The organism is Streptomyces sp. NPDC056486 (assembly GCF_042795295.1).
In the GTDB taxonomy this organism is placed as follows: domain Bacteria; phylum Actinomycetota; class Actinomycetes; order Streptomycetales; family Streptomycetaceae; genus Streptomyces.
The window spans coordinates 1-56445 of sequence record NZ_JBHTSF010000024.1; the positions used below are offsets into that span (position 1 = coordinate 1).

The following is a 56445-nucleotide window of genomic DNA, read 5'->3' on the forward strand; positions in this document are numbered from 1 at the left end:
CCCCCGCCGTTACCGCCGCCGCCCGGCTTGTTGTCCCCGTGGTCCTTGTCTTTGTCCTTGCCCTTGTCGCCGTCCGGGATGTGGACGTTGTGGAAGCCCGGCCCGGGCTTGCCCGCGAGGGCTCCACTCATCGCGTCCCGCCAGATCGGACCCGGGACCTCACCACCGAAGACCTTGTCGTACGGGACTCCGCCGATGGTGATGTCGACCATCTGCCGCTTGTGCTGCGGGTCGCCGACCCAGACCGCGCCCGACATGTTCGGGGTGTAGCCCACGAACCAGGCGGCGTAGCGGAAGTCGGTCGTACCCGTCTTGCCCGCGCTCGGACGGGAGCCGAGGCCCGCCTCCTGGCCGGTTCCGTCCTCGACCACGCCCTTCAGGAGGGTGTTGATCGTGTCCGCCGTCTTCGTCGTCATCGCGCGCGAGCACGTCGACTTCGGCACCGGCATCGACTTGCCCTCCGGATCGGAGATCGACTCGATCGCGATGGGCGTGCAGTACTTACCGCGTGAGGCGAACGTCGCGTACGCGCCCGCCATCGTCAGCGGCGACATCTCCTGGGTGCCGAGCGCGATCGACGGCGCCTGGTCCATCTTCCTGCCGTCGGCCCGCTCGACGCCCATCTTCTTGGCCATCTGCGTCACCGGGCAGATCCCGATGTCGCCGATCAGCTCCACGTAGTAGGTATTGACCGACTTCGCGGTCGCTTCCTTCATGCCGTACGGGCCGACCTCGGTCTCGTTCTCATTGGTGAGCTTGTCGCCGCCCGAGTTCACCCACTTCTTGCCGTCGCACGCCGCGACGCTGCTGGGATACGGCATCTCGTACGGAGATCCATAGCTCTTGGTCGGCGGCGTGCCGCCCTCCAGAGCGGCCGCGGCCACGATCGGCTTGAAGGTCGATCCCGGCTGGTAGCCCGCGCCGCCGCCCACCGCGTGGTCCACGGAGAGGTTGATCGTGGTCTCGTCCTTCTTGAAGCCGTAGGGCCGGGACTGGCCCATGCCCAGGATCTTGCCGGTGCCCGGCTGGACGATGGTGGCCGCCGTCGCCACGTCGTCGGTCTGGTTGACGTGATCCTTTATGGAGGCCTGCACGGACTGCTGCGACTGCGGGTCGAGGGTCGTCTTGATCCGCAGACCGCCCTGGTTCCAGACCTTGGCCCGGTCCTCCTTGGTCTTGCCGAAGACCGGGTCGGAGAGGAAGACCTCGCGTACGTAGTCACAGAAGAACCCGGCGCCGCTGACCGAGGTGATGCAGCCGTTCTTGGGCCTGCTCACCTTCAGGCCGAGCGGCTTCTCCTTGGCCGCCGCGGCCTCCGCCTGCGTGATGTCGTGCGTCTCGGCCATCCGCTGCAGCACGGTGTTGCGACGCTTGGTCGCTTCCTGCGTGTCGTTCACGGGGTCGTACCTGCTGGGGGACTGCACGATGCCGGCGAGCAGCGCGGCCTCCTGGACCTGCAGGTCCTTGGCGGGCTTGGAGAAGTAGCGCTGGGCCGCGGCCTCGACCCCGTACGCCTGCTGCCCGAAGTAGGTGATGTTCAGGTAGTTGCTGAGGATGCGCTTCTTGCCCAGCTTGTCCTCGACCTGGATCGCGTACTTCAGCTCGCGGATCTTGCGCCCCAGCGTCTGCTGAGTGGCCTCGGCGACCTTCGTCGGGTCGTCGCCGGCCTCCTCGACGAAGACGTTCTTCACGTACTGCTGGGTGAGCGTGGACGCGCCCTGGGAGACGCCGCCGCTCTGCGCGTTCTGGTTCAGCGCTCGCAGGATGCCCTTCGCGTCGACCGCGCCGTGTTCGTAGAAGCGCGAGTCCTCGATCGCGACGATCGCCTTCTGCATGTACGGCGAGATCTGCTTGAGGGGCACCACCGTGCGGTCACGGGAGTAGACAGTGGCGATGGAGCCGCCCTTGTTGTCCAGGATCGTGGTGCGCTGACTCAGCGGCGGCTGCTTCAAGTTGGAGGGGATCTCGTCGAATCCTTCGACCGACCCCTTCGCCGCGAGGCCGAGCGCGCCGGCCGCGGGCAGGGCGATGCCTGCCAGCACCGCTCCCGCGAGCACGCTGACACCTAGGAACTTCGCGGCCTGCTGAGTTGGTGACAGACCACCGCCGGAGCGCTTCTTTCCCATGGGGGCAGCCTACGTTCTGATTCGCCGGACACGCCTCAATGCCTTGGCCTAAGCTGCTCTCAACTGTCACAGCAGTGCGGTTTGGCAACATTCCCTCAGCCCATCGGCCCCGAATCCCGAGTGGGCTCCCCCTGTTCTTCTCGGGCTCGGATCGAGCTCGGAATGAGTTCGGAATGAGCCCGGGGAAGTGCCCGAAATCGCCTCATGCGGCATCTGATGCCCGTTGTGACCCAGCTGAAGTGCCCGCATTTGCCGGGTTAATCACGCATGTCGCCAGCTCACTCCGTCGGGTGATCTGCCGCTTACGCATAGTCCGTTCGGGCCATTCAAGATTGGGCCCGAAGGGGGTGTTGCGCTGTGCCCACCTTCCGTAACGTCCTCAACTGGCGGCGGTGAATATGCCGCTGCCGCCGTGGGGGAGCCTCGATTCGGGAGAGGACGGCGCCGGTATGGGCTGGGTAACCGACTGGAGTGCGCAGGCGGCCTGCCGCACTACCGATCCAGATGAACTGTTCGTTCAAGGAGCAGCGCAGAACAGGGCCAAGGCGGTGTGCACCGGATGCCCGGTGCGCACGGAGTGCCTGGCCGATGCGCTGGACAACCACGTCGAGTTCGGCGTGTGGGGTGGCATGACTGAGCGGGAGCGCCGCGCATTGCTGCGCAGGCGTCCCACAGTCACCTCATGGCGCCGTCTGCTGGAGACGGCGCGCTCCGAGTACGAGCGTGGCGCGGGCCTGCTGCCCGTGGACTTGGAGGACGACGAGACGTACGAGAGCTACGCGGCAGTGGGGTAGAGCCCGTCGGCCGCGTGGCGGTGGGGGAAGACCCCCATCAGGCGGTGGGGGAAGGTCCCCATCGGCCGCGTGGCAGTGGGTCAGTCCCGTTGCTCAGGCAGCTCCGGCCGGGTCACCATCAGTACCGGCCGCGAGCCGGTCCCCGATGGCCCGAAGGCCTGCCAGGTCATGCACGTCACCCGGCAGCGCCGACACTTCGGTCACGGCCACCTCGGGGTGAAGCGCGGTGAAGCGGTCGCGCGTGCGCTGTTCGCGCGCGAGCAGCCGCATGCGTTCCGCGTGCAGTCGCAGAAGGCCCGCGGTCAGCTGTGCCACGGGCGGATGCGTGTCGTGCGGATGCATGTCATGCGGTTGCGTGCCATGGGGTTCGGAACGTGCCGCAGAGGCTGCCCCGGAAGGTGCGGCGGTCTCGGAACTACCGGGGGTCTCGGAGGGCTCAGCAGTCTTAGAAGGCTCAGAAGTCTTGGAGGGCTCAGGAGTCTCGTAGGTCTCGGAGGTCTCGGAACTGTCGGGGGCCTCGGGGGAGTTGCCGGGAGCCTCGCGGGAGGTACGCACTCCAACCTTCCCGTCCTCCTGATCCACAATGCGGCTCTCATCAAGATTTTCCGCGGCGGCAAGCGCCCGCTCGGCCGAGAGCTGGGCGGCGCCGCTGCTGTGCACCCGGTTCAGTACGAGACCGGCGAGCGGCATGTCGTCGGCGGCCAGCCGCTCCACGAAGTACGCCGCCTCACGCAGCGCGTCCCGCTCCGGCGACGCCACCACGAGAAACGCCGTACCCGGCGCCTGAAGCAGCCGGTACGTGGCGTCCGCGCGGGTGCGAAAGCCGCCGAACATGGTGTCCATCGCGGCGACGAACGTCTGGACGTCACGCAGCAGTTGCCCGCCGAGCAGCTTGCCGAGCGCCCCCGTCATCATCGACATCCCGACGTTCAGGAACTTCATCCCGGCCCGGCCGCCCACCTTCGCCGGGGCCATGAGCACCCGGATCAGCTTGCCGTCCAGGAATGAGCCGAGGCGCTTGGGCGCGTCGAGGAAGTCGAGGGCCGAGCGCGATGGCGGCGTGTCGACGACGATCAGGTCCCACTCGTCGCGGGCGCGCAGCTGCCCCAGCTTCTCCATCGCCATGTACTCCTGCGTGCCCGCGAAGCCCGCCGAAAGCGACTGGTAGAAGGGGTTGTTGAGGATCGCGCTCGCCCGCTCCTTGTCCGCGTGCGCCTCGACGATCTCGTCGAAGGTGCGCTTCATGTCGAGCATCATGGCGTGCAGCTCGCCGCCGCCGTCGGACCCGTGGCCGTCGGACCCGTCGATGGACTTGACCCGGCGCGGGACGTTGTCGAGCGAGTCGATCCCCATGGACTGGGCGAGCCGGCGTGCCGGGTCGATCGTCAGGACGACGACCTTGCGGCCCCGTTCGGCGGCGCGCAGGCCCAGTGCTGCCGCCGTGGTCGTCTTGCCGACGCCTCCGGAGCCGCAGCACACCACGATGCGGGTCTTCGGGTCGTCGAGCAGGGTGTCCACGTCGAGCGTGCGGGCCGGGTCCAGGGGGCGTGTCGTGTCCTGGTGCCCTGCCGTGTCCGGGTGTCGGTGTCGTGCGGGGTCCGAGGTCATGCGATCCCTTGCTTCCGCAGTTCCGTGGCGAGTTCGTAGAGCCCCGCCAGGTCCATTCCGCCGGCCAGGAGCGGGAGCTCGTGCAGGGGGAGGCCGAGGTCGCCGAGGACGGTCCGCTGGGAGCCCTCCAGGGCGTGCCGCTCGGCGTACTCGGCGGCCTGCTCCAGGAGCGGGTCGACCAGGCGTTCGGCGACACCGCCCCGGCGTGCCCCGCCGAGCCCGGCGGCGGACAGGGACTTGGCGATGGCGGTACGCGGGGTCCGGCCGAGTCCGAGTTCCAGGGAGGCCTCGTCGAGCAGCGCGGGCCGCACCATGTTCACGATGACGCGCCCCACGGGGAGCTTCGCGGCACGCAGCTCGGAGATCCCGTCGGCGGTCTCCTGGACGGGCATCTCTTCGAGGAGCGTCACCAAGTGCACCGCTGTCTCAGGTGACTTGAGTACGCGCATCACGGCCTGCGCCTGATTGTGTATGGGGCCGATCTTGGCGAGGCCCGCGACTTCGTCGTTCACGTTCAGGAAGCGCGTGATGCGGCCGGTGGGCGGCGCGTCCATCACCACGCAGTCGTACGCGTACCGCCCGCTCTTGTCCTTGCGGCGTACGGCCTCGCAGGCCTTGCCGGTCAGCAGGACGTCCCGCAGACCTGGTGCGATGGTGGTGGCGAAGTCGATGGCGCCGAGTTTCTTGAGCGCGCGTCCCGCGCCCCCCAGTTTGTAGAACATCTGGAGGTAATCGAGCAGGGCGAGCTCGGGGTCGATGGCAAGGGCATACACCTCCCCGCCCCCGGGAGCGACGGCGATCTTCCGCTCCTCATACGGCAGCGCTTCGGTCTCGAAGAGCTGCGCGATGCCTTGTCTGCCCTCGACCTCCACGAGGAGGGTGCGCTTGCCCTCCGTCGCGAGGGCGAGCGCGAGTGCGGCGGCCACCGTGGTCTTGCCGGTACCGCCCTTGCCGCTGACGACCTGGAGCCTGCTCACACTTCCGAGCCTAACCAGTCGCCGTGCGGACTAAGCAGGAGGCCACCGTGAGCAGCGCCTCACAACGGCTACAGTCGGCCATATGACCAAGTGGGAATACTCAACCGTGCCGCTGCTCGTCCACGCCACGAAGCAGATTCTGGACACCTGGGGCGAGGACGGCTGGGAGCTCGTCCAGGTCGTGCCCGGGCCGAACAACTCCGAGCAGCTCGTGGCCTACCTGAAGCGGGAGAAGCAGGCATGAGTGGGGCCGTGGAGGCGAAGCTGGCCGAGCTCGGTCTGACCTTGCCCGAGGTCGTGCCGCCGCTCGCCGCCTACCAGCCGGCGATTCAGTCCGGTGTGTACGTCTTCACGTCGGGCCAGCTCCCGATGGTGGAGGGCAAGCTTCCGGTGACCGGCAAGGTCGGCGCGGAGGTGACCCCCGAGGAGGCCAAGGAACTGGCCCGCACGTGTGGCCTGAACGCGCTCGCCGCGGTGAAGTCCATCGCCGGTGACCTGGACCGCGTCGCGCGCGTCGTGAAGGTCGTCGGCTTCGTGGCGTCGGCCCCGGACTTCACGGGCCAGCCCGCTGTGATCAACGGCACGAGCGAGCTGCTCGGCGAGGTGCTCGGCGACAAGGGCGTGCACGCCCGCAGCGCGGTGGGCGTCGCGGTCCTGCCGCTGGACGCACCGGTCGAGGTCGAGATCCAGGTGGAGCTGACCGAGGCGTAGCCCTTGCCTTGTCCGTCTTTCCGGCTGCCTTCCGGCTGCCTTCTGGCACCCGATAGTTGCCTCTCGAACATCAGCCCACCAGGAGATAGCCTCCGCCCATGGCTAATGGGCAGTGGTATCCCCCGGAGTGGCCCAACCGCATCCGTGCGCTGAGCAGCGGCGAACTGAAGCCCGCGGCTCCGCGCCGGGCGGCCACGGTCATGCTCCTTCGGGACTCCGTGGCGGGCCCCGCCGTGCACATGCTGCGCAGACGCGCCTCCATGGCCTTCGCCGGAGGCGCGTACGCGTATCCGGGCGGCGGCGTGGACCCGCGCGACGACGACCACCTCGTGCGCTGGGCGGGCCCGTCCCGCGCGACGTGGGCGGCGCGCCTGGGCGTGGACGAGCCCGGCGCCCAGGCGATCGTGTGCGCCGCCGTCCGCGAGACGTTCGAGGAAGCGGGCGTGCTGCTCGCGGGGCCGACCCCGTCGAGCGTCGTCGGCGACACCACGGGCGACGACTGGGAGGCGGACCGCGAGGCCCTGGTGGCCCGCGAGTTCTCCTTCGCCCAGTTCCTGGACCGCAGGGGCCTTGTCCTGCGCAGTGACCTGCTTGCCGCGTGGGCCCGCTGGATCACTCCGGAGTTCGAGCCGAAGCGCTACGACACGTTCTTCTTCGTGGCCGCTCTCCCGGAGGGGCAGCGCACCCGCAACGCCTCCACGGAGGCGGACCGCACGGTGTGGATCGCTCCGGGGGAGGCCACCGCGGGGTACGACAAGGGCGACCTCCTGATGATGCCGCCGACCATCGCGACCCTGCGCCAGCTGAGTCCCTACGGGTCGGCCGCGGACGCCCTTTCCGCAGCCCCGGAGCGCGACCTGACCCCGGTCCTTGCCCAGGCGCGCCTGGAGGACGGCGAGTTGGTGCTGACCTGGCCGGGCCACGAAGAATTCACCAAGCACATCCCGCACATCCCGACGGGGGATTCCGCATGACCGAAGCCGCCGCTCTTCCCGGCCAGCCCCGGGGCGGAGTCCTCAGCGGTCCCGCCACCGCCCGCGCGGTCAACGTGCTGGCCCCCAACGCGTCCGCGATGACGCTCGACGGAACCAACACCTGGATCGTCTCCGAACCCGGCTCCGGGCTCGCGGTCGTCATCGACCCGGGGCCCCTGGACGACATACACCTGAAGAACGTCATCGCCACGGCCGAGAAGGCCGGGCAGCGGGTCGCGCTCACCCTCCTCACCCACGGCCACCCGGACCACGCGGAGGGCGCCGCGCGCTTCGCCGAGCTGACCGGCACCAAGGTGCGTGCCCTCGACCCCGCGCTGCGCCTCGGCGACGAGGGCCTGGAAGCGGGGAACGTGATCACGACGGGCGGCCTTGAGTTGCGTGTGGTCCCGACGCCGGGACACACCGGAGACTCCCTCTGCTTCCATCTCCCGGCCGATCAGGCTGTCCTGACGGGCGATACGGTCCTGGGCCGCGGTACGACGGTCGTGGCGCACCCTGACGGCCGCCTGGGGGACTACCTGGACTCCCTGCGGCGCCTGCGGTCCCTGACGGTCGACGACGGCGTACACACGGTCCTGCCGGGCCACGGCCCGGTCCTGGAGGACGCTCAGGGTGTCGTCGAGTTCTACCTCGCCCACCGCGCGAACCGCCTGGCCCAGGTCGAGACAGCCGTCGAGAACGGCTACGTAGCGCCTTCGGACGTGGTCGCCCACGTATACGCGGACGTGGACCGCTCCTTGTGGCCGGCAGCGGAACTGTCGGTACGCGCGCAGCTGGACTACTTGCGCGAACACGGCTTGATCTAGCTGCAGGGCGGAAACACCCACGCCCCGCCCCAGGCCGACACCCAGCCAGCCGACAGCCGCCCACTCAGGCGGCACCCGCCCACTCAGGCGGCACCCGCCCACTCAGGCGGCACCCGCCCACTCAGGCGGCGCCCGCCCACTCAGGCGACACCCACCCCCAAGTGGCACCGCCACTCAGGCGGCCCCCCCCGGTGGCACCCACCCACCCCACACCCGGGGTAATCGGGCGGGTGGGCGGGAAAGTCTGTAGCGGAAGCACGAATGGGGCCCAGCCTCATCAGAGGCGGGACCCCATCCGCGTACGAAACAGCGTCAGCGAAACCGCGTCAGCGAGAACGCTTGGCCAGCCGCTCCACGTCCAGCAAGATCACCGCGCGGGCCTCGAGCCGGAGCCACCCGCGCCCGGCGAAGTCCGCAAGCGCCTTGTTGACCGTCTCGCGGGAGGCACCGACCAGCTGGGCCAGCTCTTCCTGCGTGAGGTCGTGCACGACGTGGATGCCCTCTTCGGACTGCACGCCGAAGCGGCGCGACAGGTCCAGAAGGGCGCGGGCCACACGCCCGGGCACGTCGGAGAAGACCAGATCGGACATCTGGTCGTTGGTCTTGCGCAGGCGCCGAGCGACGGCACGCAGCAGCGCCGCGGCCACCTCGGGCCGTGCGTTCAGCCACGGCTGGAGGTCGCCGTGGCCGAGGCCGAGCAGCTTGACCTCGGTGAGCGCGGAGGCGGTTGCCGTACGCGGGCCCGGGTCGAAGAGCGAGAGCTCACCGATGAGCTCGCCGGGGCCGAGCACCGCGAGCATGTTCTCCCGGCCGTCGGGTGAGGTGCGGTGAAGCTTCACCTTGCCCTCGGTGACCACGTAAAGGCGGTCTCCGGGGTCACCTTCATGGAAAAGCGCATCCCCGCGCGCGAGCGTCACCTCACTCATGGAGGCGCGGAGCTCCGCGGCCTGCTCGTCATCGAGCGCCGCGAAGAGCGGGGCGCGCCGCAGAACGTCGTCCACGAGTTCTCTCCTTGTCGACCTGCATCAGGGGACCGTGCTCCCCATTTTGCCGGACGGTCCAAACAGTGTGATCAGTCACAAGTCTGCCGCACTGGCGTCGCGTGCTGTGCGGGAGGGGGCCAATTGGGGGCCGATCCATAGGGTCCAGGGCGGATGTCAGTGTCGGGCTCTAGGCTGGCCGGGTGTCCAAATGCCGGTGAGAGCACAGGCCAAGGGGATTCAGAAGGTTACAGCCTGCCTGGGTTCCGCTGTGGGCGAACATGCTTCCATTGGTCCAGAGAATGCGACAAAAGGGACAAGGGTGCCACCGGTGAGTCAGCCTTCGGAGAAGAATCAAGCCACCGCCGGCGCGGCGAAACGCACCCCCGCGAAGAAGGCAGCCGGTACTCCGGCGAAGAAGGCCACGACGACTCCGGCGAAGAAGGTCACCGCGACTCCGGCGAAGAAAGCCACCGCGGCCAAGAAAGCCGCCCCGGCGAAGAAGGTCACCGCCGCCAAGAAGCCCACCCCGGCCAAGACCAAAGCCCCGGCCAAGACCAAAGCCCCGGCCAAGACCGAAACCCCGGCCAAGACCAAGCCCCCGGCCAAAGCCAAGCCCGAGTCCCACGCCTCCCTCGTCCGGCGGGCCCGCCGGATCAACCGCGAGCTCGCGGACGTGTACTCGTACGCCCACCCCGAGCTCGACTTCGAGAACCCCTTCGAGCTGCTCGTCGCCACGGTCCTCTCCGCGCAGACCACCGACCTGCGGGTGAACCAGACGACCCCGCGCCTCTTCGCGGCGTACCCGACCCCGGAGGACCTCGCCGCCGCCAACCCCGAAGAGGTCGAGGAGCTGATCCGGCCGACCGGGTTCTTCCGGGCGAAGACGAAGTCGATCATGGGGCTCGCCGCCGCCCTGCGGGACAACCACGGAGGCGAGGTCCCCGGCCGCCTGGAAGACCTGGTCAAGCTGCCCGGCGTAGGCCGCAAGACCGCGTTCGTCGTGCTCGGGAACGCCTTCGGGGTCCCCGGCATCACTGTGGACACCCACTTCGGTCGGCTGGTCCGCCGGTGGAAGTGGACCGAGGAGACCGACCCGGTGAAGGTCGAGGCCGCCATCGCCGACCTCTTCCCGAAGAGCGAGTGGACGATGCTCTCGCACCGCGTGATCTTCCACGGCCGCCGGATCTGTCACTCCCGCAAGCCCGCCTGCGGCGCCTGTCCGATCGCCGATCTCTGCCCGTCGTACGGGGAGGGCGAGACCGACCCGGAGAAGGCGAAGAAGCTCCTGAAGTACGAGATGGGCGGTCTGCCGGGCCAGCGCCTCAAGCCCCCGCCGGACTACCCGGGGAAGGCGGCGCCCCCGCTGGGCGCCGCGTGAGCGAGGAACGAACCGAGGGGCCACAGGCGTTGTCCACAAATGGACGGGGGTGCCGATGACGCACGCGAGCGACACGAGCGAGACAACCGACACGAGCGAAGCGCACATGAGCGACATGAGCGAGGGGCACGGCTTCCCAGGGCGGCCCGGCCGCATCGGCGGGCCCAACGGACACGTGCGCCTCAGCACCGACGGCCTCCCCGCCTGGCTGGACCCCGTCGCCCGCGCCGCCGAAACGGTCCGGCCGACCCAGCTCAGCCGCTTCCTGCCCCCGGAGAGCGGCGCCGGGCGCAAGTCCGCCGTGCTCGTCCTCTTCGGAGAGGGCACGCGCGGTCCCGAGCTGCTCCTGATGGAGCGTTCCGGGAGCCTTCGCTCGCACGCGGGCCAGCCCTCCTTCCCCGGCGGCTCTCTCGACCCCGAGGACGGCGATCCGCTGACGGACGGCCCCCTGCGCGCCGCCCTGCGCGAGGCCGAGGAGGAGACCGGGCTCGACCCCCGAGGCGTACAGATCTTCGGAGTGCTGCCCAGGCTCTTCATCCCGGTGAGCGACTTCGTGGTGACCCCGGTGCTCGGCTGGTGGCGCTCGCCCACCCCCGTCGGCGTCGTCGATCCGGCCGAGACAGCCCGCGTCTTCACGGTTCCCGTGTCCGATCTCACGGATCCCGACAACCGCGCGACGACAGTTCATCCGAGCGGTCACCAAGGCCCGGCCTTCCTCGTCGAATCGGCTCTGGTCTGGGGTTTTACGGCCGGAGTGATCGACAGGATTCTGCACTTCGCAGGCTGGGAACGTCCCTGGGACCGCACCAAGCAGGTGCCGCTCGACTGGCGCGCATGACAAGGTTGCGGGGACGTGGCGACCGCGATGCGAGGCGAGGATTGAATCGGTGAACGTGCTGGACATCCTTTTGGTGGTCGCCGCCGTATGGTTCGCGGTCGTCGGCTACCGCCAGGGATTCGTCGTCGGCATCCTGTCGGTGATCGGTTTTCTGGGCGGCGGACTCGTCGCGGTGTACCTGCTGCCCGTCATCTGGGGCGCTCTCACGGACGACGAGGGAGCGGTGAGCACGACGGCCGCCGTCGTCGCCGTGGTCATCGTGATCGTCTGTGCCTCCATCGGCCAGGCCTTCACCACGCACTTGGGCAACAAGCTCCGCCGGTACATCACTTGGCAGCCCGCCAGAGCCCTGGACGCCACGGGCGGCGCGCTGGTCAACGTCCTTGCGATGCTCCTCGTCGCCTGGCTGATCGGCTCCGCCCTCGCGGGCACGACGCTGCCGACGGTCGGCAAGGAAGTACGCAACTCCAAGATCCTGCTCGGAGTTTCGCGCACGCTGCCGGGCCAGGCCGACACCTGGTTCGCCGACTTCTCCTCGGTCCTTGCGCGCAACGGCTTCCCGCAGGTCTTCAGCCCGTTCTCGAACGAGCCGATCACCGACGTCAAGGCCCCCGACCCCAAGCTCGCCAAGAGCGCGGTCGCCACGAAGGCCAAGCAGTCCATCGTGAAGGTGCAGGGCGAGGCCCGCGGCTGCGGCAAGGTCCTTGAAGGCACCGGCTTCGTCTTCTCAGACCGCCGCGTGATGACGAACGCGCACGTGGTCGGAGGCGTGGACGAGCCGACCGTCCAGATAGGCGGAGACGGCCGGACGTACGACGCGAAGGTCGTGCTCTACGACTGGGAGCGCGACATCGCCGTACTGGACGTGCCGACCCTCCAGGCGCCCCCGCTGCAGTTCACGTCGAAGGACGCGACGAGCAGCGACAACGCGATCGTCGCGGGCTTCCCGGAGAACGGTCCGTACGACGTCCGACCCGCGCGCGTGCGCGGGCGCATCACGGCCAAGGGCCCGGACATCTACCACCGGGACACCGTGCGCCGCGACGTGTACTCGCTCTACGCGACCGTCCGCCAGGGCAACTCCGGCGGCCCGCTCCTGACGCCCGAAGGCAAGGTCTACGGCGTGGTCTTCGCGAAGTCCCTTGACGACCCGGACACCGGCTACGCGCTCACCGCCGACGAGGTCCGCGAGGACATCGAGGCGGGCCGCACCGCCAACCAGGAGGTCGACAGTCAGGGCTGCGCGCTGTAGCCGGGGCCGCAGTCGGGGAGCAGTCGGTGGAGCAGGCGGATCAGTCGCGCGTATGCCTCAGCCGCGCCGAGACCCAGCGGGCCCTGCGGCGCAGGATGTGGGGAATGCCGATGCCTTGAGCAGGGCCTTCATGGCCCGGATCGTGCGGACCGCCCCTCTCACGGCTGTTCAGCGCGATGGCTGAGCGGCGGTTGCGTGCTACTTCACTGTAGTCGTGCGTCCAGCCCATACCCCGACGTGTGCCCGTGCCTCAAGGTCGGTAATCGCGCCCACGCGCCCCAATTGGCCTATGCGGGTGGCAAGTAGCCGTTCGAAGAACAGACGTTCCCCTACCCCCGGGTACGGACGTCTTTCTGACCCTGATTCAGGGCCCCGCCGACGCCGGCGCTGATCCCGGCCGTCCTGATCGGGTACCCCGCTGATGCCGATTCAGGCCCCGCGCGGACTACCGATCCGGTTCGGGATCCTTCAGCCAGTTCACCAGCTCGGTCGAGAAGGCGGCCGGGTCCTCCTCCTGCGGGAAGTGCCCGAGGCCGTCGAACAGCCGCCAGCGGTACGGCGCTTCGACGTACTCGCCCGAACCCGCCGCACTGCGTGTCCGCATCACCGGGTCCAGGGAGCCGTGCAGATGCAGCGTAGGAACCTGCACGGGACGCTTCATGCGCCGGTTGAACTGGATGCCGTCCGGACGGGCCATCGACCGCACCATCCAGCGGTACGGCTCGATCGCACAGTGTGCCGTCGACGGGATCGTCATGGCGCGGCGGTACGTCTCCACCGCCTCGTCGTCCGGAAGCCGTGGCCCCGACCAGTCCCGCACCAGACGCCCCACCAGAGCCGCGTCGTCCGCGACGAGTTGACGCTCCGGCAGCCACGGGCGCTGGAAGCCCCACACGTACGAACTCGCGGCCGTCTGCTTGCGGTCCGAGAGCATCGCCGAACGCCAGCGCCGTGGATGCGGCATCGAGGAGACGGCGAGGCGGCGCACCAGCTTGGGCCGCATCACCGCCGCCGTCCACGCGAGGTACCCGCCCAGGTCGTGCCCGACGAGCGCGGCGTCCGGCTCACCGAGCGACCGCACGACGCCCGTGATGTCGAGCGCGAGGTTCGCCGGGTCGTAACCGCGCGGCGTACGGTCGCTGCCGCCCACGCCCCGCAGGTCCATCGCGACCGCCCTGAAGCCCGCGTCGGCGAGCGCCACCATCTGATGCCGCCAGGTCCACCAGAACTGCGGAAAGCCGTGCAGGAGCAGCACGAGCGGCCCGTCGCCCATCTCGGCGATGTGGAAGCGCGCGCCGTTGGCGGCGACGTCCCGGTGGGTCCACGGTCCTTCGATGCGTACGGGTGGCGTCGGTTGGGCCGGATGGGGGGCGGGTGTGGCGGGGTCCGTCATGAAGACGAGCGTGCCACAGCTGCCGTCTTCTCACCGCCACGATCGAGGGAGGCACCCGCGGGGGTGACCACGTCCAGGGGGCTCACCGCACGCGGGTGCGGCTTGGCGTTCTGCAGTACGGCAGCCGTCTGCTTGGCCGAAGCGGCGACCTTCTGCGGCCCCTTGCCCTTCTTGGCCTTCTTCGCGAAGACGACGCCGATCAGCGCGAGCACTCCGGCGACCAGCACGTTCGCCGCGAAGGAGAGCACGAAGCAGATCGCCATGTTCCAGCCGCTCCACGTACGGATGCCGTACGCCAGGGCGAAGCTCAGCATCGGCAGCGAGAAGATCAGCACCGTTCCCGCCGCGGCGAACGCGGCCCCGCCGACCGCACCCCGCTTGACGTCCTGCCGCAGCTGGGCCTTGGCCAGCGCGATCTCGTCGTGCACCAGCGCGGACATCTCGCTGGTCGCCGAGGAGACCAGCTGGCCGAGGCTGCGTTCGGTGCCGACGGGCCCGTCGGGTGTGCTCATCGCTTTCCCCTTCTCCGTAAGCCTGCGTATGCGTGCTCACAACATCTGTTCAGTGACGACCGCTCAGCTCAGTCTGCGCAGTCAAGCCTGCTCAGATCATGCCGGACCATCGTCATCGGCGCGTGCCCCGGCCGACACTTCGGCAAGCCTGCGATGTTCGGCCGCTTTCTTTTCGTAGATCGCGGCCATCCGCAGGTGGTACTCCGGCTTGTCCTGTTCGTACACGTCCGGGATGCCGTCGAGGTCGTCGTCGCGCTCCTCGTCGTCGTACAGCGCGCGGTAGCGGGCGTTGCGCACCTTGAGCAGGATCCCGGAAAGTACGGCCGCGATGAGAGAGCCCATCAGGACGGCTGCTTTGATCTCGTCGGTGAGCAGCGGGTCCTCGGTGAAGGCGAGTTCGCCGATCAGGAGCGAGACGGTGAAGCCGATACCGGCGAGCGAGGCGACCGCGAACACGTCCGGCCAGGCGAGTTCGTCGTTGAGCTCGGCCTTGGTGAACCGGGCTGCGAGCCAGGTGCCGCCGAAGATGCCGACCGCCTTGCCGACCACGAGACCGAGCACCACACCGAGCGTCTCCGGCTTGCTGAATACGTCCCCGAGCGCGCCGCCCGACACCACGACACCGGCGCTGAACAGCGCGAACAGCGGTACGGCGAGCCCCGCGGAGAGGGGTCGTACAAGGTGTTCGATGTGCTCGCCCGGCGAGTGCTCCTCGTCCTGGCGGCGGGTGCAGCGCAGCATCAGGCCCATCGCGACACCGGCGATCGTGGCGTGGATGCCGCTGTTGTACATCAGCCCCCAGACGACCAGGGCCAGCGGAACGTAGATGTACCAGCCGCGTACACCCTTGCGGAGCAGCAGCCAGAAGACCGCGAGGCCGATGACCGCGCCGCCGAGCGCCGCGAAGTTGAGGTCGCTGGTGAAGAAGACCGCGATGATCAGGATCGCGAAGAGGTCGTCGACGACGGCGAGCGTGAGCAGGAAGGCGCGAAGGGCGGACGGCAGCGAGGTGCCGATGACCGCGAGGACGGCGAGGGCGAAGGCGATGTCCGTGGCGGTCGGCACCGCCCAGCCGTCCGTGGAACCGCCGCCGACCGTGTTGACCAGGACGTACACGAGAGCCGGTACGGCCATGCCGCAGAGCGCGGCGACGACGGGCAGCGCGGCGGCCTTCGGGTCGCTCAGATCGCCCGCGACGAGCTCGCGCTTGAGTTCGATGCCGGCGACGAAGAAGAAGACGGCGAGCAGACCGTCGGCCGCCCAGTGCTGGATGGAGAGGTCGAGGCCGAGGGAGCTCGGCCCGAGGTGGAAGCCGCGCACCGATTCGTACGACCCGCCTGCGGTGTTCGCCCAGATCAGCGCGGTGACGGCGGCGACGAGGAGGAGGACACCGCCGACGGTCTCTGCACGCAGCGCGTTCGCGACGAAGTTCCGCTCGGGCAGCGAGAGCCGTCCGAGAACCTTGCGGCCGTTGCTGCTGTTCTGGGGTGCGGGCGCGGCCACGGGGTCGACCTCCGGTCGGTAGGCAGGACAAATCACTTGCCGACCAGACTTCCCGGCACACCTAGGTACTTCTTGTCGCGTTGTTGTCGTGATGTTGACGCGGTCCTTAGCGTACCTAACATGCGAACGGACTTATCCGGCGATCTTCACTTTATGCGCAAGGGGGGCACCCGGCGCGATGCCGGATGCCCCCCTCTGGCTTGGGCCTGACTAGTCCTCGCTCGGTGCGGCGGGCAGCTTGGTCTGGATCAGATCCATCACGGACGAGTCGGCGAGCGTGGTGACGTCGCCGACCGCGCGGTTCTCGGCGACGTCCCGCAGCAGTCGCCGCATGATCTTCCCGGACCGGGTCTTGGGCAGCTCGGCGACCGGAAGGACGCGCTTGGGCTTGGCGATCGGGCCCAGCGTCGTGCCGACGTGGTTGCGCAGGTCGGCCACGAGGCCTTCGTCGTCGGCGTTGGCCGTGCCGCGCAGGATCACGAAGGCGACGATGGCCTGCCCGGTGGTCTCGTCCGCCGCGCCCACGACCGCGGCCTCGGCGACCGAGGGGTGCGAGACGAGCGCGGATTCGACCTCGGTGGTGGAGATGTTGTGCCCGGACACGAGCATCACGTCGTCCACGCGGCCCAGGAGCCAGATGTCGCCGTCGTCGTCCTTCTTCGCGCCGTCACCGGCGAAGTACTTGCCCTCGAAGCGCGACCAGTACGTGTCGATGAAGCGCTGGTCGTCGCCCCAGATGGTGCGCAGCATGGAGGGCCACGGCTCGGTCAGGACGAGGTAGCCGCCACCGCCGTTGGGTACTTCGCGCGCCTCGTCGTCGACGACGGTCGCGGCGATGCCCGGCAGTGCGCGCTGGGCGCTGCCCGGCTTGGTCTCGGTCACGCCGGGCAGCGGCGAGATCATCATGGCGCCGGTCTCGGTCTGCCACCAGGTGTCCACGATCGGGCACTTGTCGGCGCCGATGTTCTTGCGGTACCACATCCACGCCTCGGGGTTGATCGGCTCACCGACCGACCCCAGGACCCGCAGACTGCTCAGGTCGAACTTCGCGGGGATGTCGTCGCCCCACTTCATGAACGTACGAATGGCCGTCGGGGCCGTGTAGAGGATGGTCACGCCGTACTTCTGGACGATCTCCCAGAAGCGCCCCTGGTGCGGGGTGTCGGGCGTGCCCTCGTACATGACCTGGGTCGCGCCGTTCGCCAGCGGGCCGTACGTGATGTACGAGTGCCCGGTGACCCAGCCGATGTCGGCCGTACACCAGTAGACGTCGGTCTCCGGCTTGAGGTCGAAGACGGCGTGGTGGGTGTACGCGGCCTGCGTCAGATAGCCGCCGGAGGTGTGCAGGATGCCCTTCGGCTTACCCGTCGTGCCCGACGTGTAGAGGATGAAGAGCGGGTTCTCCGCGTCGAAGGCCTCGGGGGTGTGCTCGGCGGACTGGCGCTCGGTGAGCTCGTGCCACCACACGTCGCGGCCCTCGGTCCACGCCACGTCCTGGCCGGTGCGGCGCACGACGAGGACGTGCTCGACGGAGCTGTCGTCGCGGGCGACGGCGTCGTCGACGGCGGGCTTCAGGGCGGCGGGCTTGCCCCTGCGGTAGCCGCCGTCGGAGGTGATGACGACCTTGGCGTCGGCGTCCTTCACGCGCTTGGCGATGGCGTCGGCGGAGAAGCCGCCGAAGACCACGGAGTGCGCGGCGCCGATGCGGGCACAGGCCAGCATCGAGATGACGGCCTCGGGGATCATCGGCAGATAGACCGCGACGCGATCGCCCTGGCGGACACCCAGTTCGGTCAGCGCGTTGGCGGCCCGGCTGACCTTGTCCTTGAGCTCGGCATAGGTGATGGCCCGGCTGTCGCCGGGCTCACCCTCGAAGTGGATCGCCACGCGGTCGCCGTTGCCGGCCTCCACATGGCGGTCCACGCAGTTGTACGCGACGTTGAGCTTGCCGTCGGCGAACCACTTCGCGAACGGCGGGTTCGACCAGTCGAGCGTCTCGGTCGGTTCGGTGGACCAGGTCAGCCGGCGGGCCTGCTCGGCCCAGAAGCCGAGCCGGTCAGCCTTGGCCTGTTCATACGCCTCCGCGGTGACATTGGCGTTGGCCGCCAGGTCGGCCGGTGGCGCGAACCTTCGCTCTTCTTTAAGAAGGTTGGCCAGGCTTTCGTTGCTCACGACATCTCCCATTCCCAGGGTGTCCGTTGTGTCCAAAAGCACAGCTCATCAGACGTATACCCCTGGTGACAAGAGCCTGCCGAAAATTGGTTTAGACCTTTACTCGGGTGGGTGGCTCCTCACGCGGTGTTCCTTCGTGCGGTGACGGCGTGACCTGGTCGAACACGTCGTCCGGGCTCTCGGTGAGGAGATACGCCTGTGCCTCGCCGACATGGAAGTACATGCCGTGCAGTTCAAGGGATCCCTCCGCCATGCGCCGCGCCACGGACTCGTGGCCGCGCAGGTGCTCCAGCTGCTGGACCACGTTGGTCAGGCAGAGCTGCTCGACGGCGTCGGCGGGTGCCCGCCCCGCGAGCCGCGCCCATCCCTCGTCCTTGTGCGCCGCGAGACGATCGAGGCTCGGCATCCCGTGCCGCAGCCACCGCTTGAGAGGCGTCTGCGCGCCTCCCGGCGGGGTGTTGAGCAGCGCCTGCATCGCCCCGCACCCGGAGTGCCCGCACACGGTGATGGACCGCACCTCCAGTACGTCCACCGCGTACTCGATCGCCGCTGCCACCGAGTCGTCCCCGCTCTCGGCGCCCGGCAGTGGCACCAGGTTGCCGACGTTGCGTACGACGAAGAGGTCACCGGGGCCGCTCGACGTGATCATCGAGGTGACGAGCCGGGAGTCGGCGCAGGTCAGGAAGAGCTGTGAGGGCTGCTGGCCCTCCCGGGCAAGGCGGGCGAGCTCGCCCCGCACGTGCGGGGCCGTGTTCCGCTGGAACGCGCTGATCCCGCTGGCCAGTTGGTGCCCGCTGGGTCGGCTCTCACCCCGGGGGGTCTCCTGTGGACGGTCGCAGTGGTGGTTGCGCCAGGCCGTCCAGGGCCTGCAGCAGGAGTGCGAGGCGCTCGCGGGCTCGGCGATCCGCGTCCCGGCGCGCCCGGTCACCTCGACGGTGCCGCCCTGCGCGGTGTGCGCGTCCTGCCAGCACTGCAGCGCTTCGTACGCCGCGTGGTCCATGAATGATCCGTCCAACTCCACGATGGTGGTGGCCCCTTGGGGTACGAGGTGCAGCGCCCTGCTGAGCCGCGGCACGGCGAGGAAGGTCAACTGACCGCGCACGCGCACGTGGTGGGTCCCGTCCTCCTCGGTGTGGGTGATCCGGGTGCGGGCAAGGCGGTGCAGAGCGACGGCCACGGCGACGGCGACCCCGAGGGCCACTCCTTCGAGCACGCCGAGGAAGACGACGCCGAGTGTCGTGGTGGTGTACGCGAGGATCTCGCGGTGGCGGGTGATGGTGCGGATGTGGTTCAGATTCACCATCTGGATGCCGACCGCCATCACCAGGGCGCCCAGCGCGGCGAGTGGGATCAGCTCGAGCAGGGGGACCATCAGCAGGGCGGCTACTACTACCCAAACGCCGTGCAGCATCGTGGAGTTCCTGCTGACGGCACCGGCTCGCACGTTGGCCACGCTGCGCACCGCGACCCCGGCGACGGGGAGCCCGCCGAGGACTCCGGACACGGCGTTGGCGGCGCCCTGGCCGAGCAGTTCGCGGTCCAGGTTGGAGCGGCTGCGACCGGTGCTCAGGTCGCGCCGTCCGGAGACGAGTTTGTCCACGGCGACGGCGCCGAGCAGTGACTGCACGCTGCAGACCAGGGTGATCGTGAGTACGGCGGCGATGAGCCCGAGCACGGGACCTTCGGGCAGGCCCGCAAGGGAGTGACTGCGCCACGAGGGCAGGTCGACCTTGGCCACGCTCAGCCCGGCGATCGCGGCGACAGCTGTCGCCGCGGCCACGGAGACAAGGGGCGCGGGCACGACACGGACGGCTTTCCCCGCACGGCCGGGAATCCGCGGCCAGAGCAGCAGCACCGCCAGGGTCAGCACGCTGATCGACAGCGTGGCCGGCTGAAGGTCGGCCAACTGGCCAGGCAGCGCACGGAGGTTGGCGAGCACGGTGCTCTGCGGGGTGCCGCCGAGCACGATGCGCAGTTGGGCGACGGCGATGGCTACGCCGATGCCGGAGAGCATGCCGTGTACGACGGCGGGGCTGACGGCGAGCGCCGAGCGGGCCACGCGCAGGCAGCCCAGGGCGAGTTGGGTGAGCCCGGCGAGAACGGTGATGGCGCAGGTGGTCCGCCAGCCGTACTGGTGGATGAGGTCGGCGGTGACGACCGTGAGCCCTGCGGCGGGGCCACTGACCTGCAGCGGCGATCCGCCGATCCATCCGGCGACGAGGCCGCCGACTGCGGCGGCGACGAGGCCCGCCTGGAGCGGTGCTCCGGTGGCGAGCGCGATGCCGAGGGACAGCGGCAGGGCGATCAAGAAGACGGCGATCGACGCGGATACGTCGGCGCCCGCGATGCGGAACTTACGGAACTTGCCCGGCGGCGGCGCGTGGGGCTCGTGGTCGCGTGATGCGTGGGCCGAGTCGGTGGCATGGGTGGGGACGCAGGCAGACATGGTTTCCCGTCTCCTCCGGGGCAGCGCGGTCGCGGAACAGGGGGTCCTCCGGCGGTCTCCGGAGGGCGGGTCGCGGCCGTGGGTCACGGCGTTGCAGCGGCGGGATATCTCAACTCTCGGTAAACGAATCGTAATGGAGAGTAAATGCGAAGGATAGACAAACGGTGCAAATGGGTCAGTAGATCACTCTAGGGAGTGATTAAAGCTATTTGTCGGCTTGTCGGAACATCTGGCACATGCCTTCGTGCGACGTTGGCGGCACTGTCGGGCATTTCAGGGCAATTTCACCGCGATATCTCCGGTGATCACCCCTGCGCCGTGCCCCGACCCGAAGCCGACTCGAAGGAAGAAGGTGGGCGGAAGATGGCCGCCACCCAGAGGATCCAGCGGATCGCCGCGGGCGTCACCGCCCTCACGGCATGCGTCGCGGTACTGGCCGGTTGCGGGAGCGGCGACACCGGCGCCGAGGAAGTCACGCACGGTGCCAAGAAGGCGTCGCCCGCCCCGGCCCCCAAGAGCGCGGTCCGCATGATCGGTGACGGCTCCACCGCCTTCACCGGCCAACAGCCGCACCTGCCCCGCCCCGCGCGACTGAGACCCGGCCAGAAGCCACCCCAGTTCGTGGTCTTCTCCTGGGACGGCGCCGGCGAGGACAGCCAGAAGCTCTTCTCGCACTTCCGCAAGGTGGCCAAGCGGAACGACGCCACGATGACGTACTTCCTCAGCGGCGTGTACATGCTCCCCGAGGCGAAGCGGAAGCTGTACGACCCGCCGAAGCACCAGGTCGGCAGCTCGGACATCGGCTTCAACGACCGCAAGGGAATCAAGCACACCGTGGAGCAGCTCCGCGGTGCCTGGCTCGAGGGCAATGAGGTCGGCACCCACTTCAACGGCCACTTCTGCGGCACCAGCGGCGGCGTGGGCCAGTGGTCGGTGGCCGACTGGAAGAGCGAGATCAACCAGGCCAAGTCCTTCGTGAAGGCCTGGAAGACGAACACGGGCATGAAGAAGGCGCGGCCACTGCCCTTCGACTACGACAAGGAACTCGTCGGCGCCCGCACGCCCTGCCTCGAAGGCCAGAAGAACTTCATGCGGGCGGCCCGTGAGCTGGGCTTCCGCTATGACACCAGTGGCGTCAACGACCAGATCTGGCCCAAGAAGAAGGAAGGCCTCTGGGACCTGTCGATGCAGCTGGTCCCCGTCCCCGGCCGCAAGTTCGAGACGCTCACCATGGACTACAACTTCATGGTGAACCAGTCGGGCACGACGTCCCAGGGCGACCCGGGCAAGCACGAGTACTGGGGCGACCAGATGCGCGACGGCCTGCTCCAGGGCTTCAGTCGCGCCTACAAGGGCAACCGTGCCCCGCTGATCATCGGTAACCACTTCGAGTCCTGGAACGGCGGCACGTACATGCGCGCCATCGAGGAGACGATCGAGTCCGTCTGCACCAAGCGCGACGTGCGGTGCGTCTCCTTCCGGCAACTCGCCGACTGGCTCGACGCCCAGGACCCGCAGACCGTGGAGCGCCTGACCAAACTCCGGGTCGGCAAGGCCCCGAAGGAGGGCTGGGCGTCCTTCCTCTCCGCCCGGCCCGCACCGGCCCCGAAGGGAGTCCCGGGCGCCCCGGCGAGCAAGCCGTAGCGCCCTTCGCTCTCCTCAGCCGCTCCCTCAGCCGCTCTCCTCAGGCCGTGGCGACGGTCCGCTCACCGAGCACGAAATCGGGGTCGACCTGCGCAGCCAGGCAGGATCCTCCTTCTGCACCCCTCGCACCGCTTCGCGGGCTTCGGGGTGCTGCGCCGGACTCCGTCTGTCGGGCGGCGTGCCGTCAGGCGCTTTGAGGCTGCGACTCGCGCAGTACGAAGCCGGGGTCGACCTGCGCAGCCAGGTCGGCCCCCGTTCGTTCGTTGCCCCAGCTCTGCGCGTTCTTCAGGTGGAAGTGGACCATCTGACGGGTGTAGCGGTCCCAGTCCCTGCGCTCGTACGAGGTGTCGGCAGCGCTCTGAAGTGCCTGCAGGGAGCGGCGGTTGTCGTCCTCCAGGAACTCGAACCGGGGCGGGCGGCCCTTCTCCATGGCGCGCACCCAGTCCGAGTGCCCGACCGTCACCAGGAGGTCGTCGCCCACCTGCTCGTGCAGGAAGTCGATGTCGTCCTGGCCCTGCACCTTGTTGCCGACGACTTTGAGGTCGACGCCGAAGTCCCGTGCGTATTCCTTGTACTGGCGATAGACGGAGACCCCCTTCCGGGTCGGCTCGGCCACCAGGAACGTCATGTCGAAGCGGGTGAACATGCCGGACGCGAAGGAGTCCGAACCTGCGGTCATGTCGACGACCGCGTACTCGTCGCGCCCGTCGACCAGGTGGTTCAGGAGCAGCTCCACCGCCCCGGTCTTGGAGTGGTAGCAGGCGACACCGAGGTCGGCTTCGGTGAACGGCCCTGTGACCATCAAACGCACGGCTGAGTCGTCGAGTTCCACCGGCCGTGCACACGCGTCGTACACGGGATTGTCCTCGCGCACCCGCAGGATCCGCGAACCCTCGCCGGGCGGCGTCGTCTTGATCATCGTGTCGGCGGAGGTGATGCGCGGGTTGGATCCCCGCAGGTAGTCCTTGATGAGAGGGATGTGCGCGCCCATGGCGGGCAGCTCGGCGGCGTCCGCCTCGTCGAGGCCGAGCGCGGGACCCAGGTGCTGGTTGATGTCGGCGTCCACCGCGAGGACCGGTGCACCGGTGGCGGCGAGGTGTCGGATGAAGAGTGAGGACAGCGTGGTCTTGCCGCTGCCGCCCTTCCCTACGAAAGCGATCTTCATGTTCACCAAGGGTAGCCGGATGATTACCTGGCGTATCGATCCAGCGTGAAGAAGACCACTCCTTCGTGGGGGAGCACTCTGGGTGCGTAGGGTCGTACTCATGAGTACGACAGCCGATCCGCTCGCGGCCCTGGGCGCACTGCCCGGCGTGGCCGACTCCGTGGACTCCGTGCGCAAGGCCGTGGACCGGGTCTACGGCCACCGGATCATGCGGCGCCGCAGCAATGAGATCACCTCCGAGGCGGCGCTGCGCGGCGCTCGCGGCTCGGCGGCGCTCTCCGGTGCCGACTGGGCGCTCGAAGAAGTACGCCGCCGCAGCGACTTCAGCGGCGACGGCGAGGCCCGCACGGTCGGCGCGGCCCTGCGTCTCACCGCGGAGGCCGGTCAACTCCTTTCCATCTGGCGGCAGTCGCCGCTCCGGGTGCTCGCGCGCCTGCACCTGGTCGCCGCCGCGGAGAGCGACGAGGCGGCGGGACGGCCGCGGCTGGCCGGCGAGCCGGTCGACGAGCCGCTGGTCGAGCTGGATGTGCCGGACTCCGACGAGGTGGCGGGCCGCCTGGAGGGTCTTTCGCAGCTGATCATCGCCGGAGGCTCCGCACCGGCTCTGGTGACGGCGGCCGTGGTGCACGGCGAGCTGCTCAGCCTGCGCCCCTTCGGCTCGCACAATGGCCTGGTCGCGCGGGCTGCCGAGCGCATCGTCCTGGTGGGCAGCGGGCTCGACCCGAAGTCGGTCTGCCCGGCGGAGGCGGGGCACGCGGAACAGGGGCGGGCGGCCTACGTAGGGGCGCTCGACGGCTACGCGTCCGGGACCCCGGAGGGCATGGCCGCCTGGATCGCCCACTGCGGGCGTGCGGTCGAACTGGGGGCCAGGGAGTCGACGGCGGTCTGCGAGGCGATGCAGCGCGGCGCGGCCTGAGGCGCCCGCGAAAGAGGCCCTGAACAGGGATGCGGCGGTACGAATTCTCGTACCGCCGCTGGCATGTTCACCGGGTTACCAAGCGTCCTCGAAGGTTGCCCATCAGGTCGGGGACTTAGCCCGTCACCTGGTGCGGCTGGCCCGTAATCGACGGGTCGACGTCGCGTGGGTGCTCGGTGTTCATGCTTCGGTCCGTGGGGCCTTGGTTGCGTTTAAAGGTAATCCTCTCGGATGTCCTTGGTCTCGCGGGCCGTTGAATCCTTTGTACTCCTGTCCTGGGGTAAGCGGAAGTGCTGGCGCTACTTCTTTACTTTTAGGTTCAAATAAGGGTGAATCGGGCGCGAGATGTCCGGCGTCGACTCACGAACCACACAAGGCCCGCCGTGGCCGCCGCGGCGCCCACCGCCGCCACCGCGACGAGTGCGGGCCGGGACGGCTTCTGGCGCCGCTCCTTGAGCCGGACCGGGCGGTGGAAGTCGAGAATCGGCCACTCGCGCGCGAGAGCCTCACGGCGCAGCGCGCGATCGGGGTTGACCGCGTGCGGATACCCCACGGACTCGAGCATGGGGAGGTCGGTCGCCGAGTCGCTGTAGGCGTGACAGCGGTCGAGGTCGTACCCCTCGGACTCCGCGAGTTCCTTGATCGCCGTCGCCTTGGTGGGGCCGTACGCGTAGTACTCCACCTCGCCGGTGAAGCAGCCGTCGTCGCCGACCACCATCCGGGTCGCCACCACCCGGTCCGCGCCCAGAAGCTCGCCGATCGGCTCGACCACTTCGGCGCCCGACGTGGAGACGATGACCACGTCCCGGCCCGCGGTGTGGTGCTCCTCGATGAGGGACGCGGCCTCGTCGTAGATGATCGGGTCGATCAGGTCATGGAGCGTCTCGGCGACGATCTCCTTGACCTGTTGCACGTTCCATCCGCGGCACAGCGCGGACAGATACTCGCGCATCCGCTCCATCTGATCGTGATCGGCTCCGCCGGCGAGGAAGACGAACTGTGCATATGCAGTTCGCAGTACCGCCCTGCGGTTGATCAGGCCGCCTTGGTAGAACGACTTGCTGAAGGTGAGAGTGCTCGACTTCGCAATGACCGTCTTGTCCAGGTCAAAGAAGGCGGCTGTGCGGGGCAAGGAGTGGTTTTCCACGAGCCCGAGCATAGGCGCCCACCATTCGGCGTAAGGTGAGGCGCGTGGGTTTGCCTGAGAAGGCTCTCGGGTACACCATGGAAGTCACGGATCGTTCGCGACCGTGCTAACCCGGTCCGGCTCCTCCCCCCCCGAGTCGGACCGTGGGGACGACCCCCGCTCTCCCCCCCCGGCGGGGGTCGTCGCATGTCCGGATGGGTTTTTCGGACCTCCCTCGACCTTCATCTGATCGCCTGGCGCCTTCCGGCGGCCGTTTCGGCGATCTTTTTGCATGCCCATGATCCGTCACCGTGTGTAGTCGTTGGGCTGCTCTGCGGAAGTCTTAGAGATGTCACCGGTATGGGTGAAGGGGATATTCACAAGCCCCGTCTTGTCCACAGTTATTGACCAAGATCCACACGTTATCCGCGATCGCTGCACGCTGAATCCGCTCGTTCTGCACGCGAAGTTCATGGCCGGATTGCTTTGGCCGATGCATCGCCGATGTGGAACGCGGCATTCAACGGGCTTGTAGTGAGAGGGGGCTGAGGATCGTGGCTGGAGTGATTACACGTGACGGACCGCCGTCGTCCGATGGACGGCAGGGCGGACCACTGATCGTCACGGAAGATGTGGACCTGCTGGACGACCTGCTGCGGCTGTGCGCCGCGGCGGGGGCGCGGCCCGAGGTGCAGCACGGCGTGCCGGAGCGCAGGGGCGGCTGGGACGCGGCGCCGCTGGTCCTTGTCGGGGACGACGCGGTGGACCGGGTGCGGGGAGCCGCGCGCAGGCGTGGGGTCGTCCTGGTCGGGCGGGATCAGGACGATTCCGGGGTGTGGCAGCGCGCGGTGGAGATCGGTGCCGACCATGTCCTTGTCCTGCCCGACGGCGAACGATGGCTGGTGGACCGCATCGCCGATGTCGCCGAGGGAGTGGGGCGGCCCGCGCTCACGGTGGGGGTGATCGGCGGGAGCGGGGGAGCCGGTGCCTCGACGCTGGCGTGCGCCCTTGCCGTCACGGCGGCCCGCGCGGGGCGGCGCACGATGCTCGTCGACGCCGACCCCCTCGGCGGCGGGCTCGACGTACTGCTGGGCGGCGAGGCGGCCGACGGGCTCCGCTGGCCCGCCTTCGCGCAGTCCAGGGGCCGGGTCGGTGGTGGCGCGCTGGAGGAGTCGCTGCCCGAGCTGCACTCCCTGCGGGTCCTGAGCTGGGACCGCGGCGACGCGGTGGTCATCGCGCCCGAGGCCATGCGGGCGGTGATCGCCGCCGCCCGGCGGCGGGGCGGGGCGGTGGTCGTGGATCTGCCGCGCCGCGTGGACGAAGGAGTGGCCGAGGCGCTGGCCCAGGTGGATCTGGGGCTCCTGGTGGTGCCGGCGGAGCTGCGGGCGGTGGCCGGAGCGCGGCGGGTCGCGTCGGCGGTGGGGATGGTGCTGCGAGATCTGCGGGTGGTGGTCGGCGGTGGCGGCACCGGTCGCGCCGGGGGCGGTGGAATCGACAGCCTCGGTGGTTTCGACGCGGAGGAGGTCGCGCGACTGCTCGGGTTGCCGCTCGTCGGCGAACTGCCGAGGGAAGCGGGTCTGCTGGCCGCACAGGCCGAGGGAATGCCGCCCGGAAGTGTCGCCCGGGGGCCGCTGGCGCGGTTCTGCACGGCCTTCTGGGAGCGCGTCCCTGTCGATGCCACCGGAGGCGGCTCATGAGCGCCGTCGTCGGGGCCAGGATGCTGGACGGGGTGCGCCAGTGGCTCGCGGAGAGCGGGACCGAACCGACACCGGCCCACGTCGCCGAGGCGCTGCGGGCCCAGGGCAGGGTGCTCGGCGACGCGGAAGTCCTGGGCGCGGCCCGGCAACTGCGCTCGGAGCTGGTGGGCGCGGGACCTCTTGAGGCATTGCTCGCGGACGACTCGGTGACCGACGTACTGGTGTCCGCGCCCGACCGGGTGTGGGTGGACCGCGGCGGGGGCCTGGAGCTGACCGGGGTGTCCTTCAGGGACGCGACGGCGGTGCGGCGGCTCGCACAGCGGCTCGCGGCCGTGGCCGGACGCCGGCTCGACGACGCCAGGCCCTGGGTGGACGCACGGCTCCCGGACGGCACCCGCCTCCACGCCGTGCTGCCCCCGGTCGCCGTCGGATCGACCTGCCTCTCCCTGCGCGTCGTACGTCCCCGGGCCTTCACCCTCGCGGAACTGACAGCGGCGGGGACGGTGCCGCCGGGCGGCGACCGTGTGCTGCGGGCACTGCTCGACGCCCGGCTCTCCTACCTGATCAGTGGCGGTACGGGATCGGGCAAGACGACGCTGCTGAGCGCGCTCCTCGGCCTCGTCGGTCCTGGGGAACGGATCGTGCTCGCCGAGGACTCCGCGGAGCTGCGCCCCGATCACCCTCACGTGGTGCGCCTCGAGGCAAGACCGGCGAATCAGGAGGGAGCCGGTCAGGTCGGCCTTGACGACCTGGTGCGCCAAGCGCTGCGGATGCGCCCCGACCGGCTGGTCGTGGGCGAGGTGCGGGGCGCGGAGGTGGTCCACCTGCTTGCCGCCCTCAACACGGGCCATCAAGGAGGCTGCGGCACGGTCCACGCGAACGCCGCGGGGGACGTTCCGGCCCGCCTGGAGGCGCTGGGGACGGCAGCCGGGCTCGACAGGGCGGCGCTGCACAGCCAGTTGGCGGCCGCGTTGTCCGTGGTGATCCATCTTGCACGGGACAGGACGGGGCGGCGGCGGATCTCCGAGGTGCATGTCCTGGAACGAGATCCGTCCGGCCTCGTGGTGACGGTGCCGGCGCTGCGGTGGGGCGAGAAGGAGTTTGTCCGGGAGCGGGGCTGGGAGCGGCTGAGCTCGCTTCTGGCGGCCGGTGGTTGGAGTGGTGGGCAATGAGCGCGACGGGGGTGGTGGCGGCTGCGTGTGCGGGGAGCGTGGCCTGGCTGACGGTCGGGCGGGACCGAGGGCTGTGGCGGGTGCGGGCGGTTCTTGAGGGAGGGGCCGAGGCCGCGTCGGGGGATGCGGTGTGGCGGCGGGCGGTGGTCTTCGTCGGCGATCGGATGCGGCACGAGTGGTGGGCCTTGGTGGGCGGTGCGGTGGTCGCGCTGCTCGGGGAGTCCGTGGTGCCGCTGGCCCTGGGGGCGGCCGGGGTGCCGCTGATACGGCGCGTACGGAGGGCTGGAGATGCGCGGCTCGAAGGGGAGCGCCGGGCCGCCGCGGTGATCGCGTTGTGCGGGGCGCTCGCGGGGGAGGTGCGGGCGGGGCGGCAGCCGGGGGAGGCGTTGCGGGCCGCGGCCGGCGGTGGGCTCGGGGAGGCGCGGGCCGGGGTTCTGGCGGCGGCGCGGTTCGGCGGGGATGTGCCGGGCGCGCTCGAGGAGGCGGCGCGGGAGCCGGGGGCGCGGGGTCTCCTTGGGCTCGCGGCGTGCTGGCGGGTGGCGGTGGACCGCGGTGCCGGACTCGCGGCGGGGCTCGAGCGGCTTGAGGGCGCGCTGCGGGCGGAGCGGGATCAGCGTGCCGACCTGCGCGCCCAGTTGGCGGGTGCGCGGTCGACGGCGGTGATGCTCGCGGGGCTTCCGGTCCTCGGGCTGCTCATGGGGAGCGCACTCGGGGCGTCGCCGTTGCGGGTGTTGCTGCATTCGGGGGCGGGGCTCGGATGCCTGGCGGTGGGCGGGGCGTTGGAGGGCGCCGGCGTGTGGTGGGCGCTGAGGATCGTACGAGGGGCGGAGGAGCGATGAGTTTCGTTGTCCACAAGGTGGGGGTGGCCGTGTGGGGTGCGGCGGCCGTGCTGTGGCTGATCTCGGCGGTCCTTGCGGCGCGGCGTGAGCGGGCGGCGCGGAGGCGTTCGGGGGCTGTGCTGGGGGTGGCGGAGCGGTTGCCGGGGGTCTCTCCGAGGCAGTGGTTCCGGCGGCGGGACGTGGTGCGGGGGTGGCTTGCGGTGGCCGGGGCGGTGAGTGCCGGGTGGGTCCTTGTGGGCGGTTTTCCGGGGTGCCTGGTGGGGTTGGGCGCCGGGTACGGGGTGTGGCGTTGGCGGCGGGGGCGGGGTGGCCGCGTCGCGGAGTTCGACGGCGCGGAGGCTGCTCGTCAACTTCCCTTGGCGGCGGATCTGTTGGCTGCCTGCGTCGCTGCGGGCGCGGGGCCCGTCGTGGCCGCACAGGCGGTGGGCGACGCACTGAAGGGGCCGGTCGGGTTGCGGCTCGCGCAGGGGGCCGCGGAGGTGCGGCTCGGCGGTGAACCGGTTGTCGCGTGGCGGAGGTTGGGTGCGATACCGGGTGCGGGGGCGCTGGCCAGCCTGCTGGAGCGGGCGGGGGAGTCGGGGGCTCCGGCGGCGGATCCGGTGGCGCGTCTCGCCGCGGACTGCCGCGCGGAACGGGGCCGTACGGCGACGGCGGCGGCGCGCAGGGCCGGGGTGCTGATGACGGCGCCGGTGGGGCTGTGCTTCCTGCCCGCGTTCATCGCGGTGGGGGTGCTGCCTGTGGTGATCGGCCTGGCGGGTGGGTTGTTGAGCGGCATCTGAGCAGCTCGACGGTCAAGTGGCTGGACGACTGGTTGGACGACGGGTTGGACGGCGGCCTCGTGAGGCGTGGCTGTCGTGACGTGAACGGATCGCAATTTCATGGGGGTTGAGATGTGGGGACAGCTGTGTGCACGGGCATCGCGGTGCGGGGCGCGTGCGGCTCGGGCGGTGCGAGGGGACGCGGGAATGGTCACCTCGGAGTATCCGGACGGTGCGAACTCACCCCGGCTTCGGAGTGGCACCGATGGCAACAAACACCCTGGTCAGAGAAGACGGGCAATCGACTCGCTCACCGGCGAGCATGACCACGCATCTCACAAACTCACTCACTCACGCGACCGAAACCCTTCGGGGCCTGAGCGTGCTTCGGCTCAGCGTCCTCACGGACGAGACGACGAGCCCTGAGCGGCAGCGTGCCGCCAACCACGGCGCGGCCGGTGCCCTAGGGATCGACCTGGGGGACCGCGAAGCCGTCGACCTAGGTGTGTCGGCGAGCAAGACGACCCCGTTCGAGCGGCCGGAGCTTGGCGAGTGGCTGAACGACCGTTCCGGCGACTTCGACGCTCTCGTGTGCTGGCGATTCGACCGGCTCGTTCGCAGCATGCAGGACGTGTACGCGCTGTGTGAGTGGGCTCGTACGAACCGCAAAATGATCGTCTTCGCGGAAGGCCCCGGCGGTCGGCTCGTGCTCGACTTCCGAAATGCGCTCGACCCCGTGACGCACCTTCTCCTCATGGTTTTCGCGTTCGCTGCGGAAATGGAGGCTCACGCCATTCGGGAGCGCGTGAACGGCGCTCAGGCAGCAATGCGGACAATGGAGCTTCGTTGGCGTGGGGGACGTCCTCCGTATGGCTACACGCCGGAAGAACTACCCGGCGGTGGATGGACGCTCGTTCAGGACCCGGAAGCCGTCGCGGTAATCGAGCGGATCATTCACGACCTGTTTAGCGGAAAGACCGCAAGCGCCATTGCGCGGGACCTGAACGACGAAGGGACTCTCAGCCCCCGCGACCACTGGAATTCGAAGCAAGGTCGTTCGACCGGCGGGAAGACCGGGGCCACAAAGGGGCAGAGCGTGCACCGTGCCAAGTTCTCATGGCGCCCCGCGATGATCGCCCGACTCCTGCGTACCCACGCCTTGTTGGGATGGAAGACGCACAACGGCAAGCCCGTGCGAGACGCCGACGGCAACCCGATCATGCAGACAGCGGAACCGATTCTGACCCGCGAGGAATTCGACGCGGTCGGCAAGTTGCTCGACTCGCGCACGGGAAAGCCTCCCGTGCGTAGCGACACGAAGGCTCTTCTTCTCGGCGTGATTTTCTGTGCGAGTTGCGGGGGTCGCGCATACGGCGACATTCCGAAGGGCACGTACAAGTGCGGTTACTCGTCGCGTGGCGAGCGTTGCGAGCGACCGGTGAACGTCTCTATGGAGTGGGCAGAGAGCCGCGTACGAGACCGTTTCCTGAGCCTTGTTGGCGGGCTCCGCGTCACGGAGTCGATCGAGACCGCCGGATACGATCCGCAACCGGAAATCGACGAGACGGCAGCGGAATATGAGGGGCACCTTCGAGAGAAGGGGCAGCAACGAAGCAAGGCCGCGCTCAAGGCATGGGAGCGGCACCGTGACGCGCTCGACGCCCGGCTTGCCGATCTGGAGACCCGCGAGAAGGTCGAAGCGAAGGTTGAGCACGTCCCGACTGACCAGACGTACGCGGACCTGTGGAACGCGTCCGAGGTGGACGTACGGCGCGAGATGCTGACCGACGCGGGGGCACGGCTGACAGTCACCCGGTTGCAGCCGCGACAGCCCCAGCATCGTTCCCGATTCGCCCTGACTGAAGACTTCTTCAGCGACGCGGCCGACGAGCTGTCCGGCATCGCTGCGTGACCAGCACCACAGCGTGAGGGGTCGATCCTTCGGGGTCGGCCCTTTTCGTTTGATTCCAGACAGTTAGTTAGACTAACTAGTGATGGAGCGGCTTGCCGACACGGTCACACCGCACCCCCTCTGACCTGGGGTTTGTGATGAAGTGACGATTTAAGTGTTCGATCAGGTAACACAATAGAGACTCTTAAGAGATACCGGGACCGGGGTCCGTTCCGTTACTCCGTCACCGCGCTGACCGGCCGCACCGACGAGCCGCGAGCACGCCGGGCAATCCACCCGCTCACACGATCTCTTAGGCAATCCACTCGCTAGTTGGGTTATGAAGCAGGAAGTACCGCGCTCCCGACCGAACATCAGGCGGACTGCACTTCCTGTCTTCGCGCGCTTGCTCCCTAGTGGCTACTCTCTCCGGCCCATGGTTCTGAGCTTGCGCACAACCCTTTGTGGTGTGTGGACACCCCGAGCGTGGCGACGCTCTTACCGGTTCGACTCCGGGCAAGGGGGCTTAAGGGCTCGTTCGCGATCCCGGGGTGTGGCGGGGTTGCTCCCGCGTGATCACTCGAAGCTGAGATCGTCTAGCGGCCTAAGACTCCCCTACTGAAATGGGGCAACGTCGGTTCGAATCCGGCTCTCGGCAAGCTACTTCTCAGACCCCTCAATTGACGGGTCTGACTGGGAAAGGTACGCGAGAGCGCGAATGACGCGCGATCTACTGTGGTCCAGCATGCCGAGTGCGGTTGTGCACTTCCGGCAGATGGGTCCTGCCACCTTCTTGGTTTCGCGGTTCTGATACACGGTGTTGGGGCTTTCCTCGGTGGCCTCCTGCCCACATACGCCACAGGGTTTCATCTGTAGTTCTCGGTATTCCTTTGCAGTGATACCGAGCGCAATAGCGAACTCGTGACGCTCGTACGTACCAGACTCCACGCGCGCTTTGCGCTTCGAATTCGAGTTAGCAGCAATGCACTTGTTGCACGTGCGCCCCTTACTGGGGAACTTGACTTCACCTTCGGGCTTGCCGCACTTACTGCATTCTCGGATGTCCATAACGGGATTCTATCGTCAGGCCCTTCCCATAGGGGGTGCCTACAGAAGGAGGGGGGGTGGCCGTGCGTACCCGGTGCATTGACTGTAGGGGGTGGGCTACCCACAACGGGCGGTGCCATGAGCACCACCGGGCTTACGAGAGCGCACGCTCAGTGCAGTCGCACAGTAAGAGGCGTGCTGCGATAGCGCGTGGCAACAACGCTGCGACTCGCATGCGTAAGGCCGTGCGTGCGGCACTCGTGCAAGACGGCTTCGTGACGTGTGCTCGTTGCCCTGGTCACTTCCTCGCATCTCATGTCGACGTCGATCACATCCTTCCCCTTGCGAAGGGTGGCGAAGACATCGACTCGAACGTTCAGGTCTTGTGCAAGACATGCCACAAGATGAAAACGCGTGAGGACTTCAACGCGAAGACTCCTCCGTTCTGATCGGGAGAGGGAGAGCGGTCCGAAAGTTGGGCCGCGTACCTCCTGGCGATCCCGGCCCCAGCTCGGAAAACGCGCCCTGGGTGTGAGGCCGGACCCCGGCCCCCCAGGACCCAACTCCCTTGCGGTTACTGGGCAAGGCCGCGTTCGGCCCCCGGAGAAAGGCACCCGTCAAGGGGCTGTTAAGACCCCTGAAGGTGGTGCGTAATGAGCCGCAGCAAGGCCCCGGACATTCGCACCGGGAACGCGTCCTACGCCGACGAGCCGGTTGCCCCCGTCGTGTACGAGGGTCGAGCCCCCAGGGTTCCCGCTCACCTCAAGGCCACGGGCAAGGAAGTGTGGCGAGCCGTCTGGGCTGCCGGGTCGGGTGCCTACTCCCCTGACACGGATCGGAACATCATCCTTCGGTACGCGGAGCTTCACGACCGTCGCGCCGAATTCATCGCGCGCGTGGACGCCGACGGCTTCATGTCTGAGGGGTACTCCGGACAGCCTGTCGCGCACCCGCTCTTGCGCTTTGTCGAGAGCACTGAGAAAGAGCTTCGCTCGATCGAGACCGTTATTGGCTTCACGCCCGAAGCGCGTATGCGTCTGGGGCTTGTGGCTGCCGAAGCGCGGAAGGTCGCAGCGAGCCCCGAAGACTTCTAAGGGTGGTGTCCGGTGGGCAAGCTCGACCCGGTCATTGCCCGGCATATTCCCGTTGATGCGCCGTTCCCCAGTGAGGGTTACCGCGTCGCGAGATGGATTGAAGAGTTCTGCTACCTCACCGGCTCGTTTGCCGGTCAGCGATTCAAGCTCTTGCCATGGCAACATGAACTTCTCGTCGGTGCGTACCGGCTCGAACAAGATGCGTTCGGGCAGTGGAAACGCAAACACCGCATGGTCGTCGTGTGCATCGCGAGGAAGAACGGGAAGAGCACGATTGCCGCAGCGATCATGCTGTACCACCTGATCGCCGATAGGGCCGACGCTCAGCGTCAAGTGATCGCGGCAGCCAATGACCGCAATCAGGCACGCATGGTTTTCGACGCTGCGAAGCAGATGGTCAACGCTTCTCCGAAGCTGTCGGCCGTGTGCGACGTGCAACGCGACGTGATCCGTTTCAAGGACAGCACTTACCGCGTGGTGTCGGCTGACGCCGGACGGCAACAGGGACTCAACCCGTCGGCCGTCTCGCTTGACGAGTACGCGTTCAGTAAGAACGCCGACTTGTTCGACGCGCTCACGCTCGGATCGGCAGCACGTAACCAACCCATGACGCTCGTCGTATCGACGGCCGGACCGGACCCGGACGGGCCCTTTGCCGCGCTGTGTGAGACAGGCGAGCGGGTGAACTCCGGTGAGGTCAACGACCCGACCTTGTTCTATCGGTCCTGGGGTCCGCGTCTCGGAGACACGGTTGACCACACCGACCCGGACGTGTGGAAAGCGTGCAATCCCTCGTACGAGATCCTGAATGAGGAAGACTTCCGCGCTGCGTGTCAGCGCTCGACTGAGGCAAGCTTCCGGATCTACCGGCTCTCTCAGTTCGTCCGTGGCGCCTCTACGTGGCTCCCTCACGGCCTTTGGGACTCGCTTGCGTCCGACGACACCCTGAGCCCCGGCGAAGCCGTTGTACTCGGCTTTGACGGCTCTTGGAAGGGCGACAGCACTGCACTCGTTGCGTGCCGCGTCGCTGACCTTCGCGTGTTCGTCCTGGGTCACTGGGAAGCTCCGCAGGATGACGCGCATTGGCGCGTGCCCATGGTCGACGTGCGTGAGGCCCTTCACGAAGCGCTCGCCACGTACAAGGTCGCGAATCTCGTTGCGGACCCGTACCGGTGGGAAGAGACGCTAGACAACCTTGAGGCTGAGGGTTACCCGGTTGAGGCTTTCCCGACCAACTCTCTCAAGCGCATGGTTCCCGCGACTCAGGCCGTGTACGACGCGGCTCGCGACGGGCGCATGACTCACGACGGCAACCCGGCTCTTGCCCGGCACGTCGGTAACGCGGTGCTCCGTGAGGACAAGAACGGCGCACGCATCACGAAGGAACACGCGTCGTCCCGCCGAAAGATCGACCTTGCCATAGCCATGATCCTCGCCGTACACGGTGCGGTCATGTGGCGTGAGGACAACGGGAGTTGGACTGATACGGCGATCGTCGCCACATGGGAAGACGACGCCGGTACTCACGTGATCGGTGGCGAGGCAGGCATGTTCGACGACTAGTCAGCTCCGTCAATTGAGGGGGCTAGAAGGGGGCCCCGGTGGGTTTCTGGACTGACCTAATCCGCCGGGGTACGAGCCCCGCTCTTGAGTCCGCTCAGGAAGCGCGAGCGTGGGAGCCGTACGACCCGACGCTGTACGGCAACACTGCCGCATCGGGTGAGCGAGTCACGACCAATGAGGCACTTCAGGTGTCGGCCGTGTTCGGGTGCGTGCGTCTCCTGAGCGAGACGATTGCCACGCTGCCTATCTCGACATACTCACGTCGGGGCGGAAGCCGTCGGGAGATCACTTCTCCGGAATGGCTCGACTACCCGAACGCCGAACCCGGCGGCATGGGCCGGATCGACATTCTGTCTCAGACGGTGCTGTCGCTCTTGCTCGAAGGCAACGCGTTTCTCGCGGTGCGCTGGAACGGTCCGAGCATTGCGGGGCTCGACGTGCTCGACCCTACGAAGATCGTCGTTCACATGGTCATGGTCGACGGCATTCGCCGGAAGGTCTTCGAAGCCTTCGACATTGACGACGACGGCAACGAGGTCTTGCTTGGCTGGTTCACTCCCCGGGATGTGCTTCACATCCCCGGGATGATGCTCCCCGGCGACTTCTCCGGCGTCTCCCCTGTGTCGTACGCGCGTGAGTCGATCGGGCTCGCGCTCGCCGCTCAGAAGTACGGGGCTCACTTCTTCCGCAACGGCGCTATGCCGTCGGCAGTGGTTGAGGTTCCCGGAGCCATGTCGGAAGACGGGCTCAAGCGGGCGCGGGACGCGTGGCGCGTGGCGAACTCCGGTGTCGAGAACTCACACCGCGTCGCCCTTCTCACGGAAGGCGCGAAGTTCTCGAAGGTCGCCATGAGCCCCGACGAAGCACAGTTCTTGCAGACCCGACAGTTCCAGGTTCCGGAGATCGCGCGCATTTTCGGTGTGCCGCCTCACCTGATTTCTGACGCCACGAACTCGACTTCGTGGGGCTCCGGTCTCGCCGAACAGAACATTGCGTTCAGCATGTTCTCTCTGCGCCCGTGGCTTGAGCGGATTGAGTCTGGGTTCACTCGGCTTCTCTTCGCGGAGTCTGCCGACCGCATGAAGTTCGTCAAGTTCAATCTCGACGAGATCAAGCGTGGTGCCCCGAAAGAGCGCATGGAGTTGTACGCGACCGGCCTCATGAACGGCATCTACAGCATTGACGAAGTGCGTCATGCCGAAGACATGGCTCCGCTGCCCGACGGTCTCGGCGCTACCTACCGCGTACCGCTGAACCTGGGGGCTGTCGACGACGAGCCGGAGCCGGAGCCCAAGACTCCCCCGGCGATCGAGCCCCCGACGGAAGAGCCGGATGCACCGGCCGAAGACGAGCCGGACAAAGAGCCGGACGACGAAGGGGGGACGGATGACGACGCGTGAACTTCGCTTCGCCGCAAGTCCGTTGGAAGAGCGTGCACGGGATGACGGCGCGATCGTCATGCGCGGGTACGCCTACCGGTTCAACGAGCTGTCTCACGACCTGGGGGGCTTCCGGGAGCGCATCGTTCCTGGGGCCGGTGCCCCGTCGCTGCGGCAGAACGACGTGATTGCCACGTTCAACCACGACACGAAGGCCCTTCTTGGCCGCGTGTCCGCCGGGACGTTGACCGTCGGCGAAGACCGTGAGGGCGGCTTCTACGAAATCAGCCTTCCCGACACGACGACCGGCCGTGACGTTGCCGCGCTCCTCAAGCGTGGGGACCTTCGCGGTAGCTCGTTCACCTTCAACGTGCTCGACGGTGGGCAGCGACGTGCAGACGAAGACGACCCGGAGTCGGGTCTCCCCGTCCGCGAGATCACTGCCATGAACGTCGTCGAACTGGGCCCGGTCGTGAACCCGGCGTATCCCACAACTCAGGCTTCGCTTCGCTCCATTGAGGCGGCGTTGCGCATTGGGGAGTTCGCGCCCCCGAACGAAGAGCGCGATTCCCAACCGGTCACGCCTGAGCCGGTTTCTCACTTCAACGAGCGGGCACTTCTCCGCGCGCTCATGACGGAAGGTAGCTAATGGACGCGACCACCCTGAGCGCCAACTTCACCGCGCGCGAGAGTGCGACTCACGAACTCCGCGCGCTGACCGACGAGTTCGCGGGCAAGGACATGTCCGCTGAGGCTCGCGAGAAGGAGACGAACCTTCTCGCTGCGATCGCCGACTTCGACGGCCGGATCAAGCGCGGCATCACTCACATGAAGGAGAGTGAGGGCGTCTCCGCGCTCATGCAGGGGCTCAAGGGCACCGGCGAGAAGCGCGACACCGACAAGCTTGCCGACGCGGCTGAGCAGCTTCGCTCTCTCGGCGGAGCCGACGGCATGGGCAGGCGACTGGAGTTCGCCCCGGAGAAGATCGAGAAGCGTGCGGTCGACCGTCCGTCGAACCCGAACCTTCTCGCCCGGACCCTGTTCGGTCAGCTTCTCGCGCAGGCTGCCGAGCGCTCGACGATCATGCGCAACGGCGCGACGATCCTGAGCACTTCCGGGGGCGAGCCGATCGACTTCACTGTTGTGACCGGCCGTGCGTCCGCGTCCATCGTGGGCGAGAACGGCGCGATCCCTGAGAGCGAGCCGACTACCGTTCAGCGTTCGGTCGGTGCGTACAAGTACGCGTACGCGTCGATCGTGTCGAGCGAGTTCATCGACGACAAGGCCCTTGACCTTGTCGGCTTCCTGGTGGGCGACGCGGGTCCGGCGATCGGTGACGGCATGGGGCGTCACTTCCTCACCGGCACCGGTACCGGTCAGCCGAAGGGCATAGTCACCGCTTCCCAGGCTGCCACTGCCAAGTACGCGGCTGACGCCGAAGACGCGACCGTGTCTGACGCGCTGATCGATCTGTTCTATGAGCTTCCTTCCTCGTACCGTCAGAACTCGACGTTCGTCGTCGCTGACCTCACGGCCGCGAAGATGCGCAAGCTCAAGGCCACGGACGGTACGTACCTGTGGCAGTCGGCCATGACCGCCGGGGCTCCGGACACCTTCAACGGCAAGGTCGTCGCAACCGACGACGGCATGCCCGCGAACAAGGTTCTCTTCGGAGACCTGAGCAAGTACCGGGTCCGTCTCGCCGGTCCGCTCCGTGTCGAGCGGTCGGTTGACTACAAGTTCATGAATGACCAGGTCGTGTACCGGTTCATTCAGCGTGCTGACGGCCTGCTCGTCGACGAGCGCGCGACCCGTGTTCTGACCGTCACTCCGGGCGCGTAAGTCCGGTGCAGGGATGGGGACTTAGCCCCTTCATTTGAGGGAGCTAGGTCCCCGCCCTGGGGGAAGGGGGGCGCGTGTCGTACGCGACGGTTGAGGAAGTACGGGCCCTTGACGGGCTCGACGACTCCGGGCTTTTCCCGGATTCCACATTGAGCGAAGCGATCGACTACGCGGTTGAGTCGGTTGAGGTCTACTGCGGACGGAAGTGGGATACCGCCGAAGACCCGACCCCGGAAACGATCCGGTGGTGTGTGCGCACGATCGCGCGGCAGTACTGCCTAGACCTTGTGTCCAGAATTCCGGATCGGGCTCTACAGCTTCAATCCGAATTCGGCTCCATTCAGCTCGCTCAAGCCGGTGGTAACTGGCGACCGACTTCACTGCCGGAAGTGAACGCGAAGCTCAATCTGTACCGGGTCCGGCTCCCGTTCATCTTCATGTAGGGGGCCCGGTGGCGCTGATCTTTGAGGCGAAGGTTGCCCTTTTCGAACGGCTCAAGCTGACCGTTCCTGCGGGTGTGCAATGCACGTTCGCGGAGAAGGGCGACAGCAACCGTCGGCAACAGGTCTTCCTAGGGTCGACGACCGACGACGACTTGCAGTCGATCGCATTCCGGGACGGTCCGAAGAAGCCGACGAGCGTCACGGGCTACGTAGAGGTGCACGCACTGTGCATCACTCCGGGCGATCCCGTGGCCGCTGAGCGCGGTGTGTACGCCATGCGGGACGCGATCACTGACGCGTGCTCCCAGGTCGACAGGAGGGCCGTGAAGGGGCTCGTCGACGTTCGCCCTGAGTCGGCCACGGTCGACACGGCGGAGACGACAGACGGCGCGTACAGCGCTCTCACAATGCGCGTCCGCGTCCGTGGACGCGTCACTCAGTAGAAGGGGGCGCAAGCATGGCGCTTGACGCAAGCATTGGCATCGGCCGTGAGGACTCGTACGGCTCTCTCTCGACGGTGGTTGAGGGCTACGAAGGCAAGGCTGACAGTTGGAAGACTGAGCGCGAGTTCATTGAGTCTGTCGGCTTCCGTGCGGGCATGCAGACGGCTCGTGCCGACCGCCGGAACGTGGTCAACATGGGCGGGGAAGGTGAGCTTGAGGTTGACGTTCTCGACGCCGGGGCTTCCTCGCTCTTCCTCGCGGCGTTCGACAAGGTCACGGTCTCGACCGCGAACGGCGTGAAGACGACCGTCGCTGAGACGGGGGCCGACAGTGAGTCGCCTTCCTTCTCGGCTCAGATGGTTCGGCCGACGGTCGACGGCCTGAAGGTCGCGTACAAGCACGTCGGTTGCGTGGCGACTGAGTGGGAGCTGACTGCCGAAGTCGAGAGCGCCGTTGCTCTCACGGTCACGTTCGACTTTCAGGACGTGCAGCACACAAGGACCGCTTCCGAGATCGTCGCTCCGACGTACCCGGAAGAGTCATACGCGTACGACTGGACTCGCACCGCGATCACGCTCACTCGTGCCGGGGTCGCTGTCCCGATGGACGTGGGGAAGTTCTCGCTGTCCGGCGACCGGGGCATGAAGACCGACCGGCGCTTTCTGCGGAAGAACGCGCTGAAGAAGAAGCCGACTCGCAACGCGATGCCTTCGTACGAAGGGGAGCTTGAGGGCGAGTTCTCGGCTGACTCCCTGGGACTGTACGAAGCGTTCATTGCCGGTGAGGTGTGCGGGCTCGTCCTTCAGCTCGACGGCATCCTTCCCGGCTCGACGCTGAAGATCGAGTGCCCGGCGATTCAGTTCACGGGCGAGTCGCCTGAGTCGGCAGTCGACGAAGTCACCATGCACACGCTGCCGTTCCGCGTGCTCGACCCCGGTACGGGTGCCGCCGCGATCAAGGCGACGTACACGGAGCCGGTTGCCGACGTGACGCCGTAAGGGGGTAGCTCATGGGTGCCAACGATTCGGCTTACACGGTCCGCGTTGAAGGGCTCCGTGAGCTACAGCGCAACGTGCGTCAGCTCCGCGACCGGGAGCTTGGCAAGAAGGTTCGTGAGGCCAACAAGGCAGCGGGCAATGTCCTGTTGCCGCAGGCAGTGCGAGAGAGCCCGGACGGGCGACGCGACGCGAAGTCGTCGAAGAAGTACCGTCCGGGCAAGCTCGACAAGTCAGTCAAGGTCGTGGCTTCTCAGAAGAACGTCGTGATCAAAGCGGGCTCCGCGTCCCGCGTTCCCTACGCGGCTGCAATCCACTTCGGTTACCGGAAGCGCAACGTGCGCCCGAACCGATTCCTTTACCGCGCCATGGCTCGCAAGAGCCCCCAGGTTGCGGCCACTTACGAACGGCTCGTTGCCGGAGTCGTGCGCGATTACTTGGAGAGTGACTAATGCCCGCGAAGCCGAAGACCGATGTTGTGTCCTCCGACGTGCTGTCTCTGAACATCGACAGCCTGACTCTCGACGAGATCGAGATCATCGAAGACCTGATTGACGCGCCCCTGGACTCGCTGAGCAAGCCGGGTCAGAAGAAGGCCCGACTCCTCAAGGCCATGGCCTACGTGATCAAGCGTCGGGACAACCCCGACTTCACTCTTGCCGACGCGGGTCGCCTCAAGATTCAGCTCAAGGGCAACGTCGCAAACCCTCCCGCGACCAACGCGTAATCACTGCGGCTCGTCTCGTCGGTCACTTTCGGGGGCTGTCGTGGCGTGACGTGAAGTCCCTTGAATTGAGGGACTTCAACGCGTTGGTTGACCAGATGGTGAAGGACGTTGCAGAGGAAGAGCGCGAGTCGAAGCGGACTCGTGCAGGGGGCCGTGCCCGGACGACCGGCACGGGTGGTAACGGGGAGAGACGCACTCCCGTCATGACGTAGGGGGTGCACCGTGGCAGAGCCCATCAAGATCACGCTTCTCGGAGACGCTGACCAACTCTCCGCTACGCTCGCCGACGCGGGTGAAGAGATTTCCTCATTCGGGGATACAGCAAAGGGTCTTGCTCTCGCGGCCGGTGGCGCTATCGCTATCGGTATCGGGGCGGGGCTTATGGAGGCCCTGAACCAGGAAGCTGACAGCGACCTTCTCGCGGCTCAGTTGGGTGCGTCTCCCGCTGAGGCTGCTCAGCTTGGTAAGGCTGCCGGACAGGTCTATTCGGCCGGTTACGGCGAGTCTGTTGCCGACGCGAACGAAGCGCTCAAGAGCCTTTGGCAACAGGGCCTTGTTCCGGCCGGAGCGACGGCCGACGAAATGGCGCACATTTCGAAACAGGCTATGGACGTCGCAACCGTCCTGGGGGACGAAGTCGGCCCTACGTCAAATGCCGTCGGCCAGATGCTCAAGACGGGGCTCGCGAAGAACGCGACCGAAGCGTTCGACATTCTCGTGAAGGGCACTCAGGAAGGCGCGAACAAGTCAGAGGATTTGCTCGACACGTTCAACGAGTACGGCGTTCAGTTCAAGGGCCTGGGGCTCGACGGTAAGACGGCAATGGGGTTGCTCTCCCAGGGCCTCAAGGGTGGCGCGCGTGATGCTGACCTTGTCGCTGACTCGCTCAAGGAATTCGGCCTTATCGTCCGTGCGGGTGGCGCGGATGTTGACGAGACGTACGCGAAGATCGGTCTGTCCGGCAAGGACATGACGAAGGCCATTGCTGAAGGTGGCCCGGCGGCAGCGAAGGCCCTTGACCAGACCCTTGACGGTCTTCGGAATGTGAAGGACCCGGCGGAGCGTTCGGCGCTCGCCGTGAAGCTCTTCGGCACTCAAGCCGAAGACATGCAAGACGCGTTGATGAGTCTCGACCCTTCGAAGGCTGTCGAAGACTTGGGCAAGGTCGACGGTGCCGCTAAGAAGGCAGGCGACACCATGCACGACAACGCGGCGAACAAGGTCAAGGTCTTCACGCGGGGGCTGCAACAGGGGGTCGTGACCTTCCTGGGGACGACCGTTATCCCGGTGGTCGAACGGTTCGCTCAGGCTCTCGCCGGAGTCGGGACCGCTATCACGGTGGTCGCCGGTTTCATCTCGTCGCACTCGACCACGTTCGGAATCATCGCGAGCGTGATCACGCTCTTGATTCTTCCGGCGCTGATTCGGTGGGGCATTCAGCAAGCGATCACGGCCGGTCAAGTCGTGTTGGGTTGGGTGACTACAGGCGCGGCTTCGGTCACGTCGGCGGCAACTCAGGTCGCCGCGTCATGGTCGACGATCGGGGGATGGATCGCGGCAGCGGCACGGGCCGTGATCTCCGGCGCTGTGATCGTGGGTCAGTGGGTCCTTATGGGGGCTCAGGCCATGTTGCAGGCGGCTCGAATGGCTGCCGCGTGGCTTATCGCCATGGGTCCGATAGCCCTGATCATTGCTGCGATCGTCGGCCTTGCCATCCTCATTTGGCAGAACTGGGACACGATCAAGCAATACACGCTCGACGCGTTCAACTGGGTTTGGGACAAGGTCAAGTGGTGCTTCAACCTGATCAAGAATCTGTTCCTGAACTTCAGCGGACCGGGGCTCTTGATCAAGCATTGGGACACGGTCAAGAACGCCACATCGACCGCATTCCGGTACGTGCGCGATAAGGCGAAGAGCGGCCTTGACGCTGTCGTGAACTTCGTGAAGTCGCTTCCCGGTCGGCTCTTGTCGGCAGCGTCCGGCGTGCTGAACGCAGGCAAGACGATCGGCGGTCGCGTGATCGACGGGATCAAGAACGGACTTTCCAAGCTGGGCGGCTTCGCGTCGTCGCTTGCGAGTGCCGTAACCCGTGCCGCGAAGGGCGCCATAAACGGGGTGGTTGACCTCTTGAACTGGGCAATTCCCGACAAGCTCGGGTGGGGCAAGTTGTCGATCTCGCTGCCGTCGAACCCGATTCCGAAGATCCGCGCAATGGGTGGTCCTGCCGGTGGCCTGACTCGCGTCGGCGAGCGTGGGCCGGAGTACGTCAATCTCCCGCGAGGCTCGACGGTCATCCCTAACCACGCTGCCGGTTCCACCGGTTCCGGGGTCACGGTCAACGTTCAGTCGAACGCGGACCCCTTCGCAATCGGGCGCGAAGTCGCATGGGCCATGCGTACGGCCATGTAATCCAGACCCCTCAATTGACGGGGCTGACAGCTCAACAGGGGGCAGGAATGGCGGAGTTGGAAGACTGGACGTGCACGTACAACGGGCTCGTCATGGGGGTCCCTGACTCCGCCATTTCAATCGTTCAGGTCGACGGCCTGTTGACGCTGCCGGAAGTCCGCTCGTCGGATCTCACCCTGTTGCAGCGTCACGGCCTGTTTGCCGGAGACGACTACATGAACGGGCGCACCGTGACTCTCACGCTTGAGGTGTACGGGAGTACGCGAGAAGAGTTCACTCAGGCACTCAATGACGTGCAAGCCGCGTTCATCCCCGGCGGGATCGAAGCGCCGTTCTCGTTCAAGTTCCCCGGCGTTGCTGCCGACCGGTCGGCGTACTTCCTGGCTCGACCCCGGAAGCGGTCGGCTCCGCTTGACCTGAACTTCGCCTACGGCGTGTGCAACGTCGTGGTCGAGCTGTACGCGACGAGTCCGTACATGCTCGGCAGTGACACCCGTGAGTCGGTCGTGAAGAGCTTCGCTCGCACGGACACGCCGAAGGGCCTCACGGTCCCGTACGAAGTGCCGTTCACGGTGCAGAGCAACGGTGCTCCCCCGGCGGACCCGGTCACGTGGCTGACTCAGTGGGGCTCGATTCCCGCACGGCCGTTCATAACGGTCACGGACGGCGCGAGCCCGGTCCTTTGGGACGACACGACGGGGCAGCGATTCGCGGTCAGCTATGACGGCACGTTCACGATCGACAGTGCGAACGAGCGCGTGACGACGGCTCAGGGCGACGTGATCAACGGGCTTATCGCCGAAGGCTCCGTGTGGCCGGAGTACGGACCCGGCACGCACCGACTGAGGCTGACGAGCCGAGACGAGTACACGGCAGCGCGCGCGGTGCTGTCCTGGGTAGATAGGTGGGTTTAGGCATGGCAGGCTTCGCATGGTTCCAGGAAGGCACGACGTACGGCGCGGCCGATCTCGCGAGCTTCAACGCTCAGATGTTCCCCATGAACGGCTTCGCTCATCTGCTCGGCTCGACGAGTCAGTTCCTGCTGAACAGTGACCAGACAGCGCGCACGGTGGCCGTGGGAGCGGGCAACGCAGCGATCAGCAACCCGTCGGGTGGCGTGACTTGGGCATGGTCGCCGGGTGGCACGGTGGCCGTTCCTGCCGCGAGCAGCGTGAACCCGCGTCGCGACCTGATCGTTGCCCGGCTCATGACGAAGGCTATCGACGGCGCGAACGGTGTTGCGGTCGAGCTGATTGCGGGCTCTCCGGCGGCAACTCCGTCGGCTCCGACGCGCCCCGACAACGCCGTTGCCCTGGGTTGGGTGGACGTGCCGAAGTCGTCGACCGCTTTCACGCTGACCGTCACTCGGCACACGGGTCAGTACCGCGATCAGGGCGTCATCTCCGGTCCGGGCACGATCGGCATTGATTGGGCCGGTCAGCTCCCGTCGGGTTCCGCTGTCCGTGCAGGGGCGATCGTGGTCGACCTGGGGACCAATCAGCGTTGGATGCGCACGAACGCCGGTACTTGGTTTACGACCGACCCCGGTCCGTGGCGCGCATGCACGTTGCAGAACGTTCAGGCGAAGGACGGCACGAACGTGACCGTCGGCGGAGTGCTGTACGTCCGCGAGGACTCGACGAAGTGGGAGCTGTCAGGACAGCTCACTTTCGCCCCTTCAACGAACCTTGCTCAGCTCGTGCTTCCGGCGCTTCTCCCGTCCGGGGTGACGCGGCCGACTCAGAACACCTACGGCGCGAGCGGTCAGACCTTCGGCAGCACTTCAACGGGTGGCGTGGGGCGTATCGCGCTCATGTCTAACGGGGCTGTCGAGTACGGCAACGACGGCACCATTTCGAACCTGTACGTCAACGAACAGTTCAGCAAGAGCCCGTACAACACGTCTGCCTAGCCCCGTCAATTGAAGGGTCTGGGGCATTCCACTCGCTAGTTATTTAGGGGGAGGCTTCATGCCTAACGCACGCTATCGAGTGGTGCAGACGGACGCTCAGTCGGGCGGGATCGTCGGAGACCTACCGGTGACCGGAGTCAGTTACAGCGAGGCTCTGAACGCTGCCGGTTCCGCATCCGTGACGATCCCGCTCAAGGCTCCGGAAGCCGACCCGACGACCCTGTACCCCGGTGCGTCCGGTCTCGCCATTTTGCGGGACGACGAACCGGTGTGGGGCGGGCTCTTGTGGACGGCTTCGGCTGATCTCGCTCAAGGCACTCTCACGCTGAACGCGTCCGGATACCACTCGTACTACGCCGGTCGCGTGCTCGAAGACGGGTATGACCGCAAGGCCGATCAGGCCCTTCTTCTCCGTGACTGGTTCGAGCTGTCCAACGCCGACAACGGCATTGGCACTGATACGTCACAGCTCCGGACGACCGGCCGCATCCGTACCCGGAAGTGGACGCGGTACGAGCTGAAGAACGTCGCTGAGGCCGTCTCAGAGCTTGCGGAAGACTCCGGCGGGTTCCTGTTCCGGTACGTCCCGTTCATCGCGGCAGGCGGCCGTGTGGGGCATCGGGTCGTCATGCGACAGGTGGGCGACAACTTCACTCCCTTCTCGCTCGACCATGCCGTTACGTGCAACGTCACGTCGGTCTCGTACGACTCGACGGCTCTCGTGACTCGCGTCTTCGCGGTCGGTGCCGACAACGGCAACGGGACGAAGCTCGTCGGCATCGCTCAGAGCAGCAAGCTAGGTGACCGCATGCCGAGTAAGGCAGGCGTGCGCACCTTCAGCGACGTGAAGACGACTCAGACCTTGCTGGACAAGGCCATGGCGATACGTGACGCCGGTTCTGAGCCGGTCGCTATCCCGTCTCTGACGCTGTATCCGGGGGCCGTGCCGACTGACTACGTGCCCGGCGACACGGGCTCTGTGCACGCGGACTACGGGTACGTACAGCTTCTTTCGTCCTTCGTCGTGACCGAAGTGAAGACCGATGTTGACGCGAACGGCACCGAAGCCGTGTCGCTGTCTCTGGCGAATGAGGGGTTGTTCCGTAGTGCCGACTAACCCGAATGCGATTGCCCCGTCTCTCGTCAACGAGCTGAACGAGTTGAAGCGACGGCTCGCGGCTGTCGAGCGTAAGCCTGATGTGCTCGCGAAGTTCGACCGCTACCCGTCAACGGAATGGGCAGCGATCGGGCGCGGCAAGGTCGCTGACAACAAGTGGTCATCGTGTGGCATCGCGAATGTCACGGGCCTGGTTTACGACCGGGTTGAGTGCAAGTTCATTACTGACCGCATCATCACGGGAAAGGCCGAAGCCGAGATTCGGCTTGCCGCGTTCCGGCACTACGGGAACGCACAGAAAGAATGCGTGAGCGCTTCTGACTCGTTCATCATTCGCGGCTCGACTTCACGGCAGATCGGTACCTGTCTCTTTCAGTGGATTCACTCGATTCCGTTCGGGTGGGACTACAGCGACGAAGTGTCCATCTACACGATCGAACTTCAGCACCGGTACGTGAAGGGACCGACGGCCGAAGTGCCGGACCGGAAGCAGCTTCTCGCGTTCAGCAAGGGCGTAAACACGAACTCGCCTGATATTGGCGCACTCAAGATGCCGAACAACGAGAACTTCGCTACGGCTGTCGTATCGGAGACTCGACCGGGTGTCTCCCTGGGATGGGTGACGGTCTCCGATCCGGCCGAACTCGACCCGTACGACGGCTCTTACAACATCTCGAACATGCACTACTGCGTCGGTCTCACAGCCGATCGCGCGACCAACGCGACCACCGCCGGGTGGGGTTGGTACAGGGGCGGCACCGCTGAGGGTGGCGCCCCCGGCAACATCAACGACCCCTTCATCTAAGGCCACCCGTGAACCTCTCAACTCTCATCAGTGGCGCGGAAGTTGCCGGAGCCGTCGCCCTGTTCCTTGTGCTCGTCATGAGGCAGATCAAGACGGGTGCCCGCGACGCATGGCGCGAGGAAGCCGAAGCGCAGACAGCTAAGGCCGCGCGGCTCTCGGAAGACGTGGCGGAACTCGTGCGCGAAGTCCGGCTCTTGCGCGAGGAAAACGGCGCGCTCCGTGAGGAAGTGCGGGAACTCCGCGCTGAGAACCGTGAGCTTCGCGAGCACATCGACACATTGCTTAGTACCTAGGGGGCCCGCATGACCACGCCGTACGAGACCTACCCGCTACCGGCGAACATCCAGACAGTGACCGTGAAGGGTCAGTACCGGGGGCCGGACGGGCGTGGGCTACAGGGCACCGTGACGTTCACGGGCCCGGGGCTTCTCACGTTCCCCGAAGCGGATCTCTTCATTGCCGGACCGGTGGTCGCACGGCTCGACGAGACCGGCTCTTTCTCCGTGACGCTGCCTGCGACCGACAACGCCGACATGAACCCGTCGGATTGGTCGTACATCGTGAAGGAATCGCTCACCGGCGTGACCGGCTCGCGTACGTACGCGCTTCTCCTGCCCCAGGGAACGGGCCCGGTCGACCTTGCCGACGTGGCACCGGCAGACCCGACGACCCCGACGTACGTCCCTGTGATCGGGCCTGAAGGTCCGATAGGGCCTGAGGGTCCCATTGGGGAGACTGGTCCGGCTGGACCGATCGGCCCCCAGGGCGTGAAGGGTGATCCGGGGAACGGCTCCGTCGACAGCGTGAACGGTCACGTCGGCCCGGAAATCGAGCTGACTCCGGAAGACGTTGACGCGCTCCCGAAGTGGGGCGGACAGATCGACGACGGCAGTCTTTCGATGAACACGACTGCCGGACCTGGGTACCGAACCTTCTCGTTCAAGACGGCGGGTGCGACCCGTTGGGCGTATCAGGTCAGCAACGCTGCGGAGTCCGGCGCTGACGCGGGCTCGAACTTCGAGCTGAGCAACTGGACGGACGCGGGTGTTTGGAAGTCGTCGGTTCTGTTCGGCAACCGGGCAACCGGCGGGTTGGGTGTCGGCACGAACACGTTGGCTACGGGCGCGAAGCTGACGGTCAACGGTGCTGTCGCGCTGCGGAACGTGACGAGTGCTCCGGCAGCGTCTTCGGGAACGGCGATCGTCTACAGCGAAGCCGGTCAGCTCAAGGTCGTGCAGTCGGACGGCAAGCGCCACACGATCGGCAGCACAGACGGACAGATCGACGTGCGCGTGTTCGGCGCTAAGGGTGACGGTACGGCCGACGACGCTCCGGCGTTCAGGGCGGCTCTCGCGGCTCTCTCCGCTGCCGGTGGCGGCACGCTGAGGGTTCCGGGCGGCACATACCTCATGGACTCCGCGTACGGCGTGTGGCCCGCTCCGTGCCTGTACGTCAAGGACAACATCAACATCGAATGCAGCTCCGGCGCTGTGATCCGGCGCGGGCTCACGATGGGTGTCGCGCGGCTCGTCCAGAACTTCGACGGTACGGAGTCGAACGCCGGGTACAACGGTCACAGCAACATTCGGGTGACCGGCGGCACGTGGGACGGCAACTCTCCGGCGAAGGTGGGAGCGGGCAACATGTTCGCTTTCGCTCACGCACGGAACATCACGCTTGAGAACGTGCGCGTGATCGACCAACCCAACAACCACGCGATCGAGCTGAACGCGATTTCCGGTGGCCGCGTAATCAACTGCCGGTTCGAAGGCAGCGTTCCGAAGACGGACAGCCCCCAGACGACGGAAGCCATTCAGATTGATGGGGCTTTCGGTGACGTAGGGCTTGAGGGCGGCCTTCCGTACGACAACACGTTCAGTCAGAACATCGTCGTTGAGAAGTGCTACGTCGGTTCGTCTCCGAAGAACGGCCCATGGGGCGCGCTCGTCGGCTCGCATGCTGGCTTCGCGGGTGGGCAGTACCGGCGCATCATCGTCGTGAACAACACGATCGACGACACGCTTGTGTACGGCATCCACGCGTACGACTGGTACGAGTCCGTGATTGCGAATAACACGATCTACAGCACCGACCCGGCAACCTACCGTTCCGGCATTCGCGTCACGTCCGGCAAGACGAAATGCGACGGCGTTCTTGTATCCGGCAACGTCCTGAACAACTGCGGCGGAGTCGGGTACGGCGCAATCGAGATTGAGCAACTGAGCGGTGCGACGCTCGCGGGTGGAATCGTCATAACCGACAACATCGTGAGCGCGTACTCAGGCGACGGAATCCGGGTTACTGCGGACGCTCCGCAACTCAGCCTCAACTTCATTCGCGCCGCGAAGGCCGGAGCCGTGAACGGAATCAACATCATCGAAGACGGCTCTCACGGAAACGTCAGCCTTAACCGGGTGACTGGCAGCGTCTCGAACGTCATTCCTGCCGGAACCGTCGGCGGGCTCAATGACCCGACTTCCATCAACCCCGCTTAACAACCCATTCGCTTAGCCCCCCGGTGCTCGACCGGGGGGCTTTTGCATGCCCAGAAAGGGGCTCGCATGGCTCGATTCAGCAACGCCACATGGAAGCCGATTCCCATCAACTACACGTCGGGTGGTCAGCAAGCCGTGTACGGCGTGGTCGTACACATCATGGCGGGCACGCTCGCCGGTACTGATTCCTGGTTCCGCAACCCGAAGGCTCAGGCTTCCTCGCACTTCGGCACCGGTAAGTCGGGGGCGCTGTATCAGTGGGTCGACACGGCGAACCGTGCATGGGCTCAGGGCAACGGCAACCGCACGTGGCTGTCTGTCGAGAACGAAGGGAAGGGCGGAGACACCCTCACGTCGGCTCAGCTCGACCGCAACGCTCAGGTACTCGCGTGGGCACACAAGACGTACGGCGTACCCCTTCAGGTGGCTTCCGGCACGAACGGACGGGGTCTCGGCTGGCACGGCATGGGCGGCTCCGCGTGGGGCGGACACACTCAGTGCCCCGGCTCGAAGATCGTCGCTCAGCTTCCGGAGATCGTGAAGCGCGCGAAGGCCATCGTCGGCGGCAGCACTCCCACGAAGCCGACCACGAAGTACGAGCCGTTCCCCGGAACGGCGTGGTTCAAGAAGAACCCGAAGAGCGCGATCGTCACGGCCATGGGCAAGCGACTCGTCGCTGTCGGCTGCTCCGCGTACAAGTCCGGCCCCGGTCAGCAGTGGACGGAAGCCGACCGGCTCAGCTACCAGAAGTGGCAGCGGAAGCTTTACCCCGGTGCGAGCACAAAGCCGGGTGGGGACGCCGACGGGTGGCCCGGCAAGTCGTCGTGGGACGCGCTCAAGGTCCCGAAGGTCAAGTAACCCACCACACCGAAAGGGGGCTCGCCATGGGTGAGCACAGCAAGGCAGACGGCGGTACGTACCTGGGGACCGCGCTTGCGTGGATCAAGACGCACCGCGTGACGATCATCGCGTTCGCTGCGGGTGTCGTCGCTGCGGTCTCGGCGATCAAGCCGGACTTCCCCGGTTCCGCCGTGATGAGTGCTCTTCACGCGCTTCTCGGCGTGTAGGCAATCAACCCGCTAGGGGACGAACGACAGACTCAAACTCGTTCGTTCCCTAGGGGGCTCCGTGAGCTACAAGCACATTGCACTTCTCGGCAAGGCCGGAGCAGGCAAGGACACGATCGCCGACCGGCTCACGAAGGCACACTTGTTCACCCGCGTCGCGTTCGCCGACCCACTCAAGGTCATGGCACTGCGGATCGACCCGTTCATTCCGACGACCGACCGCGTGTCCGTGCGGCTCTCGCGGCTCGTCGCTGACACCGGGTGGGACTACGCGAAGCGCACATACCCGGAAGTCCGGCGCATCCTGCAAGAGTGCGGTCAGACGGTTCGCGGCCTTGAGCCGTCGTTCTGGCTCGACCTTGCCCTTGCCAAGATCGACGTAGCGTCCACGTGGAACCTGCCGGTCGTCGTGACGGACGTGCGGTACCGCAACGAAGCCGAAGCCCTTCGCAACCGTGGCTTCCTTCTCGTGCGTGTTGTGCGGGACGACGCGGCAAGCCTCACGACGGAAGCGGCGGCTCACGACAGCGAGACGGAGCTTGACGACTTGCAGCCCCACCGCTTCGTGTTCAACGTCGGGACGCGCGACGACCTGAACGAGCTTGCCGACTTGCTCGTGACCCCGAAGCGCTGACACTTCCTCAACTCTCAGCCCCTCACTGGCTCTTGCCGGTGGGGGGCTTCCTTGCGTCCTGGGAAGATTCAGCTCCCTCAATTGACGGGTCTGAGTGGACAAAGCCTCTCCGGCCTCGCTAGTGTCTGCCCCGGTAAGTGGGACAGCGACGAAGGGGCGGGGTCACGATGGGGTACACGGTCAAGTGCAACCGGACGACGAACCACATCGACGGCCTTGAGGTGCGCACGCAGTCGAGCGGCGAAGAGAAGGGCGGGGCCGTCGTTCGCTACAGCGAGAAGGCTTGCGGCTCGCTCACGCGGTACAGCTTCGTAAGCGGCCCGGAGTTCGACTCACTTGCCGACGCTCTCGACGACGCCCGGAAGGGCACTCGGAAGCTGTGCAAGACGTGCGAGAAGGCCGCGCTTGCCATGCTCGAAGACATGGCCGCTGCCGCTGAGACGACCGAAGAGACCAACGAGGGGGAGACCGTGACCGCTGAAGTGATCGTGAAAAGGGGTGAGGCCGTGTCGGTCGAGATCGGCACCATTCACCCGATGCTCGCGAAGGCCATGGAGGCGGACCCGGAAGCCGGACCCCTGCACACGGTCAAGGTCGGCTTCGAAGGCAAGGCCGGTCACGCGAAGTACGAGAAGGCAGACAAGACCCTTTGCAGCATCACGGGCGACGGAGTGGCGTTCGACCACACCGCACCGACGTGCAAGCGCTGTGTCACCCGGTTGAAGAAGATCATCGAAGGAGAGAGCGTCATGCCCCCGAAGAAGAAGACCGCCGAGACGAAGCCCGCTGTCGAGACCAACGCGCCGGACGTTGACGAGCTGATCAGCGCCGTGCACGCGACGATTGACGAGATCAAGGCAATCAACCCGAAGGAAGAGGGTGCGCACGGCAAGGCCGTCGAGCTTTCCCAGGAAGCCGAGACGAAGATTGGACAGATTCCGGCTGACAAGCGCACGGCTCTCCGCACGACTCTCCGTGAGGCTCGCGACCCGATCACGAAGCCGAAGGCCGCGAAGAAGGCCGCCGCTCCGACGAAGAAGGCCGCGAGCAAGGAGGTTGCGAAGAAGGCCGCTCCGCGTGTTGAGGTTGCCGAGGATCACAACAAGATCGACGGTGTTCCGGCTCTCGTCAAGGCCGCTGCCGACAAGGTCCGTGAGGGTGTCTCGCACGGTCTGAAGATGGCCACGACGAGCGAGGCCGTCGCCCGGACGGTCTTCGAAATCCGTACGAAGATCAAGAACCCGAAGACCGGTCTTTGGGACCTTCAGGCGGACGGCAAGACGCCGAAGAACGCTGCCGGTGAGGCGTACGCGCTTGCCCGCAAGGATGTTGCCGACGACGACGTGAACGCGATCTCCACGCACAACGCGTTGGTCACGTCCGTGGGTAACCGGATCAACGACATTCTCGTTGAGTGGGTCGCGAAGTTCGACGAGAAGGACATCACGGCAACCGGCCACTTCTACCCGGAAGCCGAGAAGGCCGTTCGCGAGAACCGTGCGGCCATCGCGAAGGCCAAGGAAGACGAGACGGAGCCCCCGGCGGAGCTGACCCCGTCGGCTGCTATCCGTGCCCTGTACGAGAAGGCCGAAACGCCGTTGCCGCTCAAGGGCCGGACTCAGATCGCCCGTGAGACTGCTCAGGTCAAGTCGCTGGTCTCGAAGCGTCACGAGCTTGAGGCCCTTACCGAGAAGCTTGACGGCGGAGAGCTGAGCGACGACGAGAAGGCCAAGGTCAAGGCTGACGCCGACAAGCTCAAGGCGAAGGTCGACGAGCTTGAGGAGAAGCTTCCGGAAGACGTGCTTGCCGAAGCCGAGAAGGAAGCCCCCACGAAGAGCCGTCAAGAGAAGGCATTCGAGAGGGTCGACAAGTCCCGCGAGATCCTTGCCGCCGCACTCAAGGGCGGAGGCAAGGGCACCGACGACGAGAAGGCCGATCTTGCCGCGAAGCTCGAAGCGCTCGCCGGGTGGCTCGCGACTGAGGTAGCGACACTCAAGCCGAAGGGCTGAGACAGCCCCCTCAATTGAGGGAGCTACGGGCCCCGGCTCGTCCATCGCGGACGGGTCGGGGCTTCGTCGTACGGCAGGCAATCGACCCGCTAGGGAGAGTGGGTATGACCGACGAGACTCCGGCCGAACGCGAAGAGCGCATTGCCGCTCAGGAAGCGGCCGACGTACAGGGCTTGGCATGGACTCAGGTATGGAGGCATGCGAGCACCATGGGGGCAGTCGAGTTCGCCCGGTGGGCTCGCGAGAGCGGTAACACCCTGAGCGGCCCGACGGTCGACGCGGCGAAGCGACAGTACCGGCACGCACGTGACCGCTTCGAAGAGCACAAGGCCAGGAAGGCAGCCGAAGAGGGCTGAGCGGCCGTCTCTCGCCCTTGCAGCCCCGTCGGGTCTCCACGTACCGGCGGGGCTTCGTCACGCCTCCACAGCGCCATACAGGGCTCGACCTGGGGCGAGTGATGAAGTGACGGTTTGAGCTTGAGTCTGGAAATACATAAGAACTCTCTAAGGTCATTCCCGAAGTGACGGAACTTCGTCACGGGCAGTACGGGCATTCGACTCGCTAGTTCGGTTACGACACTCCGTCTAACCGAAAGGGTCGATCCCATGGGGAACGTCCGCACCATCTACAAGAGCGGCAGTCGCTTCTACGTCCACCCGGAGAAGCGCGAGATCATCCACCCCGGCGTGACCAGCGTTATCGGCATGCTCCCGAAGCCGTTCCTTCAGCGGTGGTCGGCGAACATGGCCGCTGAGCTTGCCGTTGACTCCGTCGATTACCTCGCTGTCATGGCGAGCCGGGACCGGGACGGCGCTATCAAGTACGTCGCCGGGGCAGCGCACCGCTACACGAAGATGCGTGCCGACGTGGGCAGCAAGGCACACGACATGTTCGAGCGCATGATTCGCACGGGGGCTTTCACGGCCCGTGACAGCAAGGGCGAGTTCCTGTCTCACGTGCACCCGGACATGGAGCCGTACCGCGAGCACTTCGCGGAGTTCCTTGAGGTGGTGAACCCGGAGTTGATCCGTGCCGAAGACGTGGCATGGAGCGACACGCACGGGTACGCCGGGTCCTTCGACGCGATCCTTCGTGTGTGGCTCGACGCCGACGGCAAGCCGACCCCGGACCGGTCCGGCACTCCGCATCTGCTCATGGTCGACTGGAAGACGAGCAAGGGCACGTACCCCGACGTTGCTCTTCAGATGACCGCGTACTCGCGCGCTGACTTCCTGATCGACCCGGACGGCAACACGGAGCCCATGCCGGAATTCGACGGCGCGGCCGTCCTGCACATCACCCCGGACGGGTGGGAGTTCAAGCCGGTTCGGATCGATGACGACGTGTTCGCGGTCTTCCTGAGCCTGCGGCACATCTTCGATTGGGATCGCACCACTTCGAAGACCGTTCTCGGACGCGCGATCGCGAAGGCCGTCCGGCTCATCACGGGCACTGAGCGAAGGGCGAAGTGATGCGCGCGTACTTCAACCCCCGGAAGGCTTCGGCCATTCACGTACGGATGACCGTGGACGAAGCCCGTGCGCTCTTGCAGGGTGACAGTCGAGACGCGGAGCGACGTGTTCGCACCGCGCTGCGGAAGGTGCTCCCCGAACCGGCAATCGACTCGCTGACTGAGTAGCGAAGACAGTCGATCATCAGGAGCGAACAATATGGATGACTTCCTCAAGGGCTTCTTTCTCGGCGCGCTCGCGCTGGCCTTCTCCGGGTGGGCCGTCATGATCCTTGTCGGGAATTGGCACGCCGTGAATTCAGCCGTGCCCCCGATCGGGTTCATCGACGGCACGTACGTCATCGTTCTGGCTACGGTCGTCGGGAGTGCTGCCGCTGGTATCCGCCACGCGCTCAAGTGACCTACTCTCCCCCGGAATTGCCCCCTACTGGCTTCGGCCGGTGGGGGGCTTTTTCGTGCCCTGAGAGAGCCGGGCAATCGACTCGCTTACTGGTTTTCGAGACCGGCCGGAAGGCTGGAATAGCCCACGCACGGCGTATCGAGCCGGTAAGACGTGGTGACCCTTTCCGGTCGGTCTCTTCCAACCAACGACTCTCAGGGGAGAGACAGTATGGCGCTCGACATTTGGAAGACCGACCCGGAGAACAAGCCGGAGCCCCGCAAGGTCTACAGCGACGACAGCAACGGCCGCTTCGCGTTCGGTTACATGGAGAAGGACGAGACCGGCAAGACCTACCCGGCGACGCTGTCTGAGTGGAAGTTCTCGACCGGCGACAAGAACGTTGCCGACGCGGTGGCTCAGCTTCTCGGCGGAACCCCGGTCGAGAACGAGGAGACGACGAACGAGAACTTCATTGAGGTTTTCACGTCGGCTGAGTCCCTGGACGTCATCATCCCGGCGGACGGCATCGAGTCGGACATGAAGCAGTGGGTCAACGGCAAGCTCACGCACCACTGCACCGGCAGCGTCTTCCTGAGCCACCCCAGCAACGAAAAGCTCGTTGGTCAGCCCTGCAACTGCCCGGCTCTCTTCGCGGAGCGGAAGCAGGCAGCCAACGACTACATGGGCCCGAAGCCGTCGATCACGGTCGCGTTCCGGCTCGCCGACGACGAGGGGCTTGGCAAGTTCAAGTTCGTCACCGGTTCGTGGTCACTCGCTGAGCGTCTACACGAAGCCGAGAACGCGCTTGCGTCCGTCGGCGAGGGTGGCCCGGTGCTCGCGAACCTCACGCTCGAAGAGGTCTCGTACGTGGCAAAGAAGGGCAAGATGAAGGGCAAGACGGTCGAG

The 56445-nt window shown here is 66.7% G+C and carries 54 protein-coding genes and 1 tRNA gene (1 of these 55 only partly in view); 41 read left to right on the plus strand and 14 right to left on the minus strand.

Annotation, left to right across the window (positions count from 1 at the left end; genetic code table 11):
• Positions 1–2126 (minus strand): transglycosylase domain-containing protein (locus ACFQ7F_RS12775; protein ID WP_383269755.1); only part of this gene is annotated, 2126 nt, incomplete at its 3' end.
• 449 nt (positions 2127–2575) lie between these two features.
• Here ACFQ7F_RS12775 and ACFQ7F_RS12780 point away from each other — a divergent pair.
• Positions 2576–2920, plus strand: coding sequence for a WhiB family transcriptional regulator (locus ACFQ7F_RS12780; RefSeq protein ID WP_383269756.1), 345 nt, complete (start codon positions 2576–2578; stop codon positions 2918–2920).
• Positions 2921–3013: 93 nt separating this feature from the next.
• On the opposite strand, the gene ACFQ7F_RS12785 is transcribed toward ACFQ7F_RS12780, so the two are convergent.
• Positions 3014–4528 carry an ArsA family ATPase gene (locus tag ACFQ7F_RS12785; protein ID WP_383269757.1) on the minus strand — a complete coding sequence of 505 codons (1515 nt, stop codon included), beginning with the start codon at positions 4526–4528 and terminating at the stop codon, positions 3014–3016.
• Positions 4525–5505, minus strand: a complete 981-nt coding sequence (locus ACFQ7F_RS12790) for an ArsA-related P-loop ATPase (protein ID WP_383269758.1) — start codon at positions 5503–5505, stop codon at positions 4525–4527. Before ACFQ7F_RS12790 ends, ACFQ7F_RS12785 begins: the two co-directional genes overlap by 4 nt.
• 82 nt (positions 5506–5587) lie before the next feature.
• Between ACFQ7F_RS12790 and ACFQ7F_RS12795 the strand changes: the two genes are divergently transcribed.
• From ACFQ7F_RS12795 to ACFQ7F_RS12810, 4 genes are all read left to right on the plus strand, one after another.
• Positions 5588–5749 carry a DUF4177 domain-containing protein gene (locus ACFQ7F_RS12795; protein WP_383269760.1) on the plus strand — a complete coding sequence of 54 codons (162 nt, stop codon included), beginning with the start codon at positions 5588–5590 and terminating at the stop codon, positions 5747–5749.
• Positions 5746–6216, plus strand: a complete 471-nt coding sequence (locus tag ACFQ7F_RS12800; RefSeq protein WP_383269761.1) for a RidA family protein — start codon at positions 5746–5748, stop codon at positions 6214–6216. Before ACFQ7F_RS12795 ends, ACFQ7F_RS12800 begins: the two co-directional genes overlap by 4 nt.
• A gap of 98 nt (positions 6217–6314) precedes the next feature.
• Complete coding sequence (locus ACFQ7F_RS12805; RefSeq protein ID WP_383269763.1) at positions 6315–7190, plus strand: NUDIX hydrolase; 876 nt, start codon at positions 6315–6317, stop codon at positions 7188–7190.
• On the plus strand, positions 7187–8017 hold the full coding sequence (locus ACFQ7F_RS12810; RefSeq protein WP_383269764.1) for an MBL fold metallo-hydrolase: 831 nt from the start codon (positions 7187–7189) through the stop codon (positions 8015–8017). The genes ACFQ7F_RS12805 and ACFQ7F_RS12810 overlap by 4 nt, the downstream gene beginning before the upstream one ends.
• Before the next feature lie 326 nt (positions 8018–8343).
• On the opposite strand, the gene ACFQ7F_RS12815 is transcribed toward ACFQ7F_RS12810, so the two are convergent.
• The gene (locus ACFQ7F_RS12815) at positions 8344–9018 is read right to left on the minus strand and encodes a Crp/Fnr family transcriptional regulator (protein ID WP_016642758.1); all 675 of its coding nucleotides are present in this window, start codon (positions 9016–9018) and stop codon (positions 8344–8346) included.
• A 310-nt stretch (positions 9019–9328) separates the two neighbouring features.
• Here ACFQ7F_RS12815 and nth point away from each other — a divergent pair, with 310 nt between their 5' ends.
• Genes nth through ACFQ7F_RS12830 form a run of 3 tightly spaced genes read left to right on the plus strand, consistent with a single transcriptional unit; the run spans position 9329 to position 12468 of the window.
• Positions 9329–10378 (plus strand): endonuclease III, encoded by a 1050-nt coding sequence (gene nth, locus ACFQ7F_RS12820; protein WP_383269766.1) that lies wholly within the window; start codon positions 9329–9331, stop codon positions 10376–10378.
• Positions 10379–10433: 55 nt separating this feature from the next.
• Positions 10434–11216, plus strand: coding sequence for an NUDIX hydrolase (locus ACFQ7F_RS12825; protein ID WP_383269767.1), 783 nt, complete (start codon positions 10434–10436; stop codon positions 11214–11216).
• A 49-nt stretch (positions 11217–11265) separates the two neighbouring features.
• Positions 11266–12468, plus strand: a complete 1203-nt coding sequence (locus ACFQ7F_RS12830; protein ID WP_383269769.1) for a MarP family serine protease — start codon at positions 11266–11268, stop codon at positions 12466–12468.
• A 40-nt stretch (positions 12469–12508) separates the two neighbouring features.
• Here the strand turns inward: ACFQ7F_RS12830 and ACFQ7F_RS12835 are convergent, their stop codons facing one another.
• The 6 genes from ACFQ7F_RS12835 to ACFQ7F_RS12860 all read right to left on the minus strand — a co-directional run bounded on the left by ACFQ7F_RS12835 (position 12509) and on the right by ACFQ7F_RS12860 (position 20494).
• Positions 12509–12697 (minus strand): hypothetical protein, encoded by a 189-nt coding sequence (locus ACFQ7F_RS12835; protein ID WP_383269770.1) that lies wholly within the window; start codon positions 12695–12697, stop codon positions 12509–12511.
• 216 nt (positions 12698–12913) lie between these two features.
• Positions 12914–13861: an alpha/beta fold hydrolase gene (locus tag ACFQ7F_RS12840; RefSeq protein ID WP_383269772.1), complete on the minus strand. Its 948-nt coding sequence runs from the start codon at positions 13859–13861 to the stop codon at positions 12914–12916.
• Positions 13858–14373: a phage holin family protein gene (locus tag ACFQ7F_RS12845; RefSeq protein WP_383269774.1), complete on the minus strand. Its 516-nt coding sequence runs from the start codon at positions 14371–14373 to the stop codon at positions 13858–13860. The genes ACFQ7F_RS12840 and ACFQ7F_RS12845 overlap by 4 nt, the downstream gene beginning before the upstream one ends.
• A gap of 96 nt (positions 14374–14469) precedes the next feature.
• Positions 14470–15876, minus strand: a complete 1407-nt coding sequence (gene nhaA, locus ACFQ7F_RS12850; protein ID WP_383269775.1) for a Na+/H+ antiporter NhaA — start codon at positions 15874–15876, stop codon at positions 14470–14472.
• A 210-nt stretch (positions 15877–16086) separates the two neighbouring features.
• Entirely contained in the window at positions 16087–18060 is a 1974-nt protein-coding gene (acs, locus tag ACFQ7F_RS12855) for an acetate--CoA ligase (protein ID WP_383269777.1), read from the minus strand.
• A 79-nt stretch (positions 18061–18139) separates the two neighbouring features.
• A complete protein-coding gene (locus tag ACFQ7F_RS12860) occupies positions 18140–20494 on the minus strand; it encodes a bifunctional SulP family inorganic anion transporter/carbonic anhydrase (RefSeq protein WP_383269779.1) in 2355 nt (784 codons plus the stop codon).
• Positions 20495–20857: 363 nt separating this feature from the next.
• Here ACFQ7F_RS12860 and ACFQ7F_RS12865 point away from each other — a divergent pair, with 363 nt between their 5' ends.
• Positions 20858–22138: a hypothetical protein gene (locus ACFQ7F_RS12865; protein WP_383269781.1), complete on the plus strand. Its 1281-nt coding sequence runs from the start codon at positions 20858–20860 to the stop codon at positions 22136–22138.
• Positions 22139–22322: 184 nt separating this feature from the next.
• Here ACFQ7F_RS12865 and ACFQ7F_RS12870 read toward each other — a convergent pair whose 3' ends face one another.
• The gene (locus tag ACFQ7F_RS12870; protein WP_383269783.1) at positions 22323–23303 is read right to left on the minus strand and encodes an ATP-binding protein; all 981 of its coding nucleotides are present in this window, start codon (positions 23301–23303) and stop codon (positions 22323–22325) included.
• A gap of 100 nt (positions 23304–23403) precedes the next feature.
• Between ACFQ7F_RS12870 and ACFQ7F_RS12875 the strand changes: the two genes are divergently transcribed.
• Positions 23404–24219 carry an oxidoreductase gene (locus ACFQ7F_RS12875; RefSeq protein WP_383269785.1) on the plus strand — a complete coding sequence of 272 codons (816 nt, stop codon included), beginning with the start codon at positions 23404–23406 and terminating at the stop codon, positions 24217–24219.
• 319 nt (positions 24220–24538) lie between these two features.
• On the opposite strand, the gene ACFQ7F_RS12880 is transcribed toward ACFQ7F_RS12875, so the two are convergent.
• A complete protein-coding gene (locus ACFQ7F_RS12880) occupies positions 24539–25378 on the minus strand; it encodes an HAD family hydrolase (RefSeq protein WP_383269787.1) in 840 nt (279 codons plus the stop codon).
• 521 nt (positions 25379–25899) lie between these two features.
• Here ACFQ7F_RS12880 and ssd point away from each other — a divergent pair.
• The 6 genes from ssd to ACFQ7F_RS12910 all read left to right on the plus strand — a co-directional run bounded on the left by ssd (position 25900) and on the right by ACFQ7F_RS12910 (position 32360).
• Positions 25900–27042, plus strand: a complete 1143-nt coding sequence (ssd, locus tag ACFQ7F_RS12885; protein WP_383269789.1) for a septum site-determining protein Ssd — start codon at positions 25900–25902, stop codon at positions 27040–27042.
• Positions 27039–28214: a TadA family conjugal transfer-associated ATPase gene (locus tag ACFQ7F_RS12890; RefSeq protein ID WP_383269791.1), complete on the plus strand. Its 1176-nt coding sequence runs from the start codon at positions 27039–27041 to the stop codon at positions 28212–28214. Before ssd ends, ACFQ7F_RS12890 begins: the two co-directional genes overlap by 4 nt.
• Positions 28211–29053 (plus strand): type II secretion system F family protein, encoded by an 843-nt coding sequence (locus ACFQ7F_RS12895; RefSeq protein ID WP_383269792.1) that lies wholly within the window; start codon positions 28211–28213, stop codon positions 29051–29053. The genes ACFQ7F_RS12890 and ACFQ7F_RS12895 overlap by 4 nt, the downstream gene beginning before the upstream one ends.
• Positions 29050–29832 carry a type II secretion system F family protein gene (locus tag ACFQ7F_RS12900; RefSeq protein WP_383269794.1) on the plus strand — a complete coding sequence of 261 codons (783 nt, stop codon included), beginning with the start codon at positions 29050–29052 and terminating at the stop codon, positions 29830–29832. Before ACFQ7F_RS12895 ends, ACFQ7F_RS12900 begins: the two co-directional genes overlap by 4 nt.
• Positions 29833–30076: 244 nt before the next feature.
• A complete protein-coding gene (locus ACFQ7F_RS12905; protein ID WP_383269795.1) occupies positions 30077–31723 on the plus strand; it encodes a recombinase family protein in 1647 nt (548 codons plus the stop codon).
• 564 nt (positions 31724–32287) lie between these two features.
• A tRNA-Ser gene (locus tag ACFQ7F_RS12910) sits at positions 32288–32360 on the plus strand.
• 2 nt (positions 32361–32362) lie between these two features.
• Here the strand turns inward: ACFQ7F_RS12910 and ACFQ7F_RS12915 are convergent.
• On the minus strand, positions 32363–32770 hold the full coding sequence (locus ACFQ7F_RS12915; protein WP_383269797.1) for an endonuclease domain-containing protein: 408 nt from the start codon (positions 32768–32770) through the stop codon (positions 32363–32365).
• A gap of 212 nt (positions 32771–32982) precedes the next feature.
• Between ACFQ7F_RS12915 and ACFQ7F_RS12920 the strand changes: the two genes are divergently transcribed.
• The 16 genes from ACFQ7F_RS12920 (at position 32983) to ACFQ7F_RS12995 (ending at position 47481) form a co-directional block, all read left to right on the plus strand.
• Complete coding sequence (locus ACFQ7F_RS12920; protein ID WP_383269799.1) at positions 32983–33198, plus strand: HNH endonuclease; 216 nt, start codon at positions 32983–32985, stop codon at positions 33196–33198.
• 204 nt (positions 33199–33402) lie between these two features.
• A complete protein-coding gene (locus ACFQ7F_RS12925) occupies positions 33403–33843 on the plus strand; it encodes a phage terminase small subunit P27 family (RefSeq protein ID WP_383269801.1) in 441 nt (146 codons plus the stop codon).
• Positions 33844–33855: 12 nt separating this feature from the next.
• Positions 33856–35406 carry a terminase large subunit domain-containing protein gene (locus ACFQ7F_RS12930; protein ID WP_383269803.1) on the plus strand — a complete coding sequence of 517 codons (1551 nt, stop codon included), beginning with the start codon at positions 33856–33858 and terminating at the stop codon, positions 35404–35406.
• A 38-nt stretch (positions 35407–35444) separates the two neighbouring features.
• On the plus strand, positions 35445–36806 hold the full coding sequence (locus ACFQ7F_RS12935) for a phage portal protein (RefSeq protein ID WP_383269805.1): 1362 nt from the start codon (positions 35445–35447) through the stop codon (positions 36804–36806).
• The gene (locus ACFQ7F_RS12940) at positions 36793–37434 is read left to right on the plus strand and encodes an HK97 family phage prohead protease (RefSeq protein WP_383269806.1); all 642 of its coding nucleotides are present in this window, start codon (positions 36793–36795) and stop codon (positions 37432–37434) included. Before ACFQ7F_RS12935 ends, ACFQ7F_RS12940 begins: the two co-directional genes overlap by 14 nt.
• Entirely contained in the window at positions 37434–38627 is a 1194-nt protein-coding gene (locus ACFQ7F_RS12945) for a phage major capsid protein (RefSeq protein ID WP_383269808.1), read from the plus strand. Before ACFQ7F_RS12940 ends, ACFQ7F_RS12945 begins: the two co-directional genes overlap by 1 nt.
• A 74-nt stretch (positions 38628–38701) precedes the next feature.
• Positions 38702–39070 (plus strand): hypothetical protein, encoded by a 369-nt coding sequence (locus tag ACFQ7F_RS12950; protein WP_383269810.1) that lies wholly within the window; start codon positions 38702–38704, stop codon positions 39068–39070.
• An 8-nt stretch (positions 39071–39078) separates the two neighbouring features.
• Positions 39079–39513: a hypothetical protein gene (locus ACFQ7F_RS12955; RefSeq protein ID WP_383269812.1), complete on the plus strand. Its 435-nt coding sequence runs from the start codon at positions 39079–39081 to the stop codon at positions 39511–39513.
• A gap of 14 nt (positions 39514–39527) precedes the next feature.
• Positions 39528–40511: a phage tail tube protein gene (locus tag ACFQ7F_RS12960; protein WP_383269813.1), complete on the plus strand. Its 984-nt coding sequence runs from the start codon at positions 39528–39530 to the stop codon at positions 40509–40511.
• 11 nt (positions 40512–40522) lie between these two features.
• Positions 40523–40960, plus strand: a complete 438-nt coding sequence (locus tag ACFQ7F_RS12965) for a hypothetical protein (protein ID WP_383269815.1) — start codon at positions 40523–40525, stop codon at positions 40958–40960.
• Positions 40960–41235, plus strand: coding sequence for a hypothetical protein (locus ACFQ7F_RS12970; RefSeq protein ID WP_383269817.1), 276 nt, complete (start codon positions 40960–40962; stop codon positions 41233–41235). The genes ACFQ7F_RS12965 and ACFQ7F_RS12970 overlap by 1 nt, the downstream gene beginning before the upstream one ends.
• 222 nt (positions 41236–41457) lie before the next feature.
• Entirely contained in the window at positions 41458–43647 is a 2190-nt protein-coding gene (locus tag ACFQ7F_RS12975; protein ID WP_383269819.1) for a phage tail tape measure protein, read from the plus strand.
• Positions 43623–44561, plus strand: a complete 939-nt coding sequence (locus tag ACFQ7F_RS12980) for a hypothetical protein (protein WP_383269820.1) — start codon at positions 43623–43625, stop codon at positions 44559–44561. The genes ACFQ7F_RS12975 and ACFQ7F_RS12980 overlap by 25 nt, the downstream gene beginning before the upstream one ends.
• Positions 44562–44563: 2 nt before the next feature.
• Positions 44564–45559, plus strand: a complete 996-nt coding sequence (locus ACFQ7F_RS12985) for a hypothetical protein (RefSeq protein WP_383269822.1) — start codon at positions 44564–44566, stop codon at positions 45557–45559.
• 364 nt (positions 45560–45923) lie between these two features.
• Positions 45924–46676, plus strand: a complete 753-nt coding sequence (locus tag ACFQ7F_RS12990) for a hypothetical protein (RefSeq protein WP_383269824.1) — start codon at positions 45924–45926, stop codon at positions 46674–46676.
• Entirely contained in the window at positions 46666–47481 is an 816-nt protein-coding gene (locus ACFQ7F_RS12995; RefSeq protein WP_383269826.1) for a hypothetical protein, read from the plus strand. The genes ACFQ7F_RS12990 and ACFQ7F_RS12995 overlap by 11 nt, the downstream gene beginning before the upstream one ends.
• A 17-nt stretch (positions 47482–47498) precedes the next feature.
• On the opposite strand, the gene ACFQ7F_RS13000 is transcribed toward ACFQ7F_RS12995, so the two are convergent.
• A complete protein-coding gene (locus ACFQ7F_RS13000) occupies positions 47499–47750 on the minus strand; it encodes a hypothetical protein (RefSeq protein WP_383269828.1) in 252 nt (83 codons plus the stop codon).
• A gap of 33 nt (positions 47751–47783) precedes the next feature.
• On the opposite strand from ACFQ7F_RS13000, the gene ACFQ7F_RS13005 reads away from it, so the two are divergent.
• From ACFQ7F_RS13005 to ACFQ7F_RS13045, 9 genes are all read left to right on the plus strand, one after another.
• Positions 47784–49976: a glycosyl hydrolase family 28-related protein gene (locus ACFQ7F_RS13005; RefSeq protein ID WP_383269829.1), complete on the plus strand. Its 2193-nt coding sequence runs from the start codon at positions 47784–47786 to the stop codon at positions 49974–49976.
• Positions 49977–50042: 66 nt separating this feature from the next.
• Positions 50043–50834 (plus strand): peptidoglycan-binding protein, encoded by a 792-nt coding sequence (locus ACFQ7F_RS13010; protein ID WP_383269831.1) that lies wholly within the window; start codon positions 50043–50045, stop codon positions 50832–50834.
• A 26-nt stretch (positions 50835–50860) separates the two neighbouring features.
• Positions 50861–51043, plus strand: coding sequence for a hypothetical protein (locus ACFQ7F_RS13015; protein ID WP_383269833.1), 183 nt, complete (start codon positions 50861–50863; stop codon positions 51041–51043).
• Positions 51044–51104: 61 nt separating this feature from the next.
• Complete coding sequence (locus tag ACFQ7F_RS13020) at positions 51105–51677, plus strand: hypothetical protein (RefSeq protein WP_383269835.1); 573 nt, start codon at positions 51105–51107, stop codon at positions 51675–51677.
• Positions 51678–51844: 167 nt separating this feature from the next.
• Complete coding sequence (locus ACFQ7F_RS13025; protein ID WP_383269836.1) at positions 51845–53686, plus strand: hypothetical protein; 1842 nt, start codon at positions 51845–51847, stop codon at positions 53684–53686.
• A 104-nt stretch (positions 53687–53790) separates the two neighbouring features.
• Positions 53791–54042 (plus strand): hypothetical protein, encoded by a 252-nt coding sequence (locus tag ACFQ7F_RS13030; protein ID WP_383269838.1) that lies wholly within the window; start codon positions 53791–53793, stop codon positions 54040–54042.
• Positions 54043–54291: 249 nt separating this feature from the next.
• Entirely contained in the window at positions 54292–55158 is an 867-nt protein-coding gene (locus ACFQ7F_RS13035; RefSeq protein WP_383269839.1) for a hypothetical protein, read from the plus strand.
• A gap of 198 nt (positions 55159–55356) precedes the next feature.
• Positions 55357–55557 (plus strand): hypothetical protein, encoded by a 201-nt coding sequence (locus ACFQ7F_RS13040; RefSeq protein WP_383269840.1) that lies wholly within the window; start codon positions 55357–55359, stop codon positions 55555–55557.
• A 210-nt stretch (positions 55558–55767) separates the two neighbouring features.
• On the plus strand, positions 55768–56445 hold the 5' portion of the coding sequence (locus ACFQ7F_RS13045; protein ID WP_383269842.1) for a hypothetical protein. 63 nt of this gene lie beyond the right edge of the window; only the first 678 of its 741 coding nucleotides appear in the window; the start codon lies at positions 55768–55770; its stop codon lies beyond the right edge, outside the window.

Coding starts and splice junctions, on each gene's coding strand:
- acs (WP_383269777.1), bottom strand. CDS start 18,060: ATGGGAGATGTCGTGAGCAACGAAAGCCTGGCCAACCTTCTTAAAGAA.
- ACFQ7F_RS12945 (WP_383269808.1), top strand. CDS start 37,434: ATGGACGCGACCACCCTGAGCGCCAACTTCACCGCGCGCGAGAGTGCG.
- ACFQ7F_RS12805 (WP_383269763.1), top strand. CDS start 6,315: ATGGCTAATGGGCAGTGGTATCCCCCGGAGTGGCCCAACCGCATCCGT.
- ACFQ7F_RS12800 (WP_383269761.1), top strand. CDS start 5,746: ATGAGTGGGGCCGTGGAGGCGAAGCTGGCCGAGCTCGGTCTGACCTTG.
- ACFQ7F_RS12840 (WP_383269772.1), bottom strand. CDS start 13,861: ATGACGGACCCCGCCACACCCGCCCCCCATCCGGCCCAACCGACGCCA.
- ACFQ7F_RS12795 (WP_383269760.1), top strand. CDS start 5,588: ATGACCAAGTGGGAATACTCAACCGTGCCGCTGCTCGTCCACGCCACG.
- ACFQ7F_RS12920 (WP_383269799.1), top strand. CDS start 32,983: ATGCGTAAGGCCGTGCGTGCGGCACTCGTGCAAGACGGCTTCGTGACG.
- ACFQ7F_RS12865 (WP_383269781.1), top strand. CDS start 20,858: ATGGCCGCCACCCAGAGGATCCAGCGGATCGCCGCGGGCGTCACCGCC.
- ACFQ7F_RS12845 (WP_383269774.1), bottom strand. CDS start 14,373: ATGAGCACACCCGACGGGCCCGTCGGCACCGAACGCAGCCTCGGCCAG.
- ACFQ7F_RS12785 (WP_383269757.1), bottom strand. CDS start 4,528: ATGACCTCGGACCCCGCACGACACCGACACCCGGACACGGCAGGGCAC.
- ACFQ7F_RS12880 (WP_383269787.1), bottom strand. CDS start 25,378: ATGCTCGGGCTCGTGGAAAACCACTCCTTGCCCCGCACAGCCGCCTTC.
- ACFQ7F_RS12860 (WP_383269779.1), bottom strand. CDS start 20,494: ATGTCTGCCTGCGTCCCCACCCATGCCACCGACTCGGCCCACGCATCA.
- ACFQ7F_RS12835 (WP_383269770.1), bottom strand. CDS start 12,697: ATGGGCTGGACGCACGACTACAGTGAAGTAGCACGCAACCGCCGCTCA.
- ACFQ7F_RS12965 (WP_383269815.1), top strand. CDS start 40,523: ATGGGTGCCAACGATTCGGCTTACACGGTCCGCGTTGAAGGGCTCCGT.
- ACFQ7F_RS13035 (WP_383269839.1), top strand. CDS start 54,292: ATGGGGAACGTCCGCACCATCTACAAGAGCGGCAGTCGCTTCTACGTC.
- ACFQ7F_RS13005 (WP_383269829.1), top strand. CDS start 47,784: ATGACCACGCCGTACGAGACCTACCCGCTACCGGCGAACATCCAGACA.
- ACFQ7F_RS12875 (WP_383269785.1), top strand. CDS start 23,404: ATGAGTACGACAGCCGATCCGCTCGCGGCCCTGGGCGCACTGCCCGGC.
- ACFQ7F_RS13010 (WP_383269831.1), top strand. CDS start 50,043: ATGGCTCGATTCAGCAACGCCACATGGAAGCCGATTCCCATCAACTAC.
- ACFQ7F_RS13015 (WP_383269833.1), top strand. CDS start 50,861: ATGGGTGAGCACAGCAAGGCAGACGGCGGTACGTACCTGGGGACCGCG.
- ACFQ7F_RS12985 (WP_383269822.1), top strand. CDS start 44,564: ATGGCAGGCTTCGCATGGTTCCAGGAAGGCACGACGTACGGCGCGGCC.
- ACFQ7F_RS12780 (WP_383269756.1), top strand. CDS start 2,576: ATGGGCTGGGTAACCGACTGGAGTGCGCAGGCGGCCTGCCGCACTACC.
- ACFQ7F_RS12905 (WP_383269795.1), top strand. CDS start 30,077: ATGGCAACAAACACCCTGGTCAGAGAAGACGGGCAATCGACTCGCTCA.
- ACFQ7F_RS13030 (WP_383269838.1), top strand. CDS start 53,791: ATGACCGACGAGACTCCGGCCGAACGCGAAGAGCGCATTGCCGCTCAG.
- ACFQ7F_RS12870 (WP_383269783.1), bottom strand. CDS start 23,303: ATGAAGATCGCTTTCGTAGGGAAGGGCGGCAGCGGCAAGACCACGCTG.
- ACFQ7F_RS12925 (WP_383269801.1), top strand. CDS start 33,403: ATGAGCCGCAGCAAGGCCCCGGACATTCGCACCGGGAACGCGTCCTAC.
- ACFQ7F_RS12810 (WP_383269764.1), top strand. CDS start 7,187: ATGACCGAAGCCGCCGCTCTTCCCGGCCAGCCCCGGGGCGGAGTCCTC.
- ACFQ7F_RS13025 (WP_383269836.1), top strand. CDS start 51,845: ATGGGGTACACGGTCAAGTGCAACCGGACGACGAACCACATCGACGGC.
- ACFQ7F_RS12915 (WP_383269797.1), bottom strand. CDS start 32,770: ATGGACATCCGAGAATGCAGTAAGTGCGGCAAGCCCGAAGGTGAAGTC.
- ACFQ7F_RS12940 (WP_383269806.1), top strand. CDS start 36,793: ATGACGACGCGTGAACTTCGCTTCGCCGCAAGTCCGTTGGAAGAGCGT.
- ACFQ7F_RS12895 (WP_383269792.1), top strand. CDS start 28,211: ATGAGCGCGACGGGGGTGGTGGCGGCTGCGTGTGCGGGGAGCGTGGCC.
- ACFQ7F_RS12825 (WP_383269767.1), top strand. CDS start 10,434: ATGACGCACGCGAGCGACACGAGCGAGACAACCGACACGAGCGAAGCG.
- ACFQ7F_RS12980 (WP_383269820.1), top strand. CDS start 43,623: ATGGGCCATGCGTACGGCCATGTAATCCAGACCCCTCAATTGACGGGG.
- ACFQ7F_RS12900 (WP_383269794.1), top strand. CDS start 29,050: ATGAGTTTCGTTGTCCACAAGGTGGGGGTGGCCGTGTGGGGTGCGGCG.
- ACFQ7F_RS13040 (WP_383269840.1), top strand. CDS start 55,357: ATGGATGACTTCCTCAAGGGCTTCTTTCTCGGCGCGCTCGCGCTGGCC.
- ACFQ7F_RS12890 (WP_383269791.1), top strand. CDS start 27,039: ATGAGCGCCGTCGTCGGGGCCAGGATGCTGGACGGGGTGCGCCAGTGG.
- ACFQ7F_RS12960 (WP_383269813.1), top strand. CDS start 39,528: ATGGCGCTTGACGCAAGCATTGGCATCGGCCGTGAGGACTCGTACGGC.
- ACFQ7F_RS12970 (WP_383269817.1), top strand. CDS start 40,960: ATGCCCGCGAAGCCGAAGACCGATGTTGTGTCCTCCGACGTGCTGTCT.